Source organism: Bradyrhizobium sp. MOS001, assembly GCF_004634465.1.
Taxonomy (GTDB): Bacteria; Pseudomonadota; Alphaproteobacteria; order Rhizobiales; family Xanthobacteraceae; genus Bradyrhizobium; species Bradyrhizobium barranii.
Genome location: NZ_SPVJ01000007.1, coordinates 225,079 through 277,911 on the forward strand (window position 1 = coordinate 225,079; position 52,833 = coordinate 277,911).

A 52,833-nucleotide genomic window follows, 5' to 3' on the forward strand; every position below is an offset into this window, starting at 1 on the left:
GGTGGACAAAGGCGCTCTTGCGCCGTGCCCGCCATCTTCCCGGGATTGAGATAAAAAAGGTGGGCACGCTTTCGCTTTGCCCACCCTACGGCACTGTGCGTGCCGTTCAATTCCTTGCGATGATCTCGCGTTCGCCCTGATGAACCGACAGCTCGCGCGTCATGGCGGTGCGCCGGCGCATCAAAAATTTCGGACGGCGGGCGCGGATCGCGTTGGCGCGGCGACGGCGCGGCGTGGGCTTGCGGGCACCTTCGTCGAGCTGCGGAAGCGCGAATAGCTCGCTCCAGATCGCCCAGGCCTCGGCGAGTTCGTCGCCATCGGTGCTGACCAGCAGCGGAACGGACAGCGAGGGATCGCGATGCACGAGGACGAGGGTCTGCGCCTCGTCATTGCCGCGCAACGCAACGCCGATGAAGTCGCTGACGCGGACGTTGATCGCCATCTGCATGCCGCGGACGGCACGGCGCAGCACGACACGCTCGCGATGAAGCTCGATCTGTCTGGTGTATCCGTCGGCGCGCGGATCGTGCGCATCGAAGCGGACCGGAAGGGAAAGAGGGTCGAGCCGCAAGCTGCGGCCCGACCCGGCGGGAGCGATCCCGCTTGTTGCTGTTTGACGCCTCACGGCTTTAGTTCTCCCCGCCGGGATTATGTTCCCGGTCGATGCGAGGACCTTAGCGCGCGCCGTTCCGAAACCACTTAAAAAGGCTGGTTAATCCAGCGTCACCGCCGCTCATGATTGACAAGACCTTGGCACGCATGATTGACGAGACGTTGCGCCGGACTTGCGAATCTGAGCTTTTTGCGGGCTGAAAACGCTTGAAGTCCGTACCAATTGGGCACATCTGGTGTTCAGGGCCGGTATCGCCCCGAAACCTCCCGCCGCAACAGGATTTCGTTTGTGAACCCTTCACCAAGCTCGACGCTTTCGCCCCAGGATTCGTCCAAAGCCAATCGCGACCTGTTCGATCAGACCGCGCTCTCCGATCTCGCGCAGCGGCTAGTCGAGGCGGCCAAGCGCGCCGGTGCGGATGCGGCCGATGCGGTCGCCGTGCGCGGCGTCTCGCAGGGCGTCGAGGTGCGTGACGGGCGCGTCGAGGAATCGGAACGCTCCGAGGGTGACGATGTCGGCCTGCGCGTGCTGGTCGGCCAGCGCCAGGCGGTGGTCTCGACCAACGACGTCAGCGGCGATGCCGTGACCAAGCTTGCCGAGCGCGCGGTGGCGATGGCGCGCGTCGCGCCCGACGACAAATATGTCGGCCTCGCCGATCCGGCGCTGCTCGCGCGCGACTTCCCCGATCTCGATCTGCTCGATCCCGACGTGCCCGCGACCTCCGAGCTCGAGCGCCGCGCGCTCGAAGCCGAGGCTGCCGCGCTCGCCGTGAAGGGGGTGACCAAGTCCGGCGGCGCCTCCGCCTCCGCCGGCATGGGCGGCATGGTGCTCGTCACCAGCACCGGCTTCCATGGTTCTTATTTGCGTTCCAGCCAGGGCATTTCGGCGACCGCGATATCGGGCGAAGGCACCGGCATGGAGCGTGACTACGACTTCACCTCGGCGCCGCACGGCGCCGATCTCCTGTCGCCGGAAGTCGTCGGCCGTTCCGCCGGCGAGCGTACCGTGGCGCGTTCCAATCCGCGCAAGGTCGAGACCTGCAAGGTGCCGGTCGTGTTCGATCCGCGCGTTGCGGGCTCGCTGGTCGGCCACGTCGTCGGTGCCATCAACGGCGCCTCGATCGCACGGAAGACCAGCTTCCTGAAGGACAAGCTCGGCCAGCAGCTGTTCGCAAAAAACATCCGCATCATCGACGATCCCCTGCGCAAGCGCGGCCTGCGCTCGCAGACGTTTGACGCCGAAGGCGTCGCGGTGAAGAAGATCGCGCTGATCGACGAGGGCGTGCTGACGACCTGGCTGCTCGACTGCGCGACCGCGCGCGAGCTCGGCCTCACTACCACCGGCCACGCCCATCGCGGCGTCTCGTCCTCGCCGTCGCCGGGACCGTACAATCTGCATCTCGAACCGGGCACGCCGACGCCGGCCGAACTGATCGCCGACATCAAGCAGGGCTTCTACGTCACCGACCTGATCGGCTCCGGCGTCAACGGCGTCACCGGCGATTACAGCCGCGGCGCCTCCGGCTTCTGGATCGAGAATGGCGAGCTGACCTATCCCGTCAGCGAGGTGACGATCGCGGGCCATCTGTTCGAGATCTTCAAATCGATGCAGCCGGCGAACAATCTCGAGTTCCGCTACGGCATCAATGCGCCGACGGTGCGCATCGAGGGTTTGACGCTTGGCGGACGCTGACGCGCATGCAACGGACGAAACCATCCTGACGCGCGACGCGGCGCTGCTGCAGGACGCGGTGCGGGAGGCAGGCAGCCTCGCGCAGTCGATGTTCCGCACCGAATTGAGGAAGTGGACCAAGGGCGCGTCCTCGCCGGTGTCGGAAGCCGACATTGCCGTCAACGATTTGCTCGAAGCGCGCCTGCGCTCGGCGACGCCCGATTATGGCTGGCTGTCCGAGGAGAGCGCCGACGACGAGGTGCGGCTGTCGCGGCGGCGGACCTGGGTGGTCGATCCCATCGACGGCACCCGCAATTATCTCGGCGGCCATGAAGAATGGTGCGTCAGCGTCGCGCTGGTCGAGGATGCCTCGCCGGTGCTGGCTGCGGTGTTCGCGCCCGCGACCGACGAGTTCTTCTTCGCGGCCCGCGGGCAGGGCACGACGCTCAACGGCAAAGCCGTGCGGGCGGCGTCCGGATCCGCGCTCGACTTCTCCCGCGTCGCCGGGCCGAAGCCGATGGTCGAGCGGCTCAATACGGCCGGCGGCGACATCAAGCTGCATCCGCGAATCGGTTCGCTCGCGCTGCGCCTGTGCCGGGTCGCCGATGGCGTGCTGGATGCGGCTTTTGCCGGGGGCAACAGCCATGATTGGGACCTTGCGGCGGCCGATTTGATCGTGCAGGAAGCGGATGGTAGGATGAGCGACCTCTCCGGAGATCCCATCCTCTATAACCGCCGGGAAGTCACGCACGGGGTGCTGGTGGCAGCGGGTCGCGATCGTCATGCGGGCATCGTCGCGCATTTTCGAAATCGGCCCTTGCCCTGAGTGCGTCCGCCGTGCTTCTCGAACACTGCTTTGCCGGGCAGCCCGTTAGGAACAGAACCCATGCCAGATAGTGCCCCGCAACAATTGCTGCATCTCGTCATCGGCGGCGAATTGCTCGATCTCGAGCACAACACCTTCAAGAACCTCGACGACGTCGAGATCGTCGGCCTCTATCCGAACTACGCGTCCGCTCACGTCGCCTGGCGCGCCAAGGCGCAGAGCACGGTCGACAACGCGCAGATGCGCTACTTCATCGTCCATCTCCATCGGCTGCTCGACCCGAATCAAGAACCGGCACGTTGAAAAAACTGCTTCGCAATACGCTGCGAAGCAGCTGGCTTCAGCGTGCCGTCGGGGTTCTGGCGGCCGAATATCTGCGTCTGGTCTGGCGGACCAACAAATTCACGTTCGATCCGCCTGACGTCTATGACATCGTCGAGCCGCAGATCCCCGCGATCTTCGCCTTCTGGCACGGCCAGCATTTCCTCACGCCCTTCATCAGGAATAAGGACTCCTACCGGGCCAAGGTCCTGATCTCGCGGCATCGCGACGGCGAGTTCAACGCGATCGCCGTCGAGCGGCTCGGCATCGGCCTCATCCGTGGTTCCGGTGACCACGGCGGCGCCTTCCACCGCAAGGGCGGGGTGGGCGCGTTCAGGGAAATGGTGCACACGCTCCAGGACGGTTGTAATGTCGCGCTGACCGCCGATGTCCCCAAACGCTCGCGCGTGGCCGGGCTCGGCATCATCATGCTGGCACGGGAATCGGGGCGGCCGATCATGCCTTTCGCGATGGCGACCAGCCGCTTCATCCGGCTCAAGAACTGGGACCGCACCACCATCAACCTGCCGTTCGGGCGGGGCGCATTGGTCGGGATCAAGGAAATCCACGTGCCGCCGGATGCCGACGCCGCCACCATGGAAGCGCTGCGGCTGGAGCTGGAAGAGACCTTGAACGAGGCGACCCGCCGCGCCTATGCGCAACTCGGCCGTCCGGGGCCCCAAGATGGCTAATTCGCTGCCGATAACGCTGCGGATGTACCGGCGCCTGGCCTCGGGCCTGGTGCCGCTTGCGCCGGCGCTGATCAAGCGGCGGCTGAAGCAGGGCAAGGAGGATCCCGCGCGCGTCGGCGAGCGGCGGGGCCTGTCCCGGGACGTGCGTCCGCACGGCCCCCTGGTCTGGATTCACGGCGCCAGCGTCGGCGAGGTGCTCGCCGCAGCCGCGCTGATCGAGCGCCTGCGCGACCTCAATCTTCGCATCCTGCTCACCTCGGGCACCGTCACTTCCGCCGCCGTCGTCGCAAAGCGGTTTCCGCCCGACGTCATCCATCAATACGTGCCGTATGATTCCCCGCGCTATGTCGCGCGCTTCCTCGATCACTGGAAGCCCTCGCTGGCGCTGTTCATCGAATCCGATTTGTGGCCGAACCTGATCCTGGCGGGCGCCGCACGCCGCCTGCCGATGGTGCTGATCAACGGGCGGATGTCGCCGCGCTCCTTCCCGCGCTGGCGGCGGATGTACGGCACCATCTCGGCGCTGCTGTCGCGGTTCGACATTTGCCTGGCGCAATCGAAGACCGATGCGGAGCGCTTCTCCGCGCTCGGCGGCCGCGACGTGGTCACCACGGGCAATCTCAAGCTCGACGTGGCCGCGCCGCCGGCCGATCCCGCCAAGCTCGAGCGGCTGATGGCGATGACGCGCGGCCGCCCGATCATCGTCGCGGCCTCGACCCATCCGGGCGAGGACGAGATGCTGGTCGCGGCGCATCGCAGCCTCGTCGGTTTCTTCCCGCAGCTTCTGACCGTGATCGTGCCACGGCATCCGGATCGCGGCACCTCGATTGCCGGCTTGATCACGGCGTCGGGCCTGAAGCCGGCGTTGCGCTCGCGCGAGGAATTGCCGACGGCCGCGACCGACGTCTATGTCGCCGACACCATGGGCGAGCTCGGCCTGTTCTACCGCCTCTCGCCGGTCGTGTTCATGGGCGGATCGCTGATCCGCCATGGCGGCCAGAATCCGATCGAGGCGATCAAGCTCGGCGCTGCGATCGTCCATGGTCCGCACGTCTTCAACTTCGCCGATGTCTACGAGGCGCTTGATAGCAGCGGCGGCGCGCGCCAGGCCGACACGCAGGAGACGCTGGTCAAGCAGCTCGGCCAGCTGCTGGCCGATCCCACGGTGCGCGACGGGATGCAGCGCGCAGGCTCAGGCGTGGTCGAGGATCTCGGCGGCGCGCTCAATCGCACGATGACGGCGCTCGAGCCTTATCTCCTGCAGCTCACCATCGAGATGGGGGCCGCCAATGCGTGAGCCGGCCTTCTGGTACCGGCCGCGTTCCTTCAAGTCTCATGCGTTACGGCCGTTGGGCTTGCTCTATGGCGCGATCACCGAACGGCGCATGCTGCGCCAGGGCTTTGACGCCGGCATCCCCGTGATCTGCGTCGGCAACTACCATGTCGGCGGCGCCGGCAAGACGCCGACCGTGCTCGCATTGACGAAGCTGTTGCGCGAGCTCGGCGAGACGCCGGTGGTGCTCAGCCGCGGTTATGGCGGGCGCCTCAAGGGTCCGGTCATGGTCGACCGCGAGCGCCACACCGCTTCCGACATCGGCGACGAGCCGTTGATGATGGTGCGCGACGTTCCTGTCGTGGTCGCGCACGACCGTCTCGAAGGCGTTGCGCTCGCGAAGTCGCGGGGCGCGACCGTGATCCTGATGGACGACGGTTTCCAGAACCCGCGCCTGCTGAAGGACGCCTCCCTGATCGTGATCGACAGCGAGCGCGGCCTCGGCAACGGCAAGGTGTTTCCGGCCGGTCCCTTGCGCGCGCCGCTGAAGGCGCAGCTCGCGCGCACCGATGCGCTGGTGCTGATCGGCAATGGCCATGCCGCCAACGATGTCGCGGCGGAGCTTGCGAAGCGCAACAAGCCGGAGCTGCGCGCGCGCCTGAAGCCGGATGCGGCCTCGGTCGCGCAACTCCTCGGCAAACGAGTCTTTGCGTTCGCCGGCATCGGCGATCCCGCGCGTTTCTTCCGCAGCTTGCGCGCCTGCGGCATCGAGGTCGCGCGCACGCGCCCCTTCGCCGATCACCACATGTTTTCGCAGAACGAGATCGCGGCGCTCGCAGCGGAGGCGCAGCGCGAGCAACTCACGCTGGTGACGACGGAAAAGGATCTTGCGCGCCTCCGCGGCCGCGAAGGCGTCCCCGACGGCATCGTGCCGTTCGCGGTGCAGCTCGAATTCGATGATCCGGCAGCGCTCCGGCAATTGATCAGCGATCATCTCTACAAGGCGCGCGAGCGGCGGTTCGGCAGGCGATGATTTCTTGATGATTTCTTGATGATTTCTTGGCGTGGGCAAAGCGCTCCGCCGTAGCCCAACACCGCGCGCCTTGCGATATGCGACATGTCGCGGCGGATGAATTGTCTTCCGCACGTTCGGGAGTTGATGTAGCCTCGCATGAGAGCCGTCACCGGGACGTGCCGAACTCCCGGCAATCATCGGCGGCGTTTATGCCCACGGCGGGCAACGTACCATCATCATTTCAGATGCGAGACCGTTACGATCAGTTCGGAACGGCCGGAGAGTTATTGCCAAAAGCTCAGAGGAGAACATGCCATGCATTTTTGCCTCACTGGACAATATACACCACGCGCTCTCAACGCCATTTTGGAAAACCCCACGATCAATCGCCAGGAGGCGGCGACAAAACTCATTGAAGCGGCCGGCGGCAAGCTGATTTCGATGTACAGCGTTGCTGCCGACGGTCCGGGCGTTTTGGTGATTTTCGATGTGCCTGATCCGAGCACGGCTCCGGCCATCTCCGGTCTGACCGTCACGGTGGGCACCCTGCAGAACGTGAAACTGACCCGGCTGTTCACGCAGGACGAGATCAAGCAGGTCCGCCAGAACGCGGCGAAGCTGCGCTCTTCGTATAGTCCGCCCGGAGGCTGACATCCGGATCTCAAGCGATGCCGCCGCAATCGTATCAGGCGGCGGCAACGCTTACCTCACAGCAAAAAGCAGGTCTGCGCGCTGAGGCGAGGCGAAGGCCTTCCGGCGTCCATCGACGGACGATGCGGGAGGGCGCGTGCTGTGTCCGGCGCCACAGGTCCGACTGAACGTGCTTGCCAGCGGACCCGTTCAGGGCGTGCAATCCCGGCTCAGCCCTCAGTCCCCTCACCAGGCTCCAACAGCCATCATTCCGATGATGGTCAGGCACGAGACGCAGGCCACCATGACAGTATAGCATTCGGGTGTATTCATCGCTTGCTCCCAAACTGCCGCCAATTGCTTGGTCACTGCTACGCGGGAGAGTTCGCCGGTCTCGGGCCGCTTCAATGCGGCACGCCGCGACCGGTCTTGCGTTGTGCGTCCGTCCTCTCATCGTCACCCTGATCCGCAAGATGATGATGCGCTTCGGAAGCTTCAGAGCGTTGAGCTATGATCAGAAGCTGTTTCCGCATTTCAGCGAGGCGGGCGCGGCAATATTCACGATAGAGCATGTCTAGTATGGTGGGCATGATCACCCCCATCGTTGACTTTCGATTTACAAAGTATCCACCGCGAATTTTCGAGGTGATCGTAGCCCGTCAGATGGCTCTTCCGATGTGAGCCCGTTCACAGACTGCGCCAATTCCAAAGCTCAATGGTCGTTTGGTTGACTTGATGGTCTGTGCGACAAAGCAGCAGGGCTAATTACCTAACGCGCACTCTAGCAGCGCTCTGTTTCACCAGAACTTCGTCAAACAACTTAAGGGCGCCGAACCGCAGCGAAAAATCCAACCACAGCGCGAAGTGACTTACCACGGAGTGCAAGCGCAATTCGTTGCAACGCGGATCGGCGCGACGGAGATCATTTCGGCGGCGAGGCGCGCAGTTCAGGTGCGCGCGAACATCGTCTCCATCCTCCTGCTGCGCGATAAGCTGTGCCGCTCATGCGGCGCCGGCAGGACAGCTACCCTTTGCTCACCCTGTAGCGGCCCGCCATTCAGGCGACATTCTTCGCCAGACGCCTATCGGTTCCAGACGATCAGGAGAATCCGATGAAACTGCCATCTGCAGCCGTCGCTGCCAGTCTTCTGTGTCTGATCATGGCGCCCGTGTTTGCGCAGACGCCGCCGACGACGGCTCCCGCTGCTCCAACCAGCACGGTGCCAGTCCCCGCGACCAAGCGCGTCACGTGCCTTGCGACGACGCAAAGCCTGAAGGGCCAGGACAAGCGCGATCAGATGCAGCTCTGCATGGCGCAGGCACGGGTCGATTGTCTGAAGCAGGCGATCGATCAGAAAGTGGTCGGTGAGACCAGGAAGACTTTCATCAAGACCTGTGTGGGCGCGGATGGTCCCGAGCCGCAATAGCCGCGCGATGCCACGAACTCGGTATCGTTGGGTGGGCAAGGCGAATTGTCCGCCGAAGCTGAGCGAGCGAAGGCGGAAGCGTGCCTACATTGTTCGTTGCGGTCGTGAAGAGATGGCGGGCACGGCGCGAGGCGCCTTTGCCCACCCTACGGCTGCGGCTTCAGCGCGCCGGGGAAATGCCGCTGCAGCACGGCGGCGGGCGTGGCGTAGGCCTCTTGCAGATCCACGCTCCAGTACTTCAATTCGTCGAGCGGAATCCGCGTGTCGGTGATCGCGCAACGGACGAAGGTCCCCGGCGAGATCACGCGGAAATCGCCGTCGAGATATTGCACCTGCGCTTCGCCATGGCCCGAGGGGCCGAACTTGTTCAGCACGGTCGAAAGTCTCCGTGGAAGGCCTCTCCGTGGAAAACCCTGGAGGGCACGATGTGTTGCACCGAATTTAGCATAGATAGGGTGGCTTGTCCGCCCGGTAAACCCACCGGTTTGTGATGTTTTGCCGCCGTTTCCGCATGATAGTGCTTCGCGCGAGGGATGGCCGGTTCCGGCATCTTCCACGGCAGAATCCGATGCGCCTTCGACTGACCGCCCTGTTCATGATGCTGCTGATGTCGGCCGCGCACGCCGCGCCGGCGCCGCAGCAGGTCGACATTCCGCTGTCGTCCGGAATCCTGCATGGGCAGCTCTACAAGCCCGATGGCGAGGGGCCGTTTCCGACCGTGATCGCGCTGCATGGCTGCGGCGGCCTCGGCAATCATTCAGAATCGGTGCTGCCGCGCTATCGCGACTGGGCGCTGCAACTGCTGAAGGCCGGCAACGCCGTTCTGCTGCCCGACAGCTACGGCTCGCGCGAGCTCGGGCCGCAATGCCGCGTCAAGGAGATGCACGTCAAGGCGCGGCGCGAGCGCGTCGCCGACATCGCGGCCTCGCGCGCCTGGCTGGTGAAGCAGAGTTGGGTCGCGCGCGACCGCGTCAGCCTGATCGGCTGGGCCAATGGTGCCAGCGCGCTGCTCTGGGCCGTGCGTCCGCAGAGCGCCGCGCGCGAAGCCGGGCCGGATTTTCGCGCGGCGATCGCGTTCTATCCGGATTGCCGGATCTCCGCCGGCCTCGGCTGGAGCGCGCGGGTGCCGACCCTGGTGCTGATCGGCGCCAATGACGACGTCTCGTCGCCGCCGGCCTGCCGCCAGATGGTCGACGGCGCGCGCGGCCGCAGCGCGCTCACGCGCATCGTGGTCTATCCCGGCGCCTATCACGATTTCGACCGCGCCAATACGCCGCTGCACGCAGCTGCCGGCACCACCGACGCCGCCGCGCCCGAGCACGGCCATCTCGGCACGGACGCAGAGGCGCGCGCGGAGTCGCAGAAGGAAGTCGCGGAGTGGCTGGCGCGGTGAGGGCGGTCCTGTAGCCCGGATGGAGCGGGCTTGTCCCGCCGTAGCTCGATAGAGCGAAGGCGGAAGCGGGGCCGCCCGAGGAACAACGTTAGGCGGACAGCCCCGCATCGACCACCGCCCTGCACGGAGTATGGCCGACCGTGAATCTACGTATCGCGTGTCGCGGCGGTTTCAGCAGGTGACGGCGCCTTAGTTCGACCACGATGTCGATTAAACGCAGTCCTCATGCGCAACCGCTTCGTCCTGTTCTCATCCGCACTGATCGTCTTCACCGTCGCGATCTTCCTGTTCGAAGCCCACGCCGGCGCGCCGATGATCGCGCCGGAACATTGCGGCTTCTGGACCACGATCGACGCGGGATTGTCCTGCCGGTAGGCGGGCTGCGCTCGCAATGACGAGGTTGTGGCGACACGCGTCCCACACTGGCTGTCATCGCCCGGCTTGACCGGGCGATCCAGTACTCCGAGACGTTAGTGATTGAGCCGAGAAGCCGCGGCGTACTGGATTCCCCGCATTCGCGGGGAATGACACTGAGGGCGGAACGCCGCCGTAGCGCTCAGAACAACGTGCCCTGATCCACCGGCTTGCCCGCGCGCTTCGGCGCAGGTTTTGCGTCTTGCGCGGCCGGCTTTGCTTGCGCCGGCGCACGCTTTGCCGTCGGCGCCGGGCGATCCGCATCCGCCGTCGCGCCGACACGGCCGTCCGCAAACTCGATCTCGAGGCGTGCGCCGGGACCAATCGCGTCGGCCGAATGCAAGGGATGGCCGGCCTCGTCCCGTACCAGAGCAAAGCCGCGCGCGAGCACGCCGCGATACGACAAGGCCGAGAGCAGCTTGCCGCTGTTCTCGATGCGGGCATCCAGCCGCTGTAACAGCGTGACAAGCGCGCGGTTGGCGCGCTCGGCCAGACGATGCGTGCGCTCGCGCTGGCGGGCAATTGCGTTGCGCTGCGCCTGCGCATTCGAAAGTTTCGAGGCGCGCAAGCGCACCTCCAGCCCGGCAAAACGGTCGCGCCGTTGCCGCAGCAGCGAGCGCGCGGACAGGCCGAGCCGCTCGCCGCACACGGTGAGGCGGTGATCGGCCTGCGAAATCTGCCCGTGCAGCACCCGCAGCGTCAGCTTTGCGCTCGCCGCGGTAAACCGGCGGAAATGCGCGTGCGTGTTGGCCTTGAGGCCGCGGGGTAGCGACGCGCCCGCTGAATCCAGCCGTTGCCGCGGGATCGCGAGCAGATCGCCCGCCGCGGGCAGGGCGCGCGCGGCGGCGCGCAGCTCGCTGCGGCGGCTCTCATGGGCACGCTGCCAATAGGCGCGGGTGCGCCGCGCGAGATCGGCGACCTCGACGAACAGATCGCTGCGCACCGGCACCGCCATCTCGGCCGCTGCCGTCGGCGTCGGCGCGCGCTTGTCGGCGACGAAGTCGATCAGCGTGATGTCGGTCTCGTGCCCGACCGCCGAGATCAGCGGGATCATGCTCTCGGCTGCCGCCCGCACCACGATCTCCTCGTTGAACGACCAGAGGTCCTCCAGCGAGCCGCCGCCGCGTGCCACGATCAGCACATCGGGCCGCGGAATCTTGCCGCCCTCGGGCAGCGCGTTGAAGCCGCGGATCGCGGCTGCGACCTGCTCGGCCGAGCCTTCACCCTGCACCTTGACCGGCCACACCAGTACGTGGCGGGGAAAGCGGTCCTCGAGCCGATGCAGGATGTCACGGATGACGGCGCCGGTCGGCGAGGTCACCACGCCGATCACCTCCGGCAGCCAGGGCAGCAACTGCTTGCGCGCCTCGTCGAACAGGCCCTCGGCGGCGAGCTTCTTCTTGCGCTCCTCCATCAGCGCCATCAGCGCGCCGATGCCGGCCGGCTCCAGCGCCTCGATCACGATCTGGTACTTCGAGGAGCCCGGATAAGTGGTGAGCTTGCCGGTGGCGATGACCTCGAGCCCTTCCTGGGGCTTGAAGCGCATCCGGCCGTGCACGCCCTTCCAGATCACCGCCTCGATCTTGGCGCTCTCGTCCTTGAGCGCGAAATAGCAGTGGCCGGAGGAGTGGGCGCCGCGGAAGCCGGAGATCTCGCCACGGACCCGGACATGGCCAAAGGCGTCCTCGACCGTCCGCTTCAGGGACTGCGAGAGCTCGGAGACGGTGAATTCGGGGGCGTTGAGCAGTGGTTCCGCAGGCGGCATCGGCAAACGATTCGGCATTTTGGGGTCAGACCCGACGTTAAGGATTTTCGCCGCGCGGCGCCAATCCTGGGATTGATATGGAGAGTACTCTGTAATATAGAGTTCTCTATAAATGATCAGTTCGAGGGAGTTTGCGATGGCGATGCGGCTGCTGCGGGGTTCTCTAAGCCTGTTGAAATGGGGCCTGTGCGCGGTTGGCGCAGTCGCGCTGCTGCTCACCGCCCTGATCGCGACGCCGCTGGAGCGGCCTGCGGAGATGCGCTCGGTCTCGGACTCCGCCAAGGGGATCGACTGGTCTACGCTGCCACCGCTCGAGCGCTTTCAGGCCCGCGATGGCACCTGGCTTGGCTTCCGGCACTACGCGCCGAAGGGGACGGCCACCGACCGCGGCGCCATCTTCATCCATGGATCGTCCGGTTCCTCCGGCACCGTGAACCATGCCCTGACGGCAGCATTCGCCGCGCACGGCGTCGAGACCTGGGCACTCGATACGCGCGGCCACGGCGCCTCCGGCACGCGCGGTGATATCGGCTATGTCGGCCAGCTCGAGGACGATCTGGTCGACTTCGTCGCCCATGTCCGCAAGAGCGCGCCCGATTTGCCACTGACCTTGATCGGTCATTCCGCCGGCGCCGGCTTCTCGTTGCGTGTTGCCGCGACGCCGATCATGCAGGACCTGTTCGTCCGCACTGTCCTGATCGCGCCCTATCTCGGCTACGACGCGCCGACCAACAAACCGCACGCCGGCGGTTGGGCCAATGCTGACCTTCCGCGCTACTTCGGGCTGGCGGCGCTGCGCAAGCTCGGCATCGACTGTTGTTCGCAGCTTCCAGTGCTGGCCTTCGCCGTGCCGGCGAATTCGGCCAAGTACCTCACCTCTACCTATTCCGACCGCCTGATGCGCAACTTTGCGACACGCGGTTATCGCCTCGATCTGCCCGGGGTGACACACCCGATGACGATTTTCGGCGGCGCCGACGATGAGATGATGATCTCGGACAAATATGCCGAGACCGTGCGGGCGGTGAAGCCGTCGATCGACGTCAAGATGATCGACGGCGTCAATCACATGGGCATGGTCACCAACCCGAAGGCGGTCAATGCAATCGCCGAGGACGTGGCAACGCGCGGAGCAGGCCAGTCATGATCGACAGCAAGGAGGCGTCTGCAGCGCTGGCCGACATCGACGACATCGTCCAGCGCGTGAAGCAATCGCAGCTCTACGAGCTCGCAAGCCTCGCCGCAGTCTGGTGGGGAGTCCTGGTATTCGCAGGCAATCTCGTGACCTGGCTCTGGCCGGTCTACGCGGTCCACGCCTGGGTTGCCGTGGACGTTCTGGGCGTCGGTGGTCTGGTCGGAATCCGGTTGCTCAATCCATCGCCCCGTCCGCATGGTGCCGCCTTCGATGTCAGGCTCGTTCTGGTCTTCGTGCTGTTCTTCGCCTTCGGCTATCTCTGCACCAACGTCGTCGGCCATTTCGGCCCACGCCAGCTCGGCGCGTTCTGGCCGCTCTACTTCATGCTGTTCTATACGCTGGCGGGTCTCTGGTTCGGCTACGCCTTCGTCGCGATCGGTCTTGGCATCGCTGCACTGACGTTGTTCGGCTTCTTCTACATCGGCGAGGCGTTCCCGCTCTGGATGGCCTTTGTCAACGGTGGCGGACTGATCCTCGGCGGCCTCTGGATGCGGCGGATCTAGCCAATGGCCGAGCTCGACGACATCATCCATCAGCCGTTGCGCCTCAAGATCATGGCGGCGCTGAACGCGCTGCCGGTCTCCGCTGGCCTGGAGTTCTCGCGATTGAAAAAGCTCACCGGCGCCACCGACGGCAATCTCGGCGCACATATCGAGACGCTGGCGAAGGCGGGCTACGTCTCGGTAGACAAGGCCTTCGTCGGCAAGAAGCCGCAGACCACAGTAACCGCCACCGCCGTCGGCCGCGGCGCCTTCGCGCGGCATGTGGCGACGTTGCAGGAGATCATTGCGGGGAGGCAGGTTTAGCGGCGATTGTCGTCCTCGGGCGTTCCCCTCTCTCCGCCGTCATTCCGGGGCGCGCCCCCTTGGGCGCGAGCCCGGAATCCATACTCACGATGGTGGTTATGGATTCCGGGCTCGCGGCTTCGCCACGCCCCCGGAATGACGGGGAGTGTGGGCGTTTCCCCTTGAGACCCGCCGCGATTCGTGCGACCTCCGCCCCAGCAAAACCCCTCATTTCGAGCCTTCGATGCACATTCTCCTGCTCGGTTCCGGCGGCCGCGAACATGCCCTGGCGTGGAAAATCGCAGCCTCCCCCCTGGTGACCAAATTCTGGTGCGCGCCCGGCAATGCCGGCATCGCGCGGGAGGCGGAATGCGTGGCGCTCGATGTCGCCGACCATGCCGCGGTGATCGATTTCTGCAAGACGAATGCGGTCGAGCTCGTGGTGGTCGGCCCGGAGACGCCGCTGGCCGCCGGCATCGTCGACGACCTCACCGCCGCCGGCATCAAGGCGTTCGGGCCGAGCGGGGTGGCGGCGCAGCTCGAGAGCTCCAAGGGCTTCACCAAGGCGCTGTGCACCGAATTCGGCATTCCGACCGGCGCCTACAAGCGCTTCACCAACGCCAATGATGCGCGTGCTTACGTCCAGAGCCAGGGTGCGCCGATCGTGGTCAAGGCCGACGGCCTTGCCGCCGGCAAGGGCGTCGTGGTCGCCAAGACCGTGCGCGAGGCCGAGGACGCCATCGCCATGATGTTCGAGGGCGCCTTTGGCGATGCCGGCGCCGAGGTCGTGATCGAGGAATTTCTGCCGGGCCGCGAGATCAGCTTCTTCGCGCTGTGCGACGGCGAGACCGCCATCCCTCTCGCTTCCGCGCAGGACCACAAGCGGGTGTTCGACCACGATCTCGGCCCGAACACCGGCGGCATGGGCGCCTATTCGCCGACGCCTTTGGTCACGCCCGCGATCCACGACGCGATCATGGCCAAGATCATCCTGCCGACGGTTGCCGGCATGAAGCAGCGCGGCACGCCGTTCCGCGGCATCCTCTATGCCGGGATCATGCTGACGACGCAGGGCCCAAAGCTGTTCGAGTTCAACGTCCGCTTCGGCGATCCCGAGTGCCAGGTGCTGATGCTGCGCATGATGTCCGACATCGTGCCGGCGTTCATCGCCGCCTGCGACGGGGAGCTTAAGCACTTCGATCTGCGCTGGTATCCGGAATCCGCGCTCACGGTGGTGATGGCGGCCAAGGGCTATCCCGGCGACTACCAGAAGGGCACGCGCATCGAGGGGCTCGATGACGCAGCCAAGGTCGACACCGCCGAGATCTTCCATGCGGGCACGGTCGAGAAGGACGGCGCGATCCTCGCCAATGGCGGCCGCGTGCTCAATGTCTGCGCGCTCGGCAAGACCGTGACGGAAGCGCAGGCGCGTGCCTATCAGGCCGTCGACCGCATCAACTGGCCGGAAGGCTTCTGCCGCCGCGACATCGGCTGGCAGGCGGTGGAAGCCGAGAAGGCCCGGGGCTGACAGGCTTTTTTCCGGACTGCGCGCACGCCGGCATCAAGATTGCCGCGTGCCACCGCTCCGCCACATCGACATTCCAAAATTGCGCAATCGCCTGTTGGGGTTAGCAACCCTCACAGGTGACCATCGTGCTACTGTGCATGGGGTTGTTTTCGACATTTTTGTTCGAGGCGGCCCGGGACTGACCAGACAGGACTGACCCGATAAGGATGCCGAAGATGTCCGATCTCGCCGACCTCTACCCCGGCTTCGCCTCCGAATGGATCAACACCTCCTTGGGCCGCATCTTCGCCCGCGTCGGCGGCAAGGGGCCGCCGCTGCTGTTGCTGCACGGCTTCTCCGAGACCAACGTGATGTGGCACCGCGTGGCGCCGCAGCTCGCCGACAAGTTCACGCTGATCATCGCCGATCTGCCGGGCTATGGCTGGTCCGACATGCCCGAGAGCGATGCACAGCACATCCCCTACAGCAAGCGCGCGATGGCCAAGGCGATGGTGGAAGCGATGGAGCAGCTCGGCCACGTCCACTTCGCGCTCGCCGGCCACGACCGCGGCGGCCGGGTGTCGTATCGGCTTGCGCTCGACCATCCCGGCCGGCTGTCGAAGCTCGCCGTGCTCGATATCCTGCCGACCTATAATTACTGGGAGCGGATGAACCGCGCCTACGCGCTGAAGATCTATCACTGGACCTTCCTCGCCCAGCCGGCGCCGCTGCCGGAGACGCTGATCTCGGGCAATGGCGAGTTCTTCCTGCGCTTCAAGATGGCGAGCCAGACCAAGTCGAAGACGCTGGACGCCATCGACGAGCGTGCACTCGAACATTACATCGCCCCGTTCCGCGATCCCGCCCGCGTGCATGCGATGTGCGAGGACTACCGCGCCGGCGCCTATTTCGATTACGACCTCGACAAGGCCGATTTCGAAGCCGGCAAGAAGATCACGATTCCCATGCTGGCCTTGTGGGGTGGCGCAGGCATCGCCCAGGCCGCCGCCACGCCGCTCGATACGTGGAAGCAATGGGCGACCAACGTCGACGGCATGCCGGTGGACTCCGGCCATTTCCTCACCGAGGAGAACCCGGACGTCACCGCAAAGGCGCTGCGCGAGTTCTTCGCAGGCTGAACTAAGCTGTCGCGACACACACAACTGTCATCGCCCGGCTTGACCGGGCGATCCAGTACTCCGAGACGGTGGTGGTTGATCGATAGGCCGCGGCGTACTGGATGCCCCGCCTTCGCGGGGCATGACGGCGGAATATGTGAATCTACCGCCGCTCGCGAAAAAAGTCCTTGAGCAGCCGCGCCGCCTCGCTCTCGCCGACCCCGGAATAGACATCCGGCGCATGATGGCAGGTTGGGGATGCAAAGAACCGCACGCCTGATTCCACCGCGCCGCCCTTGGGATCGGCGGCGCCGTAATAGAGCCGCCTGACCCTTGCAAAGGAGATCGCGCCCGCACACATGGTGCAGGGCTCCAGCGTCACGTAGAGGTCGCAGTCGACCAGGCGCTCGCTGCCGATCTTTTTGGCGGCCTCGCGCAGCGCAATGATCTCGGCATGGGCGGTCGGGTCGTAATCAGTCAGCGTCCGGTTCGCCGCGGTCGCGATGACCTCGTAATTGCGGACCACGACGCATCCGATCGGAACTTCGCCCGCCTTTCCGGCATTTTCGGCCGTTTTGAGCGCCAAATCCATGAAAGAGGGGGCTTTCAAGCCTCGTATCATCGCCAGAAACCTGCTAGTAGCTCCGCCTTCAGCAAGAGTGAATACCGGATTTGCCTGAGCATGCGGCTCGAAACGAGCGCGCACAATGCTTTCTGGCCACCCCCTAAGTGAGTTTATTCATGCCTCGCGACAGCGACAAAGACAACGATTCCCGCGGCCGGCGTGATCGAGGCCCGGGCAGGGGTGGCCCGCCCAAGGGCCGGTCCGGCAAGCCGCGTGGCCCTGAGAAGAAATTCGCCAAGCGCGGCCCTGAGGGCAGGAGCGACGCCCGCCCGCCCCGTGGCGACCGCGACAGCCGTCCGCCTCGCGCCGACCGCGGGGATCGTCCGTTCCGCCGCCGCGAGGAGGGCGATGCCCCGCGCCGCGATTTCAGCGACCGTCCGAAGTTCAAGCGCGACGACCGTGGTGGTGAGGAGCGCGGCGAGCGCAGCTTCAAGCCGCGTGGCGACCGCCCGTTCTCGGATCGCGGCGCGCGCGATGGCGAGAAGCGGCCGTTCAAACCGCGCGGTGATCGCCCGTCCTATGGCCGTGACGACCGTCCGCCGCGCAGCCGGGATCGCGACGATTCCCGTCCCGCCGGCCGGTTCGGCGACAAGAAGTTCGGCGACAAGCGGCCCTACGCGCCGCGTGGCGACCGCCCGGAACGCAAGTTCGACGGCGAGCGGAAGTTTTCGCGTGGTGCGCCGGATCGCGAGCGCGACCGTGGGGATCGCAGCGATCGCCCGCGTGACTTCGGTGACCGCCCGCGCGATCGTGGCGAGCGCAGCGATTCAAAGCCGTGGCAGAAGCGCGACGCGGGTCCGCGTGGCGATCGTCCGCCGCGTAAGGACTTCAGCAAGGGTCCGCGCAAGGATTTCGGCGGCCGTGACCGCAGCGAAGACAAGCCCTGGCAGAAGCGCGACGATCGGCAGGGTGGCGGCGTTGACCGTCCGCGTTTCTCGCGCTCGCGCGACGATCGCGCGTCCGGCGATCGTCCGTTCCGCGAGCGGCCCAAGTTCGATCGGCCCAAGTTCGATCGTCCGCGCGACGACCGTCCGAAATTCGATCGGCCTCGTCGTGACAGCGATGGCGAACGCGGCGGTGACCGTCCCAAATTCAATCGTCCGCGCGAGCGCTCCGAGGGCCGCTCCGACTGGCACGAGCATCCGCGCAGCGAAGGCCGCTCCGGCGACCGTCCGCGCCGTGAAAACGAGGATGAGAGCAGGATCTTCGAGAAGCGCCCCGCCTTCGGTGGCCGCGGCGCCTATCGTGACCGTGATCGGGATTTCGAGGGCCGTCCGCGCCGTGACGAAGCACCGAAGCCGAAAAAGGCCGGCGAGCGTATCGCAAAAGTGCTGTCGCGTGCGGGCCTCGCCTCGCGCCGCGACGCCGAGGAGATGGTCACGCAGGGGCGCGTCGCCGTCAACGGTCGCGTCATCAATTCGCCGGCGCTCGACATCACCTCGAACGATGTCGTCACTGTCGACGGCAAGCCGTTGCCGGAGCGTGAGCGTACGCGGCTGTTCCTCTACCACAAGCCGCGCGGGCTGATGACGACGCATGACGACCCCGAGGGCCGTCCGACCGTGTTTGACAATCTGCCCGAAGGCCTGCCGCGGCTGATCTCGATCGGCCGGCTCGACTTCAACACCGAAGGCCTGCTGCTGCTCACCAACGACGGCGGGCTCGCGCGTACGCTCGAGTTGCCGGACACCGGCTGGCTGCGCCGCTACCGCGTCCGCGCCCATGGCGACGTCACCCAGGCGCAGCTCGACGAATTGAAGAACGGCATCGAGGTCGAGGGCGTCAAATACGGTCCGATCGAGGCGACGCTGGAGCGCGACCAGGGCGCCAATGTCTGGCTGGTGTTCGCGATCCGCGAAGGCAAGAACCGCGAGGTGCGCAACGTCTGCGCCCATCTCGGGCTCGAGGTGAACCGGCTGATCCGCGTGTCCTATGGACCGTTCCAGCTCGGCGAGGTCCCCGAAGGCCAGGTCGAGGAGATCAAGTCACGCGTGCTGCGCGATCAGCTCGGCGACAAGGTCATCGAGAAGTCGGGCGCGCAGTTCGACGTGCCGAAGAAATCTTCTTCACCCGACGGCGAAGCGCCACGCGAGAAGAAGCCTGCCAGCAAGCGTGACGTGATCAACGATCGCAAGGGCCGCCGCGTGCTGGTACAGCGCACCGGCAGCGAGGAGGCGCGCGAGCGCAACGAGGCCGAGGCCAACGGCTACGGCCCGCCGCGCCGGCCCAAGCGCGGCTATCACGGCAAGCGCGATCTGACGCCGCGGGAGGACTGATTGCGCGTCGTCGGCGGTCGTTTGAAGGGGCGCAATCTCGCCTCACCGTCCTCGCGCGACATCCGCCCCACGGCGGACCGGCTGCGCGAGTCCGTGTTCAACATCCTCGTGCACGCCTATGACGATCCGATCGAGGATGCGCGCGTGCTCGATCTCTTCGCCGGCACCGGTGCGCTCGGCATCGAGGCGTCCTCGCGCGGCGCGAAGTTCACGCTGTTCGTCGACAACGGCGCCGAGGCCCGCGCGCTGCTGCGCAACAATGTCGAGACGCTCGGCCTTGGCGGCGTGACCAAGGTCTATCGCCGCGATGCGACGGATCTTGGCCCTGCGCATCCCGTCGAGCCGTTCTCGCTGGTGTTCCTCGATCCGCCCTATGGCCAAGGATTTGCGGAGAAGGCGCTCGCGAGCTTGCGCGACGGCGGCTGGCTCATGCCGGGCGCGCTGCTCGTGGTGGAAGAGGCGAAGGCTGCGCAGTTCGTGACGCCTGAGGGCTTCGAGGAATTGGAGCGGCGGGCTTATGACGACACGGAGTTCGTGTTTTTGAAGAGGCCGTAGTCTCGCTGCCGTAGGGTGGGCAAAGGCGCAACGCGCCGTGCCCACCAACTTTCTGCGATCGCGGTAGGTGGTGGGCACGCTTCGCTTTGCCCACCCTACGAAGATCATCTCCGCCCGAACAGCTTCTCCACATCGCTCAGCTTCAGCTCGACATAGGTCGGGCGGCCGTGATTGCACTGGCCGGAGTTCGGGGTGTCCTCCATCTCGCGGAGCAGGGCGTTCATCTCCTCCGGCCGCAGCCGGCGGCCGGCGCGCACCGAGCCGTGGCAGGCCATGGTCGCGGCGACGTGCATCAGGCGGCGCTCCAGCGGCAGCGCCTCGTCCCATTCGGCCATGTGCTCGGAGAGATCGCGCAGCAGCCCGCCTGCATTGGTCTTGCCGAGCAGCGACGGCGTCTCGCGCACCGCGACCGCGCCGGGGCCGAAGGACTCGATGGCGAGGCCAAACGATGCGAGCTCTTCGCTGCGCTCCAGCAGGCGCTCCACCGTGGCCTCGTCCATCTCGACGATCTCGGGGATCAGGAGGATCTGCCGTTGCACGCCGTTGGCGGCGAGCGAGGCCTTCAGCCGCTCGTAGACGATGCGCTCATGCGCGGCATGCTGGTCGACGATGATAAGGCCGTCGCGAGTCTGCGAGACGATGTAGGTCTCGTGGATCTGGGTGCGCGCCGCGCCGAGCGGGCGGTCGACGAGGTCGCTGACGGGTTGGGTCTCGATCCGCACGTCCGCACTGGGCGCGCCGACATCGAATGCCGCCTGTGCGCGTTCGGCGAAGACGGGCGCAGCCGATCCGTCGAACGACGGCATCGGTGCGACCGGGGCGGATGGCGAGGCGCGCCAGTCCCAGCTCGCAGGCCGCGGCGTGAAGGCCGGCCGGAACGAGGACAACGCGCTCTCGCCACTGTTGGCGGCCGTGCGCCGGCCCTCGCGCGCGAGCGCGTCCTTCAATCCGTGCACGATCAGCGCGCGCACGAGGCCGGCATTGCGGAAGCGCACCTCGGTCTTGGCCGGATGCACGTTGGCATCGACCTCGCGCGGATCGAGCGTGACGAACAACGCCAGCACCGGATGGCGGTCGCGCGGCAGATAGTCGGCGTAGGCCCCGCGCACGGCGCCGAGGATCAGCTTGTCGCGCACGGGACGGCCGTTGACGAAGAGATATTGCCCGAGCGCGTTCGCCTTGGTCAGCGCCGGCGCCGCGGCATAGCCGGCGACCACGACGCCCTCGCGCTCGGCATGGACCTCGATGGCGTGGCTGCGGAATTCTGCGCCGAGGATATCGCCGAGCCGCGTCAGCCGTCCGGCGGCGCCAGGCAGCGCCGCGGTCCAGGTCACCGGCGCGCGCTCCTCGCCGGCCAGCGTGAAGGCGACGTCGGGCCGCGCCATGGCAAGGCGCCTGACCACCTCACGGATCGCCTCCGCCTCGGTGCGATCGGTCTTTAGGAATTTCAGCCGCGCGGGCGTTGCATAGAAGAGGTCGTTGACCTCGACGCGCGTGCCGTGGGCCAGCGCCGCCGGCATGATCTCGGACTTGTCGCCGCCCTCGACTGACAGCGCCCAGGCATGTGGTTCGCTCGCGTGCCGCGTCGTGATGGAGAGACGCGCGACGGAGCCGATCGAGGGCAGCGCCTCGCCGCGGAACCCGAGCGTGCGGATCTGGAGCAAATCCTCGTCGTCGAGCTTGGAGGTGGCATGGCGTTCGACCGCGAGCGCCAGGTCCTTCGCGGTCATGCCGCCACCGTCATCGGTGATGCCGATCCGCCGCCGCCCGCCGCCATCGGTGAAGACGTCGATCCGGCTGGCGCCGGCATCGATGGCGTTCTCGACCAGTTCCTTGACCACGCTTGCCGGACGTTCGACCACCTCGCCGGCGGCGATGCGGTTGACGATTTGCTCTGGCAGTTGGCGGACGGGCATGGGGCTTTCGATCTGGATTCGCTGACGGCGCTATTCTAGGCCGTGTTGCGTCAAAAGCATGTGTTGGGCAACAGCCGTGTGGCGGCCTGGGGAAGAGGGATGCCTATCACATTGAAGGGATTGGACGTTCGAGAAAATTGCGCAACCGGGACGGAGCGATCGTCCTGCTGCCGTCCTGATTGTGGGGGGCCGGGCAGCGGTGTAGCATCGTGAAAAAATGGCAACAGGACGGGAGGACGCCATGTGCAATTTCTTCGCGCACCAGCCCCAACGCAACTACGAATCCCAGACCCGCTCGTTGCGGATCGGCGGGCACTGCACCTCGATCCGGCTGGAAATGGCGTTCTGGGACACGCTGGAGGAGATCGCGGCCAAGGAGAGCATGAGCGTCGGCAAGTTCCTGACCACGCTCTACAACGAGGTGCTCGACCATCACGGCGAGGTCAATAATTTCGCCTCGCTGCTACGCTGCTCCTGCCTGATCTACCGCTCCCGGAGCGTGACGCAGGTGCAGGATTTCAAGGCAACCGTCGCGCCGATCCTTGATGCGGCCGAGTAGCTTTCCCGACAAAAGTGCGTAGCCCGGATGAAGCGAAGCGCAATCCGGGATTCAGCTCACCCGCGAGCACCCCGGATTATGCTTCGCTCCGTCCGGGCTACGATATTCTCTCCGCCGTCATTGCGAGGAGCCCGCGACAAAATTGCGTAGCAATTTTGCGCTAGTGCGACGAAGCAATCCAGACCGTCACCGCGGCGGGATTCTGGATTGCTTCGCTTCGCTCGCAATGACGGGAGCAGGAAACGGTTTCCTTTGAACCTTCAAATCTCCTTTTTCTGCATCGCCCCCGCAATGTAATCCGCCTGCCGGATCGCGAGTGCGACGATGGTCAGCGTTGGATTGCAGGCCGCCCCGCTGGTGAACTGACTGCCATCCGAGACGAACAGATTCTTGACGTCGTGGCTCTGCCCGAACTTGTTGACCACGCCATCCCGCGGCTTCTCGCTCATCCTGTTGGTGCCGAGATTGTGCGTGCTCGGATAGGGCGGCGTCGGATAGGTCACGGTGGCGCCGACGGCGTCATAGACCGCAGCACCCTGCTTGTAGGCATGTGCGCGCATCGCGAGATCGTTGGGATGGTCGTCGAAATGCACGCTCGCGACCGCTTGCCCGAACTTGTCCTTCACGCTCGGGTCGAGCGTGATGCGGTTGGTTTCCTGCGGCATGTCCTCGCCGACCAGCCACATGCCGGCCATCCTGGGATAGCCGTCGAGCGCTGCGGTGAACGGACGGCCCCAGGCGCCGGGATTGAGGAAGGCCGCCATGAACGGCAAGCCGATCGACAGCGTCTCCATCTCGTAGCCGCCGACGAAGCCGCGCTTCGGATTGTTGGCGGATTCATCACGGATAATGCCGGCCATAGTGGTGCCGCGATACATGTGCACCGACTTCTCGAACACGGCGTAGACGCTGCCGGTCATGTGCCGCATGTAGTTGCGCCCGACCTGGCCCGATGAATTGCCGAGGCCATCGGGGAACATGGTCGAGGCACTGTTCAACAGCAACCGCGGGCTTTCAATCGAGTTGCCGGCCACCGCGACGACGCGCGCCTTCTGGCGCTGCATCGCGCCACTCTCGTCGGCATAGACAACGCCGGTCACCTTGCCGGAGGCGTCGTGCTCGATCTTGACCGCCATGCTGCTCGGCCGCACTTCGAGATTGCCGGTCGCCTCGCCCTTGGGGATCTCGGTGTAGAGCGTCGACCATTTCGCGCCGGATTTGCAGCCCTGGAAGCAGAAGCCGATCTGCTGGCAGGCGCCGCGGCCGTCACGCGGCTGGCTGTTGATGGCCATATTGCCGGTATGCACGGTCTTGTAGCCGAGCTTCTTCGCACCGGCCTCCAGCACCTTGAAATTATTGTTGCCGGGAAGTCCGGGAATGCCGTTGGTGCGGGTCACGCCCATCTTGTTCTCGGCCTTGGCGTACCATGGCTCGATCTCGGCGAGCGTCACCGGCCAGTCCAGCAGGTTCGCGCCGGGCAGGCCGCCGTAGGTGCTCTTCACCTTGAACTCATGCTCGTCGAAGCGCAGCGACGCGCCGGCCCAATGCGTGGTCGAGCCGCCGACCGCCTTGACGATCCAGGCGGGAAGGCCCGAAAAATCCTTGGCGACGCGCCATGTCCCCGACGTGGTGCGGGCATCGGTCCAGGCGAGCTGGGAAAAGCTCTCCCACTCGTCGTTGACGAAATCCTGGTTCTCGATGCGTGGGCCGGCTTCAAGGATGACCACCTTGACGCCCTTCTGCGCGAGCTCGTTGCCCAGCGTGCCGCCGCCGGCACCGGAGCCGACGATCACCACAACGCTGGAGTCGTTCAGATCGAATTTTGCCATATGCGTTCTCCTGAACCGTTGGGTGAGCCTTAAGCCTTCGGCAGCCAGTCGATGTCGGCAAAGCCGCGGTTGATGTAGCCGCCGTGCTCGGCGGAGGAGCCTTCGTAGCCGAACCGCGGCCAGACCTCTTTCTGGTTGTAGAGCGACACGACGAGGTCGCCGCGCACCTTCTGGAAGAAGTCGCTCTGCTCGATCTCCGTCAGCAGCACCACGCGGTCGGCTTCCCATGGCACTTCGGCGTAAGCCACCTTGTGGCGATCCCGCGCGTTCTGATCGAGCCGCGTGATGCCGTCGCTGATCAGAGACTTGACGGCGGGGTCCTTGGCCGCCTTGCCGTCCCACGGCTTGATCGCGGTGATGTAGTAGCTGTCGCCGAGGACGTCGTGCGGATAGATGTCGCGCGCGACCTTCAGCAGCGTCTTCATCGTTGCGGGCGAGAGCGTGCTGGCATCATCCGCCCAGGCATCCTCGATGCTGACGGCGACGCTGGTCGCGACAGCGACGACCGGAACGGCGGTCGCCGCGCCCTTGAGAAAGACGCGGCGGCTGTGCTTGCTTCGACGATCGACTTCTCTCATGGCATTCCTCCGTAGATTTTGTGATTTGGATTTTTGTGATTTTGATCAGCCGAAACGACCCCCTCGCTGGATCACCTCGATCTTGTAGCCATCGGGATCGCTGACGAAGAAGAAGCGCGCCAGCGTCTTGCCGTCGTGCTTGAAGTCGCGCAGCGGTCCCGGTGCGAGCTTCTCGCGCTCGAAGCGGGCATGTTCGGTATCGAGATCGTCGACCACCACGGCAATATGTCCGTAGCCGTCGCCGAGCTGGTACGGCTCCTTGCGATCGAAATTCACCGTCAGCTCCACCTCGAAAGGTGAGGAGGGGTGACGCAGGTAGATCAGGGCAAAGTCCGAAAATTTCAGATGGTCGGCGACCTCCAAGCCGAAGGCGCGCTTGTAGAAGTCGAGCGAGCGGGCCTCGTCGAGCACGCGGATCATGGAATGAACGGGCTTTGCCATTCAGTTCAGCTCCTTCAGGTAGGTGATGATGGCGGCGCGCGTCTCCGGCTTCGCCTGCCGGTAGACCATGGTCACGCCGGGAATGACGGCTTGCGGATTGCTCAGCCAGGCGTCGAGCCTGGTCTCGTCCCAGGCGAAGTCCGCTTTCGACAGCGCCTCTGAGTACTTAAAACCTTCGGTCTTGCCGGCGGGACGGCCAACGACCTTCACCAGTGCGGGGCCTTGCCGCGCCGGTTCTGACAGGTTTGTCGTGTGGCACACCGCGCATTGCTGCTTGAACAGCGTCGCGCCATCCGGCGGCTTGCCGGCCGGCAAGGGCATTTGCGCATCGGCAACCCGCGTCACCAGCACCATCGCGGTGCACAATCCAAGCACGACTGCGCGCATCGCCAAGAATCCGCCCATCCACATCAACGTGCGCAAACTCTAGGCGGCGTCAAAGATGCGGTGGTAGTAGCGGGCTGTTTCGATGCCGCGGAGACACTGGTGACCGCGTGTGTTCCGCAATGCCTTATATGCGGAGCACAATTCCGCGAAACTGCCGTCAAATCCCTAAACGATCACCACACCATGCGCATTGCATGACGATTGCGCCGCTTAAACTCCCTACGCGATGCGATGACCCGGTGCAGGTGAGCGGCGCAGGATGCAGCCGAGCCATTCGTCGCGGAAGAATCCAGGAGAAATGGATGAAGTTGGTGAAGACCTCGATGATCGCATGCGCTCTGTCGGCTCTCATTGCGACGCCGGTTCTCGCGCAAGGCGCGCCACCCGCCAAGACGGGCGGCACCGTGCAAAGCAAACCGATGCAAGGCAGCACAATGGGCAGCGGGGATGAGGAGATGAATGCTCAGCCGGGCGCTGCGGGCGAGAAGACGGGCATGAAGTCGACCAAAGGCACCAGGGGCACGGTCGGCACCACCGGTAGCGCTGCGCATAAGGGAACCGCCGACGATTCCGCGACGGGCGGTGCAGCCCCAGCCAAGCGCTACTAGTCCCGCCGGGGTGAAGCAAGCAGACTCCGGTCGCCCTGCGGCCGGAGTTTTTTTGACTGGGTCTGCTTTGTTAGTCGTCGAAGCGGCCGCCGCCGCGCCCTGCCTTGATGTCGCTGCGGCGCTTCTTGCCGTCGAGCCGGCGCTGCTTGGAGCCAAAGGTCGGCCGCGTGGCGCGGCGCGGCTTCGGCCGTATCATCGCTTCGGTCAGGATCTCGGTGAGCCGGTCGATGGCGTCCTGACGGTTGCGCTCCTGGGTGCGGAAGCGCTGGGCGTGGATCACGATCACGCCGTCCTTGGTCATGCGCTGGCCGGCGATGCGGGCGAGCCGGATCACCGCATCCTCCGGCAGGGTCAGCTTGCGCGTGTCGAAGCGCAGCTGGGCCGAGGTCGAGACCTTGTTGACGTTCTGCCCGCCCGGGCCGGAGGCGCGGACGAAGCCGATCTCGATATCGTCCTCGTCGATGACGAGATCGCGGGATATCCGCAGCATGATGGCACCATTCGTGATGTCCGGACATATCGCGGACGTCCACGTTCGGCAATGGCGCATCCTGGAAACGCAAATGGCCGGGCGAGCCCGGCCATTTCAGGAAATGTCAGGGGACGTCAGTTCGACTTCGTCGCCGGTGCCGCGGCCGGTTGCGCGGCGGCCTGTGGGGCGCGGCCGACGACCACGGTCAGGAGGCCCTGGCCCCAGAGGCGCTTGGCGGCCGCCTTGGCGTCGTCCAGTGTCACCGCATCGACGATGGCGTTTCGCTTCTCGATATAGTCGATCGGCAGCTTGTCCTGCTGGTATTGCAGCAGCGCCTGCGCGAGCTTCGAGGAGGTATCCAGCGCCAGCATCTGCGAGCCCTTGAGGTAGGACTTGGCTTCGTCGAGCTCCTTCTGCGTCGGGCCCTCCTCGGCGATGCGGCGCACTTCCTTGTCGATGGCGTCGATGGTGTCGCCGGCACGGTCGGCGCGGGTGCCGGTGTTGCCGATGAAGACCGCCGAATGCTCCATCCAGAGCAGCGATTCGAACACGGAATAAGCCAGCCCGCGCTTCTCGCGTACCTCGCGATAGAGCCGGGAGGACAATCCGCCGCCGCCCAGGATGTGGTTGACGACATAGGCGGCCATGAAGTTCGGATCGTTGCGCTTCACGCCGGGGCCGCCGAAGGTGATCACGGTCTGCGGCACGTCGAGCGGCACGAACGCGCGCTGCGGCGGTTTTGCCGCCTCGACGTCGGCGACCGGCGTGAGATTGGCTTTTGCGGGCAGGCTACCAAAAGTGTGGTCGAGCAGCTTGCCGAGGGTGGCCGGATCGACGTCGCCGACCACCGCGATCTTCAGCCCGTCCTTCGCAATCACGCGGCCGACATAATCCTTCATGTCGGCGACCGTGATGGTCGGCACGCTGTCCAGCGTGCCATTGGTCTGCCGGCCATAGGGATGGTCGCCGAACGCGACCTCCAGGAATTTTCGGCTCGCCAGCGAGGACGGATTGGTGGTCTCGCGGCGCAGGCCCGAGATCACCTGTGAGCGGATGCGCTCGACGTCGGCGGTGTCGAAATGCGGCGAGGTCAGCGCGCTCCTGAGCAGGTCGAAGGCCTCGTCCTTGTTGTCGCGCAGCATCCGCAGGCTGCCGCGGAACGTATCGCGGGTGGCGCTGAAGGAGAGCTCGATGGCGCGGCGGTCGAGCCGCTCATGGAAGGTCTTGGAGTCGAGATCGCCGGAGCCTTCGTCGAGGAGATCACCGACCAGATTGGCGACGCCGGACTTGTCCTTGGGATCCTGCGCCGAGCCGCCGGCAAAGGAATATTCCATGGCGATCAGCGGCACCGTCGCATCCTGTACGAACCAGGCTTCGATGCCGCCCGGCGAAGTCAGGTGCTGGATCTTTGCGGCCGCCTGAGACGGCGACACCGTAGCCAGCGCGAGTGCCGCGCCGGTGGCAAGCGAGAATGCAACGCGTCGAAGGAAGGGATAGGTCACGAACGCTTCTCCTCACGCTTGGCGGCACTGGTGTCCTTGATCAGATAGCCCGTCACCGATCGCTTCTTCTCGAGCCATTTCTGCGCGACAGTGCGAACCTGCTCGGCGGTGACCGCGCGAATGCGGTCGGGCCAGCTCCTGATGTCCTCGATCGAAAGGCCCGTGGTCAGCGCGCCGCCATACCAGCGCGCCAGCACCGCCTGGTTGTCCTGGGCGTAGATCGCTTCCGCAATGAGCTGGGTCTTGACCCGCTCGAGGTCCTCGGCGCGGATCGGGTTCTGCGCGATGTCGGCGATGACGCCGTCGACCACTTGCTCGACATCGGCAAAGCTGACGCCCGGTTTCGGCGAGGCCGAGATCGCGAACTGGGTCGGGTCGAGCGAGATGCTCGAATAGCTGGCGCTGGCGGACACCGCGAGCGGCTTGTCGACCACGAGCGCGCGGTAGAGATAGGAATTGCTGCCGCTGCCCATCAGCTGCGCCAGCACGTCGAGGGCGGCGCTTTCACCGGCCGCGGCGGTGGTCGCCGACGGTACGAGATAATAGCGGCGCAGGCCCGGCTGCTCGACGCGCGGGTCGGCCAGCGTGACCGTGCGCGGCGCCGCCGGCTCCGGCTCCTGCGGACGGATGCGCCGCTCCGGGATCGCGGGCTGGGCCGGAATGGAGCCGAAATTCCGCTCGACCAGCGGGCGGATGTCGGCGGCTTCCACGTCGCCGGCGATCACGAGGATCGCGTTGTTCGGCGCGTAGAAGCGGCGGTAGAAGGCGAGCGCATCCTCGCGGTCGAGCTTCTCGATCTCCTGGTGCCAGCCGATCACCGGCCGGCCGTAGGGATGATTGAGATAGAGCGCGGCCATGATCTGCTCGTTGAGCCGCGCGTCCGGATTGTTGGCGACCCGCATGTTGTACTCTTCGAGCACGACGTCGCGCTCGGGCAGCACGTTCTCGTCCTTAAGGATCAGGCCGGTCATGCGATCGGCCTCGAACTCCATCATGGTCGGCAGCTGCTCTTTCGGCACGCGCTGGTAGTAGTTGGTGTAGTCGACCGAGGTCGAGGCGTTCTCGTTGCCGCCGACGCGGAGCACGGTCTGGGAGAATTCGCCGACCGGATGCTTCGAGGTGCCCTTGAACATCAGATGTTCGAGGAAGTGCGCGAGCCCGGACTTGCCCGGCGTCTCGTCGGCCGAGCCGACCTTGTACCAGATCATCTCCGTGACCACGGGCGTGCGGTGGTCCGGGATCACCACGACCTGCATGCCGTTGGCGAGCGTGAAGCTGGCGGGCGGGGCCGACGTCACCGTGGTCTGGGCGAGGGCGGCGCTGGCTGAGAGGACACTCGTCGAAAGCAGCGCGGCAAGGAGGCAGGCGGCCGATCGGTAAGAGGACATCATAATCCTTATGAAAAGGCCGAACCCGGATGTCCGGCTCGGAGGCACGGCATGCTACACCGTGCGGCTGAGGCTTCGCGTCACGAAGCAGAGAACTCAACGCGGTGGCAAGTTACTGATAAGCAATATGCAGACTGCGTCCGGCGTGCGTAAGCCGCCGGTGCCAGGATGCGCCTGTCAGGATGTCGCGGTGGGGCAGGAGCGCTATTATTCCTTTTCCTTGCCCGACATGATGTCGAAATAGGTCCGGCGCGACTTGTCCGGCCCTGCGCCATAGGCGTAGTTCGGCGAGGGGGTCTGGTAGCCCGGCGGCGGCTCGACCAGCGACGAACGCGGCGGCTCACTGGTGAATTTCTTCTCTTCGGAGCTGTTGCCGCCCTTCATCATGTTCCAGAGACCGCCGGCGTAGCCGAGTTCGGCGGGACTGAGCGACGGGTTGCCGTTGGTGCCCGGCTGGATCGGGTCATTGCTTGTACGGGGGGCTGCGGCGACCTCGCCGGCCTTCATCTCGGCGGGCGTCAGCGGTTGGGCCGCCTGCCAGTTCTCCGTCGCCTTGGTCGCCTTCTTGCGCGCTGCGATGGCTTCCTTGCGGCGCTTCTCTTCGGGGTCCTTCGGCCAGTTCGGAGCATTCTTGGCCTGGGTTGCCGGAGGCGGCAGGTCGAGCTTGGGCGGCACGACGAGCGGCGAGCGCTCGCGGTATTCGATGCCGGGCTTTTCCATGCTCTTGGCACCGATGCCGGACATCAGATTGTCGATGATCTTCTCTTCGAAGGTCATCCCGTCATCATCATCGTCGTCGTCACCGGCACGGACCGGGCCTGCCGTCATGACGAGGCCGATGCCGAGCGCGACAGCGGACAATTTCAACGCCCGCCAGAACCCCGCTTTGGGGTCTCGAACCATCGAACCGCTGGTCTCGGAGCTGCGCATCACTGTACCTGTTCCATATTGTGGCAGATTGCTGCACTTTGCCGCTCGCACGCGGCCAATCCTCGCAAAACGCAGGGTTCCACCTGCCGGTCCGTATCGGCCGGGATCAGGGCGCTTTTGCGGCGGGTACCCCCAGGAAGGAATCATACAATAGCGCCGCCACCCCGACAACGATGGCCACGTCCGCGAGGTTAAACACATACCAATTATAGGTATTTCCGCCGATCTCGATGTGGAACAGGGCGAAATCGACCACCGCGCCGTAGGCGAAGCGGTCGATGCCGTTGCCGATCGCGCCGCCGATGATCAGCCCGAGTGCGACCGTGGCGAGCAGGGTGTGCGAGCGGGCCATCCAGATGGCGAGGGCGACCACGGCGACGACCTTGACCGCCATCAGCGCGATCTGCGCCGACTGGCCGTCGTTCTGGAGCCAGCCGAAGCTGATGCCGATGTTCCAGGCCAGCACCAGGTCGAAGAACGGCGTCACCTTCACCACGCCACGGCGGGCGAGGTCGAACACGTTCAGGAGCCACAGCTTTGAGGCCTGATCGGCCACCAGCGTGACCACGGCCGCGAGGATGCCGGCGCGAAGCGGGGTCATGGCCGGGGATCAGACCCCCACCCCCAGCGCCTTCCATTCGCGCAGCGCCTGGGCGTCGCGCGGGGTGACGTCGGGGTATTCAGGGTCTTCACCGACCATAGGCGAGATCTTCCAGGAGCGGGCGCATTTGGTGCCCACGGCCTTCTCGACGACGACCGCGACGCCGGGCACGGCATCGAGACGGAACGCGCCCGCAGGCGCCTCGCCCTCACGCACCTCGTAGTTCGAGGTGATGCAGACCTCGGCGAGATCGGTGTCGAACAGCGTCGCCAGCATGTCGCGGTCGGCGACATAGATCACCGGTGAGGCCTCGAGCGACGAGCCGATGTTCTTGGCGGCACGTTCGAGCTCCAGCGCGCCGGTCACGACGCGGCGGACGTTGCGGATCGTCTCCCATTTCGCGGCGAGTTTGTCGTCGCGGAGCTTCTCGATGCCTTCGGGAAACAGGGTCAGATGGACGGAAGGCTCCGCGTTCGGCCGGAACATGCGCCAGGCTTCCTCGGTCGTGAAGCTCAGGATCGGCGCGAGCCATTTCAGGAGGGCATCGCACAACAGGTCGATCGTGGTGAGCGCGGCCTTGCGCGCCGGCGACGACGGCGGGTCGCAATAGAGCGTGTCCTTGCGGATATCGAAGTAGAACGCCGACAGCTCGGAGTTCATGAAGGCTGCCAAGCTCGCGACCACGGTCTTGTAGTCGAAGGCGGCATAGGCCTTGCGAACGGTTTCGGCATGGCCGGCCAGTTCGTGCAGCATCAGCCGCTCGAGCTCGGGCATCTCGGCATAGGCGACCTTCTCGCTCGCCTTGAAGTGATGCAGCGTACCGAGCATCCAGCGGATCGAGTTGCGCAGCTTGCGATAGGTCTCGATGGTGTTCTTCAGGATCTCCGGGCCGATGCGCTGGTCGTCGGCATAGTCGGTGGCGCAGACCCACAGGCGCAGGATGTCCGCGCCCGAATCCTTGATCACCTTCTGCGGCTCGACGGTGTTGCCGAGCGACTTCGACATCTTGCGGCCGTTCTCGTCGAGCGTGAAGCCGTGGGTGAGCACGATGTCGTAGGGCGCGCGGCCCCGCGTGCCTGCGCTTTCCAGCAGCGAGGAATGAAACCAGCCGCGATGCTGGTCGCTGCCTTCCAGATACATCACGGTGTCGTTGCCGCCGTCGATCTTGCGGACGATGTTGCCGAGCTGCGGGAAGTTCTGGCGATCCTCGAGCACGAAGGCGTGCGTGGAGCCCGAATCGAACCAGACGTCGCAGATGTCGTCGACCTTCTTCCAGTCCTCGCTCGCGCGGGACCCGAGGAAGCGCTCGCGGGCGCCGTCCATGTACCAGGCGTCGGCGCCTTCCTCCATGAAGGCTTCGGCGATGCGCTGGTTGACGATCTCGTCCTGCAGGATCTCTGCCGAGCCGTTGCTCTTCTCGCGCACGAACACGGCGATCGGCACGCCCCAGGCGCGCTGGCGCGAGATCACCCAGTCCGGACGATTGGCGATCATGCCGTTGATGCGGTTCTCGCCCGACGGCGGCACCCATTGCGTGACCGAGATCGCGTGCAGCGCGCGGGCGCGCAGCGTGTCGCCCTTCTTCGCATGGCCGTCATCGCTGATGTCCTTGTCCATCGCGATGAACCATTGCGGCGTGTTGCGGAAGATCACCGGCTTCTTCGAGCGCCAGGAGTGCGGATATTGATGCTTGAGGCGGCCGCGCGCGAGCAGCTTGCCGCCCTCGATCAGCGCCTTGATCACGGCCTCGTTGGCATCGCCCTTCTCGCCCTTGTCGTTGAGCACGCGCTTGCCGGTGAAGCCGGGGGCCTGCGCGGTGTAGGCGCCGTTCTCGTCGACGGTGTAGGGGATCGCGGTCGGGATGCCGCGCGCATCGAGCTCGCGGGTGTTGGCCGTCCAGACGTCGAAGTCCTCGCGGCCGTGGCTCGGCGCGGTGTGCACGAAGCCGGTGCCGGTGTCGTCGGTGACATGCTCGCCGGCGAGCAACGGCACGATGAACTCGTAACCGCCACCGAACCCGCGCAGGGGATGGGCGCATTCCACGGCGTCCAGCGTGTCGCCGGGAATGTCGCGCACCTTCTCATAGGACGTGACGCGCGCCTGCTTGAACACTTCTGCGGCGAGCGCATCGGCCAGGATCAGGAGATCGCCGGTCTTGGCCCAGTTGTCGGCGGGCGCATCCGTCACCTTGTAGAGTCCGTAGGCGATTTTCGGCGAGAACGAGATCGCGCGGTTGCCGGGCAGCGTCCAGGGCGTGGTGGTCCAGATCACGACCGAGGCACTGGCAAGTGCGCCATGCGCCGGTGACGTGACGGGAAACTTCACCCACACCATGTCGGAGGTGTAGTCCTCGTACTCGACCTCGGCTTCCGCAAGCGCGGTCTTCTCGACCACGCTCCACATCACCGGCTTGGAGCCGCGATACAGCGTGCCGTTGGCCGCGAACTTCATCAGCTCGCGGGCGATCTGCGCTTCGGCCGGATAGCTCATCGTCTGATAGGGATGATCCCAGTCGCCGATGATGCCGAGCCGCTTGAACTCCTCGCGCTGCACGTTGATCCAGTGCGTCGCATAGGCGCGGCATTCCTTGCGGAACGCCACCATCGCGGCGGAGTCGCGGAAGTCGGGCTTCTGCTTGCCCTTCTTGCGGTAGTTCTCCTCCTCGATCTTCCATTCGATCGGCAGGCCGTGGCAGTCCCAGCCCGGCACGTAATTGGAGTCGAAGCCGAGCATCTGCTGGCTCTTGGTCACGACGTCCTTGAGGATCTTGTTCAGCGCGTGCCCGATATGGATGTTGCCGTTGGCGTAGGGCGGGCCGTCATGCAGCACGAATTTGGCGCGGCCCTGGGCTTCCCGGCGCAGCTTGTCGTAGAGGCCGATGTCGTTCCAGTACTTCAGCAGTTCCGGCTCGCGCTGCGGCAGGCCGGCGCGCATCGGGAAATCCGTCTGCGGCAAATAAAGGGTCTTGGAATAGTCTTTGGCGTCGGACTTTTGCGGCTTTTCGGACATGGGGCTGACTGGCTCGGAAGGGCGCGGAAACGGATAGCGACTGGAATCGCGGGGTGAAACGACGAAATCCCGGTCTTGCGCCGAGCCTTCAGGCTCAGGCGGAAGCCGGGCCGCTAATCCCTATGATGCGCCGCGCAAACATGGGCTCTCCATAGCAGGGGCCCAAGGGAAGCGCAAAAGGTAGAAGCGCAAAAGGTTCGGCGGGCCGGATTTGGGCCTCAATCGATCACGCCAAGCCGCGGAAACGCGTCCGGGGCGGCGGCCAGCACGGCGCGGGCGCGGGCGGAATCGTCGTCCATCTGGCGGATCAGGGCCTCCAGGCTGTCGAATTTCAGCTCCTCGCGGATGAAGCCGACGAAGGCGCAGTCGAGCGCTTGTCCGTAGAGGTCGCCCTTGAAGTCGAACAGGAAGATTTCCAGCAGCGGCGCGCCATTATCAAAGGTCGGACGGCGGCCGAAGCTTGCCACCCCGTCCAGCCGCTCGGCGCCGCGGCCGACCCGCACCGCATAGATGCCGTGCTTGAGGCCGCAATTGGCATCGAGGCGGATGTTGGCGGTGGGATAGCCGAGGTCGCGGCCGCGCTTCTCGCCGTGGATCACCTCGCCGGTGATGAACCAGGGCGCGCCCAGCATGGTGGTGGCCTCGTCGATGAGGCCCTCGGCGAGCGCGATCCGGATGGCGCTGGAGGAGACCGGCCGCTCGTCGATGTCGACATGGGCCTGCACGTCAACCTCGATGCCGAGTCGAGGCGCCTCGTTGACCAGGAGGCTCGGCGAGCCGACGCGACCCTTGCCGAAATGGAAGTCGTAGCCGACCGCGATGCCGCTGACGCCGAGGCGTCCGATCAGGTCATGGTGAATGAAGTCTTGCGCGCTGGTCCCGGCCCTGGCCTTGTCGAAGGTCATGACCACGGCGCCGGCGAGCCCGGTGCCGGCTAAAAGCCGCAACTTGGCCGGCTCGTCCGTCAGGCGGAATTGCGGGGTGTTCGGGCTGAAAAACCGGCGCGGATGCGGCTCGAAGGTCAATGCCAGCGCAGGGCGGCCATGCGCCCGGCCCATCTCCAGGGCGGCTGCGATCACCGCACGATGGCCGAGATGAACGCCGTCGAAATTGCCCATGGCGACCACGGCGCCCCGCAAAACCGCGGAATCCGGCGTTGTGTCGCGGATAACGGTAAAATGCGGGACCATCAGGGGAATTCTCGAAGCGGCAGGACCGGCGGACCGTGGCTTGACCGACCGGACGAAGTCAAGCGGCAGGGGAGCGGCCGCATTGAACGTGATTTCAGTCCTTCGGAGGCGCTCCCAGTTAACGCGCTGTTTAACGCCTTGGTGCTAGTCCTTGAAATGTGGAACAGCGGGGCTCCGGCTCCGGTGGGTCCGATCGTAATATTTCCTGGGTTTGCGTTGGGGGAGTCGAGATGGCGGTTGATTTGTCGATGTCGGTTCTGGTGGTTGATGACTACAGCACCATGATCCGTATCATCAGGAATCTCCTGAAGCAGCTTGGCTTCGAGAATATCGATGATGCAAGCGACGGTTCGGCGGCGCTGAACAAGATGCGTGGCAAGAAGTACGGGCTCGTGATTTCCGATTGGAACATGGAGCCGATGACGGGTTACGACCTGCTGCGCGAAGTGCGCGCGGATCCGAACCTCGCCACCACGCCTTTCATCATGATCACTGCGGAATCGAAGACCGAGAACGTGATCGCGGCCAAGAAGGCCGGCGTGAACAACTACATCGTCAAGCCGTTCAACGCGGCGACGCTGAAGACCAAGATCGAAGCGGTCTTCCCGGACATGGCGAGCGCGTAAGCGCCGCCAGACCGCATAACAGCTCTCTATAGAGATCGTCATGCCCGGGCTTGTCCCGGGCATCCACGTTCTTGGATCCTGCAAATGAAGACGTGGATGGCCGGGGCGTAGGCGAGCGGAAGCGACGCCGTCCTTCGGACGGCTAAGCCCGGCCATGACGGCATTTGGGTCTAAGCAATTGGTCTAAGCCCGCAGCACCTGCGTGGGCTCCACCGTCACCACTTCAATTCGCGCATCAGCGCCTTCGGCGGGTGGCCGAACAACTCCATCACCGAATTCGGGTCGAGCTGGTCGAGGCCCTCGAACTCCTCGGCATGGATGCCGCGGGTGACGAACAGGCAGTCGATGCCGAATTCGCGCGCGCCGGTGAGGTCGGTGCGGACGGAATCGCCGATCGCCAGCACCTTTTTCCGGTCGATCATGTGGCCCTGGCGCTCGCCGGCGAGCATCATCGCGCGCTCGTAGATCGGGCGATGCGGCTTGCCGTAGAAGATCACCTCGCCGCCGAGTTCGCGATAGAGTTCCGCGATCGCGCCGGCGCAATAGATCAGCCGGTCGCCGCGCTCCACCACGATATCGGGGTTGGCACAGACCAGCGTCAGCTTGCGCTCGCGCGCCTTCAGCATCATGCCGCGATAGTCTTCCGCCGTCTCGGTCTCGTCGTCATAGAGGCCGGTGCAGACGATGTAGTCGGCTTCTTCCAGCGGCGCGGTCGTCGCATCGAGGCCGCGATAGATCGAGTTGTCGCGCTCGGGTCCGAGCCAGAACATCTTGCGGCCGGGATGCTCGGCGACATAGAGCCGCGTCAGGTCGCCCGACGAGACGATCGCGTCATAGGTCTCGTCCGCGACGCCGAGCTTGCGCAATTGCCGTTGGACGGAGTCGGCCGGGCGCGGGGCATTGGTGATCAGGATCACCGTACCGCCGCGGCTGCGATAGGTGTGCAGCGCCTCGCAGGCCTCGGGGAAGGATTCCAGGCCGTTGTGAACCACGCCCCAGATGTCGCTGAGCACAACGTCAACGCCGCCCACGAGCTCGCGCAGGCTTTCGGCGAAATGCAGCGTGGTCATGATGCGTGCGGCCGATCAGATCCGGCGCGCGAGCGCCGCGTTGCCGGTGATACGTTGGGCTGGAGGCGCTGAAGACGTGGCGCCTGGGCTGGGAGAAGCGGAGCCATTGGATCCCTGAATTTCCTGCGCCGGGTTCGGCGAGGCCCCGCCGGTAGCAGATGCCCCTTCAGGCCGCAATGGCCGGGGCGGCGCGAACAGGAACCCCTGACCGAACCGCACGTCAAAGTCGAGCAAATCGACCACTGCGCGCTCGCCCTCGATCCGTTCGGCGATCAGGTCGATGCCGAAGCGGCCGAGCAGGTCGGAGAGGTCGGAAGGGTGGATGTCCGAGGTCGAGGCCTGCCTGGGGTCGAGCAGGAGGGACGCCGGCACCTTGATGAAGCGCACGCCGCGATCGGCGAGCTCGCGCGGCTCGATCCTGAGGTCAGTGACATGGTCGATCGAGAAGCGGAAACCGCGCTGGGCGAGCGCCGCGAGGTTCTCGGTCTCGGCCGGGCCGAGATTGCGGAAGGTCGACTGCTTGAACTCCAGCACCAGCGAGGGCGCCAGCGCCCGGTTGGCTTCGAGGAAGTCGAGGCACTGCGCGAAGGTGGTGGAATTGCCGAGCGTGGAGGCCGCGACGTTGCAGAACACGCCGACATCCTTGTTGCGCACCATCAGGCGCCGCAGCACCTGCACACAGCGCAGCATCACCATGTTGTCGATGCGTCCGATCAGACCCGAGGCTTCGGCGATGCTGATGAATTCCTCGGCGGCGATCAGCTGGTCGCGCTCGTCGCGCAGGCGCGTCACGGCTTCGTAGAACCGCACCTTGCGCTGCGGCAGCGTCACCATCGGCTGGAGGAAGATGTCGATGCGGTTCTCGTCGATGGCGTTGCGCAGTGTCGCCAGTAACTGGGTCGGGTTGCGGCCATTGGCCGTCTGAACCGGAACGGCGGTGTGGGTCTGGATCGCCGGCGTTGGCCGCGGCGGCGGTGCGGGCAGCGGCGGAGGGGCGGCCGGCCGCTCCTCGAAGGCCGCAATCAGGTCGAGCGGCGCCTCCGGCTCTGGCCGGGCGACCGGAGCGGGGGCGGGGGTCGGCGCGGCCCCGGCCAAGAGGTCTTCATGGGCTGACACGGTGGTGGCGAGCTGCCTGACCAGCCCACCGAGCTCGTTGATCTCGCCGACCACTGACTGGATGCGGTCGGAGTTGGTCGAATTGGCCGAGGCGATGCGCCCCTCCATCGCCGCGAGCCGGCGGCCGAACTCGGCGACCTGGCGGGCGAGGTCGGCGGTGCCGCGCGAGAGGTCGGCGATCTGGCCGCCGACGTCACTGCGGTCGCGCAGCCGCATCGAGACCGCGTTGTAGAGGATCAGGAAGGTCAGCGCGGTCAGCGCCACGATGGCGGATTCGGTTCCGCTGATGCCGGCGACCGAGTAGAGGACAAGCCCGAGCGAGGCCGCGACCAGAACCATGCAGATGGCGATGAAGATCGTCGAAATGCGAATCATGCCGCGCGTTACGCCTCAAAGAGCTGACTGCCTCATCCGGGAAAACACGGGTCAGTGTGCGAACCCGTCACGCCTCATGCTCCCCCAAGCAAGGCGACCTTAACATCATTGTTGATTCGAGGGGATAGCGGCCTGTTCGCGGCGCCGGAGCATGATCCGGAAAAGTGTGTAGCGGTTTTCCCTCGCGACAAACGCGGAACGCGTTTGCGCGGAGATCATGCTCGGGCAGTCTAGGTCAGGCCGGCCCGGCGAAAGCCTTCGAGGTAGTGCTCGCGGTCGGCGGCGAGCTTGATCGGCATGAACTCGGCGATCCAGGCGAGCGAGACGTTGGGCTGGGCACGCTGGAGTTCCTTCAGCGCCGCGCGGGCGGTCTCGGTTTGCCCGGCCATCGCCGCGGCCGCGGTCAGCACCCGGTGCCCGCCGACGAAGTCACTGCGCTGGCGCAGGGCCTCCTGTGCGAGCCGGATCGCCTCCGCATAGTCCCTGCCGAGGAAACGGGCAAAGGCGGCGATGCCGAAATAGACGGGTGCATAGGGGTCGCGCGGGCTGAGGCGGATCGCCCGCCGCGCGGCCTCGTCGGCATCCCGCCAGCGGCCGCAATAGCTAAGCGTCAGGCCATAATAGCCCTGCGCCAGCGCAAAGTTCGGATTGAGCCGCAGCGCGGTCTCGAATTCGGCAAGTGAATCCTCGAACCGGCGTGCGAACAGATCGACATGGCCGAGCGCATTATGCGCCCAGGCATCCTGGTCGTCGGCGCGGATCGCGGCCCGTGCCGCGCGCTCGGCCACCGGCAGCGCCGCGGCCATCTCCATCCAGCCCATATGCGCCGTGAACATGTAGCTGGTGCCGAGCAGCCCGAGTGCCTTGCCGTAGTTCGGGTCGAGCGCGATGGCCTTTTCGAGCAGGGCTCGCGCCGCGACGTGGTCCTGCCGCGTCACGCGCCAGTAATGGGAGAGGGCGCGCATCAGAAGGTCCCAGGCGTCCAGGCTGTCGGGCGGCTTGCGCTCGGCGCGAAAATTCTCCGCGGCATAGAGCTGCGGCTCGATCGCTGCGACGATGCGTTCGGTGATCTCGTCCTGTACGGCGAAGACGTCGGCGAGCTCGCGGTCGTAGCGTTCGGCCCAGAGATGGCTGCCGGTGGCGACATCGTTGAGCTGCGCGGTGATGCGGACGCGATCGCCCTCCTTGCGGACGCTGCCCTCGACGACATAGCGCACGCCGAGCTCCTCGGCGACCTGCCGCAGGTGAACCGTGCGGCCCTTGTAGATGAAGGAGGAGTTGCGCGCGATCACGAAGAACCAGCGCAGCTTCGACAGCGCGGTGATGATGTCCTCGCTGATGCCGTCGGAGAAATAATCCTGCTCGGCCTCGCCGCTCATGTTGGTGAAGGGCAGGACGGCAATTGCGGGACGATCGGGCAGTGGCAATTCCGTCGGTATTGCGTCGGGCGGCTTGCCCGGCGCCGACGATGAGCCTGCTACGGAGCGTTCGGTCACTTCGCCGACGAACCGCACGCCCTTGCGCGCGACTGTGCGGATCAGCCGCTGATCTTCGCCATTGTCATTGACCGCGCGCCGCGCCGCGTTGATCCGGCTGGTCAGCGTCGATTCCGAGACGACGCGGCCGTTCCAGATCGCGTCGAGCAGATTGTCCCGCGTCACCACGCGCTCGCGGTTGCGGACCAGGTAAAGCAGGAGATCGAACACCTGGGGCTCGAGCGCGACGAGCGTCTCCGCCCGCCGCAATTCGCGGCGCGCGGGGTCGAGCACGAAATCTTCGAAATGAAATGTCACGCCGCCCTCGGCTCGCGCGGGGAAATCAAGGTGTTCTCAGCGTAAAATAACGCCACTCTCAAGGCCAGCGAGCCGCATGCGCCCTATCGTCCCGGCGTCTTCAACCGCAGGAGAATTGCCATGTCGACATCCGCCGCGCTCAAGCCGGCCCTCGCCCAGCCCGATCTCGCCGCCGTCAAGCAGCGCCAGCACAGCGCCTGGTCATCCGGCGACTATGCCATTGTCGGCACCACCTTGCAGATCGTCGGCGAGCAACTCTGCGAGGCGCTCGACTTGCGCGCCGGCAGCAAGGTGCTTGATGTCGCCGCCGGCAACGGCAATGCGACGCTGGCCGCCGCGCGGCGCTGGTGCGACGTCACATCGACCGATTATGTTCCCGCGTTGCTCAAGCGGGGACGCGAACGGGCCGCGGCGGAGCATCTGATGGTCGAATTCCGTGAAGCGGATGCCGAAGCGCTGCCGTTTGCGGATGCCAGCTACGACGTCGTGCTCTCGACCTTCGGCGTCATGTTCACGCCGGATCAGGACAAGGCGGCGTCCGAGCTCGCGCGGGTCTGCAAGTCCGGCGGCAAGATCGGCCTCGCCAACTGGACGCCCCAGGGCTTCATCGGTCAGCTCTTCAAGACCATCGGCAGGCATTTGCCGCCGCCAGCGGGCGTGAAGTCGCCGGCCTTGTGGGGCACGCCGGCACGGCTTGAGGAGATGTTCGGCAGCCAAGCCTCCGAGATCGCCGCCGAGCCGCGCATGTTCGCCTTCCGCTATCGCTCGCCGGAGCACTGGCTCGAGGTTTTCAAATCCTATTACGGGCCGATGCTGAAAGCGTTCGTGGCGCTGGAGGAGACCGGCCAGGCCGCGCTGCGGCGCGATCTCATGGCGCTGCTCGGCGAATTCAACCGTGCCGACGACGGTACGGTGGTGGTGCATAGCGAGTATCTGGAGGTCGTGATCAGCAAGCGCTGAATTGCCGTCGTGATCCGGTCAGGCCGAGCCCCGGCCTGACCGCCGGCAATCACGATGGCGCGGCTGCGCCGACCGTGTCGGCCGAGACGGCCTGCCGGGTGCCGAGCGGCTTGGGCGGTCCGGTGGTCGTATCCCGAAGGGTCTGCCGCTCGATCTCCGAGTTCAGCTCGGCCCCGAACATGATGACGATCGCCGACATCCACATCCACATCATCAAGCCGATCGCCGCGCCGAGCGAGCCGTAGGTCGCGTTGTAATTGGCGAATTCCGAGAGATACCAGGACAGGAGCGCCGAGCCGGCGATCCAGAGGATGGCGGCCGTCACCGCGCCGAGGCTCAGCCATTGCCAGCGTGGCGCGTCGCGGCTCGGTGCGAAGCGGTAGAGGACGGCAAGCGCGGCCAGCAGGATGACGAACAGCACCGGCCATCTCGCGAGAGCGACGATCAGCCTGCTTTCCGGCGCGATGCCGAGATGGTTGAGCGCGAGCGGGAAGGCGACCACGGTGCCCACCATCAGCAGCAGCGCCGCGATGCCGCCGACGGTGAAAGCCAACGACACCGTGTTCAGCCGGACGAAGCTGCGCTTTTCGCGCTCCTCATAGGCGACGTTGAGGGCATCGAAGATGGCTTTGACGCCCGCATTGGCGCTCCAGATCGCGAGCAAGAGGCCAAACAGGAAGGTGACACCCAGGGCGGTATTGCCGTTGGACACCACGCGCGTAACCTGGTCCTCGACGATCTGGAACGCGCCCTCGGGCAGCAGCATCGCGAGCGAATGCAGGTTGGAACTGATCGTCGAGGGATCCGCGAACAGGCCGTAGGATGAGACCAGCGCGGTCACGGCGGGAAAGACCGCGAGCAGCCCGAAGAAGACGACGCCGCCCGCAGTCGCGAGCAGGCGATCGTCGTCGATGCGCTGATAGGTGCGCCAGAAGATGTCTTTCCAGCCCGCCCACGGGATCGCGAAAGGGCTTTTCGCGTGCCGGCCGTGGCCAAGCTGCATCGCCGCGCCGGCCGGGCTCGTTTCCGGCGAGTTTGCTTCATTATTGCGATGGTCTTGCGGAGGCCCCGGCCGGATGGGGCCGGACTCCTGAAAGTAGCGTTCCGCGGACAGCACGAAGACGGCCGTGGCGGCGACCAGCAACCAACTGTCGAGGTGCTCGGTGCGCCGCGCGCGCATTTCAAGCGTCCAATCTGTGGCCGTGCCGCCGCCGCCGTGCGGCCGTGAAGCCCAGCAGCCCGACGGCTGCGAGCATCAGACCCAGCTGCACGGGCCGGTTGGTCCGAGCCGACACGGCGTTGCCGCCACGGCCACGTTCGCCCGGTGCGAGCGACACCAGCGGAATCGTCGTTGCGACCTCTTTCACCGCCTGCTTGACCGTTCCGCGCGGGATCCGCGGGGTGGCGATCGCGACGCGCATACGGCTGGCAAGCGGCACGATCGGCTTGTCCCGACGCTTTATTTGGACCAGAGCCACGCCGGCGCAGGATACGGCCAGCACCAGGAGCACGGCCGCGACGGCACCAAAGCCCCAGAATTGTCCCTGGGTGATTGCGACCCAACGATAAAGGGCCATCAGGCCGACAAAGAGGGTGGCGATCAGGAACAGCCCGGCCATTGCGAGCAGTCCTGCCGCGACCGCATAGGACGTCGCGCGGCCCGTGGCCTGATTGGTGCGGTCGCGCAAGTACGATCGCGCGGCGCGCTTGAGATGATTGATCTTGAGCGCCATGCCGGCGCGCAGCAATTCGCCCGATGGCGCGAGCATGCGGACATCCTCCGAGAACGAAAAAATCGTCGGGGGATGAACGTGGCGGAATTTGACTTGTTCCGCGCGGAGCGCGGCTGCCGGGACGGATCAGCCGAGATCGGCGGCCGCGATCCAGAACACCTCGCCCTCGGACTCCTCGGTGTCGAGCCAGAGCAGCGGCAGTTCCGGAAAGGCCTCGTCGACCAGTTCGCGGCCGCGGCCGATCTCGCAGATCAAGCCGCCATCCGGCGTCAGGTGATCGGGCGCATCGCGCAGGATGCGGCGCACCACGTCGAGACCGTCGGGGCCGCCGTCAAAGGCGAGCTTTGGTTCGGCCCGGCATTCCGGCGGCAGCGCGGCCATGCCTTCCGCATCGACGTAAGGCGGGTTGGTGATGATGAGGTCGTATCTGTTGTCGCCGAGCGGGGCGAACAGGTCGCCGCGATGCAGGCTGATCCGGTCATCGAGCCCGAATTCGCCGACATTTCGCGAGGCAACTTCGAGCGCGCCCTTGGAGATGTCGACGGCATCAACGGTGGCATTCGGGAAATGGTGCGCGGCGAGGATGGCGAGACATCCAGAGCCCGTGCAGAGATCGAGCACACGTTCGACGGCCGTGGGGTCGTCGATCAGCGAGCCCGCCTCGCCGTCGCCGCCGAAATGCGACTCCAGCAGTTCGCCGATGAAGGAGCGCGGAACGATGACGCGCTCGTCGACATAGAAGGGCAGGCCGCGCATGTAGATCTTGTTGACGAGATAGGCGGCCGGTTTGCGCGTGGTGACGCGCTGATGGATGAGGTTGACGATGGTCTTGCCTTCCGCCGACGTGACGCAGGCATGGGCAAAGATCTCGAACTGGTCGGGATGCAGATGCAGGGCTTCGCAGACCAGGAAGGCTGCTTCCGCGACCGGATCGGTCGTGCCATGGGCAAAGGCGAGCTTCGCCTCGGTGAAGCGGCTCACGGCGTAGCGCACGAAATCGATCAGCGTGAGCAACTCGCCGCGGCCGACCTTCGCGAGTTTCGGTGCCGCGCGGCCGCGCGTGGTCTTCTTGGATGCTCTTGCCATCAGGATCGGGTCCAGCGTGCGGCGGCCTCGTCGTCACGGGCGTGGGCTTCGACCCAGCCGGTGCCGGTGGCGCTCTCTTCCTTCTTCCAGAACGGCGCGCTGGTCTTGAGATAATCCATCAGGAACTCGGCCGCCTGGAACGCCGCCTGGCGGTGCTGCGACGCCGTGAGCACCAGCACGATGTTCTGGCCGGGCATGAACCGCCCGACGCGATGAATGATGGTGACGCCGTTCAGCGGCCAGCGCGATGTAGCTTCGTCGGCATGGCGCTTGATCTCTTCTTCCGCCATGCCGGGATAATGTTCGAGCGTGAGGGCGGCGATCTTCGCGCTGTTCTCGTCGCCGCGGCAGATGCCGGAAAAGCTTACGACCGCGCCGATGTCGGTGCGGCTCCCGGTCAGGATCGCGATCTCGCGCGCGATGTCGAAATCGTCCTGCTGGATGCGGATGGTGACGGGGCAGGGGCTGACGGGGGCGGTGCTTACGGGGGAGGTCATGGCCTAGCCGCCGGTCATCGGCGGGAAAAACGCGATCTCGCGGGCGCCCGCGATCGCGGCGTCCGATTTGACGTGGGCATGATCGATCGCGGTGCGGATCACCTTCGGCTTCTCGAAGGCGTAGGCATAGGCCTCGCTCCGGCCGGACAGCCAGGCGATCAGCTCCTCGACGGTGCGCACGGTCGCCGGCGGCTCTATGGTCTCCTCGGCCTTGCCGACGCGTTCGCGCACCCAGGCGAAGTACTTCACCTTCATGCCTCATCCTCCTTGATGAGGTGATGGATGCCGGCGCGGAAATAGTCGTAGCCGGTGTAGATGGTGAGGATCGCTGACGCCCAGAGCAGCGCCAGCCCGATCATCGAGACCACGGGCACCACCTCATCGCCGGCCGGGCCAGCGAGCAGGAAGCCGATGGCGATGAGCTGAACGGTCGTCTTCCACTTCGCAAGCTTGGTCACGGGAACGCTCACCCGCAGCGCGGCGAGATATTCGCGCAGGCCCGAGACCAGGATCTCGCGGCACAGGATCACGATGGCGGCCCATAGCGACCAGCCATGGATGATGCCGTCGGCGGCCAGCATCAGCAGGCAGGAGGCCACCAGCAGCTTGTCGGCGATCGGATCGAGCATCCGGCCGAACGCCGATTGCTGATTCCAGATCCGCGCGTAATAGCCGTCGAGGTAATCGGTCACTGCTGCCGCGATGAAGATGGCGACCGCGACCCAGCGCAGCCACAGCGGCTGATCCAGAATCGATTGTGCATAGATGCACCCGACCACGACCGGGATCGCGGCGATCCGGCCATAGGTCAGGATGTTCGGGAGGGACATCGCGCGGCTGGTCGTCCCTCGTGTCGTGGCGATGTTCATCCGTCCTACCAATACCGCTCGTGCCTGAAGGTCAACCGTCCCGCTCCCCAAATGAGGTGCAGCATGCGACGACCATATGACCGCGGCTCCCTTAGTTCACCCCGGCTGGGGATGGAAATAGTCGAAAATCCTGCGAGCGCTCTCGGCGCTCACCCCCGGAACCTTGCCGAGATCGGCGATCGAGGCCCGCTCGATCTCCTTCAGGGTTCCGAAATGGTGCAGCAAGGCACGTTTGCGTGACGGGCCGATGCCCGGAATCTCCTGCAAACCGGCCTCGCGGATGTCCTTCTTGCGCAGCTTGCGGTGCGAGCCGATGACGAAGCGGTGGGCCTCGTCGCGCAGGCGCTGGATGAAGTAAAGCACGGGATCGCGCGGCTCCAGCTTGATTGCCTCGCGCTCCGGCATGAACAGGGTTTCGCGGCCGGCATCCCGGTCCGGTCCCTTGGCGACCGACATCAGCGACACCTGGGTCAGGCCGAGATTCGTAAAGATCTCCCGGACGGCGTTGAGCTGGCCGCGACCGCCGTCGATGATCACGAGGTCGGGCCATTGCGGGAAGTCGTCGTCCTTGGCCTTGCCGGCGGCGTCCTCGGGCGGATTGATCAGGCGCTTGAAGCGGCGCTCCAGCACCTCTTTCATCATGCCGTAATCGTCGCCCGGCGTGAGCCCTTCCGACTTGATGTTGAACTTGCGGTACTGGTTCTTCACGAAACCATCGGGGCCGGCGACGATCATTGCGCCGACCGCATTGGTGCCCTGGATGTGGCTGTTGTCGTAGACCTCGATGCGCTTGGGCGAATGCGGCAGGCTCAGCGTCGTGGCCATGGCGTCGAGCAGCCGGCTCTGCGTCGCGGTGTCCGCGAGCTTGCGGCCGAGCGCCTCGCGCGCATTGGTCAGCGCGTGGGCGACCAGCTCCTTCTTCTCGCCGCGCTTGGGCGCCGTGACCTCGATCTTGTGGCCGGCCTTGATCGACAGCGCGTTGGCGAGCAGCTCGCTCTCCTCGATCTCGTGCGAGAGCAGGATGTTCTTCGGCGGCGGCTTGTCGTCGTAGAACTGGGCGAGGAACGACCCCAGCACTTCCTCCGGCGTATAGGTCTTCTCCGCGCGCGGGAAATAGGCGCGGTTGCCCCAGTTCTGTCCGGTGCGGAAGAAGAACACTTCGACGCAGGAGAAGCCGCCCTCCTGGTGGATGGCGAACACGTCGGCTTCTTCCACCGTGCGCGGATTGATGCCCTGCTGCGACTGGATCGCCGACAGCGCGGCGAGGCGGTCGCGGTAGAGTGCCGCGGTCTCGAATTCGAGCTCGCCGGAGGCCTTCTCCATCTCGCCGGCAAGCTCCTGCTTCACCGCTTGGCTCTTGCCGGAGAGGAAGTCAGTCGCCTCGCGCACCAGCGTCGTGTAGCCGGGGAAATCGATCTCGCGGGTACAGGGGCCGGCGCAGCGGCGGATCTGGTAGAGCAGGCAGGGCCGCGAGCGGCTCTCGAAGAAGGAATCGGTGCAGGAGCGGATCAGGAACGCGCGCTGCAAGGCGGTGATGGTGCGGTTGACCGCGCCGGCGGAAGCGAACGGGCCGAAATAGCGGCCGGGCCGCGACTGCGCACCACGATGCTTGAGGATCTGCGGCGCCCAATGGTCGCCGGTGATCAGGATGTAGGGAAACGACTTGTCGTCGCGCAGCTGCACGTTGAAGCGCGGCCGGAGCTGCTTGATGAGATTGGCTTCCAGGAGCAGCGCTTCGGTCTCGGTGTTGGTCGAGACGATCTCCACGGTCACCGTGGCTGCGATCATGCGCAGGATGCGCGCCGGTTGCGGCGCGCTCTGGCGCGCATAGTTCGACAGGCGCTTTTTGACGTTCTTGGCCTTGCCGACATAGAGCACGTCGGCATTGGCGCTGAGCATGCGATAGACGCCCGGCGAGGTGGGCGCGAGGCGGACCGCGCGCTCGATCGCTTCATGGCCGGTCGCCAGCGGCTCTTCGCCGACCGCGCCGCTCTCCTCCAGGATGTCAGGCAGCAGCGCGTCGTCCTCGTCCTCGCCAGCGGTGGTGGCGGGATCGAGGTCCGGCGGCGCCAGGCTCTCCGGCGGGGCGTCGGCCGTCGTGCCGCGCGGAGATTTGCGCGCGCGTGCGTCGTCCGGATTGTCGGTGGAATCGTGAGCCATGATGCGAATTTAAGCGCTGGGGGTGCCGATTTGAAGTTCCAGCCTTGCGGCACACACAGGATGGCGGCGCGGTTCCGGGTAACACTTGCTTAAGCCTGTTAAGAGCGTGGTAACCCGGCTTAACAGGCCTTTAACTTAAAACTCTCGATAAATCTTACGCGAAAAAGAGGAGGTTCCGTAACCATGCGATTTTGCCTTGCGCGGCGGCGCAGGCATCGCGGGGGGCGGCCGTTGCGTTGGAGAGTACCGATGAGGGGGTTCGTTGTAGGCGCAGCCGTGTTGGTTGCAGCCGGCTGGACAGCTTCGGCAGAGGCCGCCGATCTCAATTACGGGCAGGGTGCGCCCTACACCGTCAATCAGCCGCTCAATGCCTATAGTTGGGCCGGTCCGTATCTCGGTGCCAATCTCGGCTATGAGTGGGGCTCGGTGAGTAACTCGCCCGTCAAGCCCTCCGGTTTCGTCGGCGGTGTACAGGCCGGCTACAATTTCCAGAACGGTCCATGGGTGTTCGGCGTCGAGGGCGATATCCAGGCCGCGGGCGCTGATGACACCTTCGCGCCGTGGAAGTTCTCCAACCCCTGGTTCGGCACGCTGCGCGGCCGTGCGGGCTATGCCTTCAGCAACGTGCTGTTCTACGGCACCGCCGGCCTCGCCTTCGGCGAACTGCGCGCGCAGACATTCGGCTGGACGGAGTCGCACACCACCGCAGGCTGGACCATCGGTGCCGGCGCGGAAGTCGGCTTCGCGCCGAACTGGAGCGCCAAGCTCGAATATCTCTACATCGATCTGTCGACGAGCCAGTTCGCAATTACCGGCGTGTCAAACGGCTATAGCGCCAGCGTTGTGCGCGCCGGCGTGAACTATCACTTCTGATAGTTGAAGAAGAAAATACCGGACAATAGCCTCCCGGCCGCTCGCGGCCGGGATTTTTTTCGCCAGGTGTTCGCTCGAAAACGCTCTAGGAGACGATGACCAAATTGACTGCCTTTGGTCCCTTCCCCTTCTTGTCCGGCTCGACTTCAAAAGTAATGCGCTGTCCTTCGGCGAGATCTTTCAGTCCCGCCCGCTCCACAGCAGTAATGTGCACGAAGACGTCGCGCCCGCCGTCGTCGGGCTTGATGAAACCGTAGCCGCGCTCGCCGTTAAAAAACTTGACCGTTCCCGTCATGGCCATCGGGAAACTCCCCCTCATTGCTCCTCCGTCGCGACGCAGACTCACGTCACGACATGACCGGGCCTTACGAAGCCCGGGAGCTGGCCATCCTTGGGCGGACCTTTCTTTCGGTCCGATCGGATCTTTCTTAGGCCTTCACTCCGCCGCAACCATTCGCGGAAGCGGAACGTAAAGCCAGTCACGGAAACAGCATAATACGGTTCTCTGCAGATTGACTACCGCTCCTGCATCTTTTTCCCAAGAATGCCGGTGTGTTACGGCCTCGGCACCTCTAATCGGAATCTGGCAGCTCCGCCCTGTCCGAGCGGTATCTCCAGCTCGGGCAGGATCGTCTTGAGCTCGCCATGCAGCGTGTACGGCGGATTGACGATCAACAATCCGGCGGAGGTGAGGGCGGCGCCATCAAGCTGCGGCGCGACACTGAATTCGAGACGCAGACATTTTCCTGGCGGTTTTGCTGCGGCTGCGAGCCGCGCCACTGATTGCACCAGCGTGTCGGTGGCGCGTCGGCTCTTGGCCGGGTACCAGATTACATAGATACCGGTCGGCCATTTCACGAAAGCCGCCGAGAAGGCGTCGCCGAGCTTTTCGAACTCGTCTTTCGCCTCGAACGGCGGGTCGATCAGCACGAGCCCGCGCCGTTCCTTCGGTGGCACAAAGGCCGGCAGCGCGACCCAGCCGTCGAGATCGACCACGCGCGCCTGTTCGTCGCGGCGCAGCACACCGATCAGCGCCTTGCGCGCCTTCGGCTCAAGCTCGCAGGCAACGAGGCGGTCCTGCGGCCGCAGCAGGCCGCGCGTGATCAGCGGCGAACCCGGATAGGCCTTGAGTTCGCCCTTCGGATTGTAGGCACGAACGATGTCGAGATAGGGCTTGGCCAGCGCCACGGCGTCGTTCGACAGGCGCGCCTGCATCAGCCGCGCGATGCCGGTCAGCCATTCGCCGCTGCGGCGCGCCTCGTCGCTTTCGAGATCATAGAGGCCGGCGCCGGCATGGGTGTCGATGACACGGAATGCCCCCGGCTTGTCCTGGAGGTAAGTAATGATGCGCGCGAGCACGATGTGCTTGATGACATCGGCGAAGTTTCCGGCGTGGAAGGCGTGACGGTAGTTCATGAGACAGGACTACGCTACGTCACGGCTTGAGCAAAGCGGCATGCGCGTCTGTCCCGGACGCGCTGCAACGCTCTTAGCGTTGCGGGCCAGGGCCCGGGTCTGGATTCCCATGCAGCATAGGCCCCGATTCTGCAGCGCACCGCCGAAGCGGCGCGGCGTACGGGGCATGAGCAGTTGGACTAGCCACCTCTGATCGGCGGCATCGTCACCTGGTCGCGGCGGCAGGCGCGGCGCTCGATCTCCTCGCAGGCCCGGAATTGCAGGTCCTTGCTGAGGCAGATGCGGACCTCCGAGAGCCGGGTCCGGTTGCAGGTGACCGAGATGGCCGCGTTGCTCAGGCCCGCATTGGCCTTGATGAAGGCTTCCTCCACCTCGCCCGGCGCCACGGTCTTGGCCTGCGACAGTTCGAGATATTCCGCCGGGATCTTGATCGCGGCGCGCGCCTTTCGGATCGTCTCGAAATAATTGCGGCTGTCGAGCCCGGAGCAGGTGCCGTGTTTGTCCCACTCGTTGAAGATCAGCCCCGGCGCCGGCATCAAATCGAGCATCGAAGAGACGATGTTGCGGTTCAGGCGTGGCGAGGGCCGCTGGCAATATTCAGGGAAGCCATTCTCATATTGCGGCCACAGCCCGTGCACCACGAACGCGTAGGGCCGCCCGCTGCACTGCATCTGCGAGCGACCACCGCCGCCGCCGCGGTTGCGCTCGGACGCCTCCTCGCAGAAGGAGGGCGACCATGACAGCGACAGCACATAGAAGTCGAATTCGCCGGGCGCGTTCTGCCGTTTGTCCTGGGCCTTCGCGCCGCCCGGCAGCGCGACCAGCCCGGCGGCCAGAACCAGGGGGAGGGTCAGTGAGATCACGAGACGGGTGAACGAATGCAATCTAAAATGAAACATGGCGACGCCCCTCAACTAGACTGTGCAGTCAGCCTAGCAGGCAACAAGAACATTTCAAGAACAAAATTCGGGCCGGCCCGTCAGGCGCCTGATCAGTCCGATTCAGGCCTTTCGATCGAGCCTCAGGGCCTGGCGGCGCGGCAGGACGGATTGTAGGCCCAGTTGCGGTCGAGCCCGACCACGCACCATTCCACACCATTGCCGTAGCCGGAGAAGCCGCCATCCTCGATGATCGAGAAATGCACCTTGCGCACCTTTCCGTCATTGAGCATGGCGTCGCCGGTGCAATAGCGGCGCGGAATGTTGTCAGACTGCCAGGGCCGGAACGCGATCTCGTGAACGGCGGCGAAGCCGGTGATCTTCAACGAGGAATTCCAGAACGAGCTTTCCTTCTCCCAGAACTGGGTGGCGATGGTCGGCAGCGCCCTCTCGCAATCGACGACGGCGCCGTCATAGCGCGGCCCGTTCAGCCAGAAGTTCAGCTCCAGCGGATTGGCGGCCCTGGCCTCACCGAGCGACAGCGCCCCGAACATGAGGCCAAGCAAGGTGGCAAAGCGGAGCGATTTCAGGGGGAGGGCGCGCATGGGCAATCCGGACAGCTGGGTCTTGCGAAGGATGGACGGTGCCGCGAAGGCCGGGGCAGGTCAAGTGCAGCGCGGCAACACTTGGCCAAGAGTTGACCCCAACCTCGCAGCCGGCGGGGCATCAGTTCTTTTCATGGACCTCCCGGCACCGTAAACTGGTCCCAACCAATTGGAGTAACGGGAATGCGAATCATTGCGGCCGCGGGCTTTCTTGCCCTGGGGATGATGGCCAGCCAGTCGGCACGCGCCGATCTCCTTCCGGTGCCTCCGTTCAAGGGCAACGACACCGGCGGCATCATCGCTTATTCGCTGGCGACCCAGGCTGATGCGCGGCAGGTCGCGGTCGATCACTGCGCGCGCTACGGCAAGGTCGTGAAATTCCTCGCGGTGCAGGCCTTTGAGGGCGGCTATATCTCGTTCTCCTGCCGTTGGGTGCCCTATGGCGCTGCCCAACAGCCGATCCGTACGCTGTACTGAGGCGCTTTCGGAACGTCGGGAGCTTCCCACATGACGCGCAAGCTCGCTTTGCTCGGCTCGGCCCTTTGTCTTGTGGTGTCGGCAGGCAGCGCCAGCGCCGACGATCTGCCGGTGCGCAAGGCCGGTCTCTGGGAAATGAAGATGGTCAGGACCGGCACGCCCATGCCCGAGATGACCATGCAGCACTGCACCGACGAGACCGTCGACAAGGAGATGAACAACAACGTCTCCCCGATGGCCAAGCAGATCTGCGCCAAGCAGGACATCAAGAAGACCGCGACCGGCTATGTCAGTGATTCCGAGTGCAACGTCGCCGGCATCAGCACGACCTCGCATGCCGAGATCACCGGCGATTTCAACTCGGCCTATACGGTGAAGACCTCGTCGCATGCACAAGGCGGCGCCGCCGGCGCAGCAGGCCGCGACACCACGATGCAGCTCGAAGCCAAGTGGCTCGGGGCCTGCAAGCCCGACCAGAAGCCCGGCGACATCGTGATGCCCGGCGGCTTCAAGATGAACGTGCGCGACATGGACAAGTTGAAGGCGTTGCTGCCGAAGTAGGTTTGTCTTCCCCTCTCCCCTTGTGGGCCTGTTGCGTTATGGGCTCTTGAGGCTGAAGACGTCAGGTGCGAATGCCCTGGTCGCGGCAATTGCCTGCCAAGATCTGTAGTTGTCGCCCTCGGAGGGCGGCTCACGCGGCGATCGTGGCCCACCGCCTCATGTTGAAGGCGATCGAGGCGAGCACGACTTGCCCGGTCGCCTTGATCAGACCGACGTAGCGGATGCAG

The 52,833-nt window shown here is 65.3% G+C and carries 55 protein-coding genes; 24 read left to right on the top strand and 31 right to left on the bottom strand.

Features of this window, described 5'->3' with window-relative positions; all coding sequences use genetic code 11:
* Positions 1-106 precede the first annotated feature (106 nt).
* The gene (locus CT676_RS13685) at positions 107-625 is read right to left on the bottom strand and encodes a DUF6101 family protein (protein WP_071909513.1); all 519 of its coding nucleotides are present in this window, start codon (positions 623-625) and stop codon (positions 107-109) included.
* Positions 626-901: 276 nt separating this feature from the next.
* Between CT676_RS13685 and CT676_RS13690 the strand changes: the two genes are divergently transcribed.
* The 7 genes from CT676_RS13690 to CT676_RS13720 all read left to right on the top strand — a co-directional run bounded on the left by CT676_RS13690 (position 902) and on the right by CT676_RS13720 (position 7,062).
* Entirely contained in the window at positions 902-2,305 is a 1,404-nt protein-coding gene (locus CT676_RS13690; RefSeq protein WP_071909514.1) for a TldD/PmbA family protein, read from the top strand.
* Positions 2,292-3,110: a 3'(2'),5'-bisphosphate nucleotidase CysQ gene (locus CT676_RS13695; protein WP_085403368.1), complete on the top strand. Its 819-nt coding sequence runs from the start codon at positions 2,292-2,294 to the stop codon at positions 3,108-3,110. The genes CT676_RS13690 and CT676_RS13695 overlap by 14 nt, the downstream gene beginning before the upstream one ends.
* 60 nt (positions 3,111-3,170) lie before the next feature.
* Positions 3,171-3,413 carry a DUF4170 domain-containing protein gene (locus CT676_RS13700; protein ID WP_014491932.1) on the top strand — a complete coding sequence of 81 codons (243 nt, stop codon included), beginning with the start codon at positions 3,171-3,173 and terminating at the stop codon, positions 3,411-3,413.
* Complete coding sequence (locus tag CT676_RS13705) at positions 3,410-4,123, top strand: lysophospholipid acyltransferase family protein (protein ID WP_085403367.1); 714 nt, start codon at positions 3,410-3,412, stop codon at positions 4,121-4,123. The genes CT676_RS13700 and CT676_RS13705 overlap by 4 nt, the downstream gene beginning before the upstream one ends.
* Positions 4,086-5,420: a 3-deoxy-D-manno-octulosonic acid transferase gene (locus tag CT676_RS13710; protein ID WP_085403366.1), complete on the top strand. Its 1,335-nt coding sequence runs from the start codon at positions 4,086-4,088 to the stop codon at positions 5,418-5,420. The genes CT676_RS13705 and CT676_RS13710 overlap by 38 nt, the downstream gene beginning before the upstream one ends.
* Positions 5,413-6,429: a tetraacyldisaccharide 4'-kinase gene (lpxK, locus tag CT676_RS13715; protein WP_071909517.1), complete on the top strand. Its 1,017-nt coding sequence runs from the start codon at positions 5,413-5,415 to the stop codon at positions 6,427-6,429. Before CT676_RS13710 ends, lpxK begins: the two co-directional genes overlap by 8 nt.
* A 297-nt stretch (positions 6,430-6,726) precedes the next feature.
* Positions 6,727-7,062, top strand: coding sequence for a GYD domain-containing protein (locus CT676_RS13720; protein ID WP_063985608.1), 336 nt, complete (start codon positions 6,727-6,729; stop codon positions 7,060-7,062).
* Positions 7,063-7,445: 383 nt separating this feature from the next.
* Here the strand turns inward: CT676_RS13720 and CT676_RS43995 are convergent, their stop codons facing one another.
* On the bottom strand, positions 7,446-7,643 hold the full coding sequence (locus tag CT676_RS43995; protein ID WP_223153847.1) for a hypothetical protein: 198 nt from the start codon (positions 7,641-7,643) through the stop codon (positions 7,446-7,448).
* Positions 7,644-8,153: 510 nt separating this feature from the next.
* On the opposite strand from CT676_RS43995, the gene CT676_RS13730 reads away from it, so the two are divergent.
* Entirely contained in the window at positions 8,154-8,468 is a 315-nt protein-coding gene (locus CT676_RS13730; RefSeq protein ID WP_085403365.1) for a hypothetical protein, read from the top strand.
* 146 nt (positions 8,469-8,614) lie between these two features.
* Here the strand turns inward: CT676_RS13730 and CT676_RS13735 are convergent, their stop codons facing one another.
* The gene (locus CT676_RS13735; RefSeq protein ID WP_014491939.1) at positions 8,615-8,842 is read right to left on the bottom strand and encodes a DUF2093 domain-containing protein; all 228 of its coding nucleotides are present in this window, start codon (positions 8,840-8,842) and stop codon (positions 8,615-8,617) included.
* 194 nt (positions 8,843-9,036) lie between these two features.
* On the opposite strand from CT676_RS13735, the gene CT676_RS13740 reads away from it, so the two are divergent.
* Positions 9,037-9,861 (top strand): dienelactone hydrolase family protein, encoded by an 825-nt coding sequence (locus CT676_RS13740; RefSeq protein ID WP_085403364.1) that lies wholly within the window; start codon positions 9,037-9,039, stop codon positions 9,859-9,861.
* Between the two features lie 225 nt (positions 9,862-10,086).
* Positions 10,087-10,236, top strand: a complete 150-nt coding sequence (locus tag CT676_RS44000) for a hypothetical protein (protein WP_008130160.1) — start codon at positions 10,087-10,089, stop codon at positions 10,234-10,236.
* 181 nt (positions 10,237-10,417) lie between these two features.
* Here CT676_RS44000 and xseA read toward each other — a convergent pair whose 3' ends face one another.
* Positions 10,418-12,040 (bottom strand): exodeoxyribonuclease VII large subunit, encoded by a 1,623-nt coding sequence (gene xseA / locus CT676_RS13750; protein ID WP_085403363.1) that lies wholly within the window; start codon positions 12,038-12,040, stop codon positions 10,418-10,420.
* 136 nt (positions 12,041-12,176) lie between these two features.
* On the opposite strand from xseA, the gene CT676_RS13755 reads away from it, so the two are divergent.
* The 5 genes from CT676_RS13755 to CT676_RS13775 all read left to right on the top strand — a co-directional run bounded on the left by CT676_RS13755 (position 12,177) and on the right by CT676_RS13775 (position 16,666).
* A complete protein-coding gene (locus CT676_RS13755; protein ID WP_085403362.1) occupies positions 12,177-13,187 on the top strand; it encodes an alpha/beta fold hydrolase in 1,011 nt (336 codons plus the stop codon).
* Positions 13,184-13,738, top strand: a complete 555-nt coding sequence (locus CT676_RS13760; protein WP_135214809.1) for a hypothetical protein — start codon at positions 13,184-13,186, stop codon at positions 13,736-13,738. The genes CT676_RS13755 and CT676_RS13760 overlap by 4 nt, the downstream gene beginning before the upstream one ends.
* A 3-nt stretch (positions 13,739-13,741) precedes the next feature.
* Positions 13,742-14,041: a transcriptional regulator gene (locus CT676_RS13765; RefSeq protein WP_085403360.1), complete on the top strand. Its 300-nt coding sequence runs from the start codon at positions 13,742-13,744 to the stop codon at positions 14,039-14,041.
* Between the two features lie 223 nt (positions 14,042-14,264).
* Positions 14,265-15,548, top strand: a complete 1,284-nt coding sequence (gene purD, locus CT676_RS13770) for a phosphoribosylamine--glycine ligase (RefSeq protein ID WP_085403359.1) — start codon at positions 14,265-14,267, stop codon at positions 15,546-15,548.
* A gap of 215 nt (positions 15,549-15,763) precedes the next feature.
* Complete coding sequence (locus CT676_RS13775; RefSeq protein ID WP_085403434.1) at positions 15,764-16,666, top strand: alpha/beta hydrolase; 903 nt, start codon at positions 15,764-15,766, stop codon at positions 16,664-16,666.
* Between the two features lie 142 nt (positions 16,667-16,808).
* On the opposite strand, the gene CT676_RS13780 is transcribed toward CT676_RS13775, so the two are convergent.
* The gene (locus CT676_RS13780; protein ID WP_071909524.1) at positions 16,809-17,267 is read right to left on the bottom strand and encodes a nucleoside deaminase; all 459 of its coding nucleotides are present in this window, start codon (positions 17,265-17,267) and stop codon (positions 16,809-16,811) included.
* Positions 17,268-17,386: 119 nt separating this feature from the next.
* Here CT676_RS13780 and CT676_RS13785 point away from each other — a divergent pair, with 119 nt between their 5' ends.
* Positions 17,387-19,546: a pseudouridine synthase gene (locus tag CT676_RS13785; RefSeq protein WP_167768046.1), complete on the top strand. Its 2,160-nt coding sequence runs from the start codon at positions 17,387-17,389 to the stop codon at positions 19,544-19,546.
* Positions 19,547-20,101, top strand: a complete 555-nt coding sequence (gene rsmD / locus CT676_RS13790; RefSeq protein WP_085403357.1) for a 16S rRNA (guanine(966)-N(2))-methyltransferase RsmD — start codon at positions 19,547-19,549, stop codon at positions 20,099-20,101.
* Positions 20,102-20,205: 104 nt separating this feature from the next.
* On the opposite strand, the gene mutL is transcribed toward rsmD, so the two are convergent.
* Complete coding sequence (gene mutL / locus CT676_RS13795; RefSeq protein ID WP_135214811.1) at positions 20,206-22,017, bottom strand: DNA mismatch repair endonuclease MutL; 1,812 nt, start codon at positions 22,015-22,017, stop codon at positions 20,206-20,208.
* A gap of 241 nt (positions 22,018-22,258) precedes the next feature.
* Here mutL and CT676_RS13800 point away from each other — a divergent pair, with 241 nt between their 5' ends.
* A complete protein-coding gene (locus CT676_RS13800) occupies positions 22,259-22,576 on the top strand; it encodes a ribbon-helix-helix domain-containing protein (RefSeq protein WP_085403355.1) in 318 nt (105 codons plus the stop codon).
* A 260-nt stretch (positions 22,577-22,836) separates the two neighbouring features.
* Here the strand turns inward: CT676_RS13800 and CT676_RS13805 are convergent, their stop codons facing one another.
* Genes CT676_RS13805 through CT676_RS13820 form a run of 4 tightly spaced genes read right to left on the bottom strand, consistent with a single transcriptional unit; the run spans position 22,837 to position 25,811 of the window.
* Positions 22,837-24,405 carry a GMC family oxidoreductase gene (locus CT676_RS13805; protein WP_085403354.1) on the bottom strand — a complete coding sequence of 523 codons (1,569 nt, stop codon included), beginning with the start codon at positions 24,403-24,405 and terminating at the stop codon, positions 22,837-22,839.
* A 29-nt stretch (positions 24,406-24,434) separates the two neighbouring features.
* On the bottom strand, positions 24,435-24,983 hold the full coding sequence (locus tag CT676_RS13810) for a hypothetical protein (protein WP_063985596.1): 549 nt from the start codon (positions 24,981-24,983) through the stop codon (positions 24,435-24,437).
* Between the two features lie 45 nt (positions 24,984-25,028).
* A complete protein-coding gene (locus CT676_RS13815) occupies positions 25,029-25,424 on the bottom strand; it encodes a VOC family protein (RefSeq protein ID WP_085403353.1) in 396 nt (131 codons plus the stop codon).
* Positions 25,425-25,811 carry a c-type cytochrome gene (locus CT676_RS13820; protein WP_085403433.1) on the bottom strand — a complete coding sequence of 129 codons (387 nt, stop codon included), beginning with the start codon at positions 25,809-25,811 and terminating at the stop codon, positions 25,425-25,427. It lies immediately after the preceding gene.
* Positions 25,812-26,113: 302 nt separating this feature from the next.
* Here CT676_RS13820 and CT676_RS13825 point away from each other — a divergent pair, with 302 nt between their 5' ends.
* The gene (locus CT676_RS13825; protein ID WP_085403352.1) at positions 26,114-26,419 is read left to right on the top strand and encodes a hypothetical protein; all 306 of its coding nucleotides are present in this window, start codon (positions 26,114-26,116) and stop codon (positions 26,417-26,419) included.
* 70 nt (positions 26,420-26,489) lie between these two features.
* Here the strand turns inward: CT676_RS13825 and arfB are convergent, their stop codons facing one another.
* The 7 genes from arfB to CT676_RS13860 form a co-directional block, all read right to left on the bottom strand.
* Positions 26,490-26,909 (bottom strand): alternative ribosome rescue aminoacyl-tRNA hydrolase ArfB, encoded by a 420-nt coding sequence (gene arfB, locus CT676_RS13830; protein ID WP_063985592.1) that lies wholly within the window; start codon positions 26,907-26,909, stop codon positions 26,490-26,492.
* Between the two features lie 116 nt (positions 26,910-27,025).
* Complete coding sequence (locus CT676_RS13835; protein WP_085403351.1) at positions 27,026-28,393, bottom strand: pitrilysin family protein; 1,368 nt, start codon at positions 28,391-28,393, stop codon at positions 27,026-27,028.
* Positions 28,390-29,781, bottom strand: coding sequence for a pitrilysin family protein (locus tag CT676_RS13840; protein WP_071917123.1), 1,392 nt, complete (start codon positions 29,779-29,781; stop codon positions 28,390-28,392). Before CT676_RS13840 ends, CT676_RS13835 begins: the two co-directional genes overlap by 4 nt.
* Positions 29,782-29,988: 207 nt before the next feature.
* On the bottom strand, positions 29,989-30,711 hold the full coding sequence (locus tag CT676_RS13845; RefSeq protein ID WP_085403350.1) for a hypothetical protein: 723 nt from the start codon (positions 30,709-30,711) through the stop codon (positions 29,989-29,991).
* A 106-nt stretch (positions 30,712-30,817) separates the two neighbouring features.
* On the bottom strand, positions 30,818-31,312 hold the full coding sequence (lspA, locus tag CT676_RS13850; RefSeq protein WP_085403349.1) for a signal peptidase II: 495 nt from the start codon (positions 31,310-31,312) through the stop codon (positions 30,818-30,820).
* 9 nt (positions 31,313-31,321) lie between these two features.
* Complete coding sequence (gene ileS, locus CT676_RS13855; RefSeq protein WP_135214812.1) at positions 31,322-34,321, bottom strand: isoleucine--tRNA ligase; 3,000 nt, start codon at positions 34,319-34,321, stop codon at positions 31,322-31,324.
* A gap of 218 nt (positions 34,322-34,539) precedes the next feature.
* Positions 34,540-35,511 (bottom strand): bifunctional riboflavin kinase/FAD synthetase, encoded by a 972-nt coding sequence (locus CT676_RS13860; protein WP_085403347.1) that lies wholly within the window; start codon positions 35,509-35,511, stop codon positions 34,540-34,542.
* A gap of 230 nt (positions 35,512-35,741) precedes the next feature.
* Between CT676_RS13860 and CT676_RS13865 the strand changes: the two genes are divergently transcribed.
* Positions 35,742-36,137, top strand: coding sequence for a response regulator (locus CT676_RS13865; protein ID WP_007596883.1), 396 nt, complete (start codon positions 35,742-35,744; stop codon positions 36,135-36,137).
* Positions 36,138-36,352: 215 nt separating this feature from the next.
* On the opposite strand, the gene CT676_RS13870 is transcribed toward CT676_RS13865, so the two are convergent.
* From CT676_RS13870 to CT676_RS13880, 3 genes are all read right to left on the bottom strand, one after another.
* Positions 36,353-37,207 carry a TIGR01459 family HAD-type hydrolase gene (locus tag CT676_RS13870; protein WP_063985586.1) on the bottom strand — a complete coding sequence of 285 codons (855 nt, stop codon included), beginning with the start codon at positions 37,205-37,207 and terminating at the stop codon, positions 36,353-36,355.
* A 15-nt stretch (positions 37,208-37,222) separates the two neighbouring features.
* Positions 37,223-38,698, bottom strand: coding sequence for an EAL domain-containing protein (locus CT676_RS13875; protein ID WP_063985585.1), 1,476 nt, complete (start codon positions 38,696-38,698; stop codon positions 37,223-37,225).
* Positions 38,699-38,928: 230 nt separating this feature from the next.
* Positions 38,929-40,491 carry a winged helix-turn-helix domain-containing tetratricopeptide repeat protein gene (locus CT676_RS13880; protein ID WP_085403346.1) on the bottom strand — a complete coding sequence of 521 codons (1,563 nt, stop codon included), beginning with the start codon at positions 40,489-40,491 and terminating at the stop codon, positions 38,929-38,931.
* A gap of 120 nt (positions 40,492-40,611) precedes the next feature.
* Here CT676_RS13880 and CT676_RS13885 point away from each other — a divergent pair, with 120 nt between their 5' ends.
* The gene (locus tag CT676_RS13885) at positions 40,612-41,451 is read left to right on the top strand and encodes a class I SAM-dependent methyltransferase (RefSeq protein WP_063985583.1); all 840 of its coding nucleotides are present in this window, start codon (positions 40,612-40,614) and stop codon (positions 41,449-41,451) included.
* Between the two features lie 49 nt (positions 41,452-41,500).
* Here CT676_RS13885 and CT676_RS13890 read toward each other — a convergent pair whose 3' ends face one another.
* The 7 genes from CT676_RS13890 to uvrC all read right to left on the bottom strand — a co-directional run bounded on the left by CT676_RS13890 (position 41,501) and on the right by uvrC (position 47,796).
* Positions 41,501-42,631 (bottom strand): YihY/virulence factor BrkB family protein, encoded by a 1,131-nt coding sequence (locus CT676_RS13890; RefSeq protein WP_085403345.1) that lies wholly within the window; start codon positions 42,629-42,631, stop codon positions 41,501-41,503.
* A gap of 1 nt (position 42,632) precedes the next feature.
* Positions 42,633-43,220, bottom strand: a complete 588-nt coding sequence (locus CT676_RS13895; protein WP_085403344.1) for a hypothetical protein — start codon at positions 43,218-43,220, stop codon at positions 42,633-42,635.
* A 90-nt stretch (positions 43,221-43,310) separates the two neighbouring features.
* Positions 43,311-44,270, bottom strand: a complete 960-nt coding sequence (gene prmB, locus CT676_RS13900; RefSeq protein ID WP_071909540.1) for a 50S ribosomal protein L3 N(5)-glutamine methyltransferase — start codon at positions 44,268-44,270, stop codon at positions 43,311-43,313.
* Entirely contained in the window at positions 44,270-44,767 is a 498-nt protein-coding gene (locus CT676_RS13905; RefSeq protein WP_071909541.1) for a molybdenum cofactor biosynthesis protein MoaE, read from the bottom strand. The genes prmB and CT676_RS13905 overlap by 1 nt, the downstream gene beginning before the upstream one ends.
* A gap of 3 nt (positions 44,768-44,770) precedes the next feature.
* Positions 44,771-45,022, bottom strand: coding sequence for a molybdopterin converting factor subunit 1 (gene moaD, locus CT676_RS13910; protein WP_015688556.1), 252 nt, complete (start codon positions 45,020-45,022; stop codon positions 44,771-44,773).
* Positions 45,019-45,636, bottom strand: coding sequence for a CDP-diacylglycerol--glycerol-3-phosphate 3-phosphatidyltransferase (pgsA, locus tag CT676_RS13915; protein ID WP_014491974.1), 618 nt, complete (start codon positions 45,634-45,636; stop codon positions 45,019-45,021). The genes moaD and pgsA overlap by 4 nt, the downstream gene beginning before the upstream one ends.
* Positions 45,637-45,732: 96 nt before the next feature.
* Positions 45,733-47,796 carry an excinuclease ABC subunit UvrC gene (uvrC, locus tag CT676_RS13920; RefSeq protein WP_085403343.1) on the bottom strand — a complete coding sequence of 688 codons (2,064 nt, stop codon included), beginning with the start codon at positions 47,794-47,796 and terminating at the stop codon, positions 45,733-45,735.
* Positions 47,797-48,045: 249 nt separating this feature from the next.
* Between uvrC and CT676_RS13925 the strand changes: the two genes are divergently transcribed.
* Positions 48,046-48,669, top strand: a complete 624-nt coding sequence (locus CT676_RS13925; RefSeq protein ID WP_014491976.1) for an outer membrane protein — start codon at positions 48,046-48,048, stop codon at positions 48,667-48,669.
* A gap of 85 nt (positions 48,670-48,754) precedes the next feature.
* Here the strand turns inward: CT676_RS13925 and CT676_RS13930 are convergent, their stop codons facing one another.
* The 4 genes from CT676_RS13930 to CT676_RS13945 all read right to left on the bottom strand — a co-directional run bounded on the left by CT676_RS13930 (position 48,755) and on the right by CT676_RS13945 (position 51,568).
* On the bottom strand, positions 48,755-48,970 hold the full coding sequence (locus CT676_RS13930; protein ID WP_063986700.1) for a cold-shock protein: 216 nt from the start codon (positions 48,968-48,970) through the stop codon (positions 48,755-48,757).
* A gap of 254 nt (positions 48,971-49,224) precedes the next feature.
* A complete protein-coding gene (rlmJ, locus tag CT676_RS13935) occupies positions 49,225-50,085 on the bottom strand; it encodes a 23S rRNA (adenine(2030)-N(6))-methyltransferase RlmJ (protein ID WP_085403342.1) in 861 nt (286 codons plus the stop codon).
* Positions 50,086-50,264: 179 nt separating this feature from the next.
* Complete coding sequence (locus tag CT676_RS13940; RefSeq protein ID WP_085403341.1) at positions 50,265-50,984, bottom strand: ribonuclease T2; 720 nt, start codon at positions 50,982-50,984, stop codon at positions 50,265-50,267.
* A gap of 122 nt (positions 50,985-51,106) precedes the next feature.
* On the bottom strand, positions 51,107-51,568 hold the full coding sequence (locus tag CT676_RS13945; protein ID WP_063985577.1) for a hypothetical protein: 462 nt from the start codon (positions 51,566-51,568) through the stop codon (positions 51,107-51,109).
* A 183-nt stretch (positions 51,569-51,751) separates the two neighbouring features.
* Here CT676_RS13945 and CT676_RS13950 point away from each other — a divergent pair, with 183 nt between their 5' ends.
* Together CT676_RS13950 and CT676_RS13955 are read left to right on the top strand one after the other, a co-directional pair.
* Positions 51,752-52,045 carry a hypothetical protein gene (locus tag CT676_RS13950; RefSeq protein ID WP_063985576.1) on the top strand — a complete coding sequence of 98 codons (294 nt, stop codon included), beginning with the start codon at positions 51,752-51,754 and terminating at the stop codon, positions 52,043-52,045.
* 30 nt (positions 52,046-52,075) lie between these two features.
* Complete coding sequence (locus tag CT676_RS13955; RefSeq protein WP_063985575.1) at positions 52,076-52,606, top strand: DUF3617 family protein; 531 nt, start codon at positions 52,076-52,078, stop codon at positions 52,604-52,606.
* The last annotated feature ends 227 nt before the right edge of the window (positions 52,607-52,833 follow it).

Excerpts from the sequence above, each read along its gene's own strand:
- CT676_RS13800 (WP_085403355.1), top strand. The coding sequence starts at position 22,259 with ATGTGCAATTTCTTCGCGCACCAGCCCCAACGCAACTACGAATCCCAG.
- mutL (WP_135214811.1), bottom strand. The coding sequence starts at position 22,017 with ATGCCCGTCCGCCAACTGCCAGAGCAAATCGTCAACCGCATCGCCGCC.
- CT676_RS13870 (WP_063985586.1), bottom strand. The coding sequence starts at position 37,207 with ATGACCACGCTGCATTTCGCCGAAAGCCTGCGCGAGCTCGTGGGCGGC.
- lspA (WP_085403349.1), bottom strand. The coding sequence starts at position 31,312 with ATGACCCCGCTTCGCGCCGGCATCCTCGCGGCCGTGGTCACGCTGGTG.
- CT676_RS13760 (WP_135214809.1), top strand. The coding sequence starts at position 13,184 with ATGATCGACAGCAAGGAGGCGTCTGCAGCGCTGGCCGACATCGACGAC.
- CT676_RS13860 (WP_085403347.1), bottom strand. The coding sequence starts at position 35,511 with ATGGTCCCGCATTTTACCGTTATCCGCGACACAACGCCGGATTCCGCG.
- CT676_RS13945 (WP_063985577.1), bottom strand. The coding sequence starts at position 51,568 with ATGCGCGCCCTCCCCCTGAAATCGCTCCGCTTTGCCACCTTGCTTGGC.
- CT676_RS13885 (WP_063985583.1), top strand. The coding sequence starts at position 40,612 with ATGTCGACATCCGCCGCGCTCAAGCCGGCCCTCGCCCAGCCCGATCTC.
- CT676_RS13720 (WP_063985608.1), top strand. The coding sequence starts at position 6,727 with ATGCATTTTTGCCTCACTGGACAATATACACCACGCGCTCTCAACGCC.
- CT676_RS13930 (WP_063986700.1), bottom strand. The coding sequence starts at position 48,970 with ATGGCCATGACGGGAACGGTCAAGTTTTTTAACGGCGAGCGCGGCTAC.
- prmB (WP_071909540.1), bottom strand. The coding sequence starts at position 44,270 with ATGGCAAGAGCATCCAAGAAGACCACGCGCGGCCGCGCGGCACCGAAA.
- CT676_RS13865 (WP_007596883.1), top strand. The coding sequence starts at position 35,742 with ATGGCGGTTGATTTGTCGATGTCGGTTCTGGTGGTTGATGACTACAGC.
- uvrC (WP_085403343.1), bottom strand. The coding sequence starts at position 47,796 with ATGGCTCACGATTCCACCGACAATCCGGACGACGCACGCGCGCGCAAA.
- CT676_RS44000 (WP_008130160.1), top strand. The coding sequence starts at position 10,087 with ATGCGCAACCGCTTCGTCCTGTTCTCATCCGCACTGATCGTCTTCACC.
- CT676_RS13825 (WP_085403352.1), top strand. The coding sequence starts at position 26,114 with ATGAAGTTGGTGAAGACCTCGATGATCGCATGCGCTCTGTCGGCTCTC.
- CT676_RS13840 (WP_071917123.1), bottom strand. The coding sequence starts at position 29,781 with ATGTCCTCTTACCGATCGGCCGCCTGCCTCCTTGCCGCGCTGCTTTCG.
- CT676_RS13785 (WP_167768046.1), top strand. The coding sequence starts at position 17,387 with ATGCCTCGCGACAGCGACAAAGACAACGATTCCCGCGGCCGGCGTGAT.
- CT676_RS13700 (WP_014491932.1), top strand. The coding sequence starts at position 3,171 with ATGCCAGATAGTGCCCCGCAACAATTGCTGCATCTCGTCATCGGCGGC.
- CT676_RS13730 (WP_085403365.1), top strand. The coding sequence starts at position 8,154 with ATGAAACTGCCATCTGCAGCCGTCGCTGCCAGTCTTCTGTGTCTGATC.
- moaD (WP_015688556.1), bottom strand. The coding sequence starts at position 45,022 with ATGAAGGTGAAGTACTTCGCCTGGGTGCGCGAACGCGTCGGCAAGGCC.
- CT676_RS43995 (WP_223153847.1), bottom strand. The coding sequence starts at position 7,643 with ATGGGGGTGATCATGCCCACCATACTAGACATGCTCTATCGTGAATAT.
- CT676_RS13815 (WP_085403353.1), bottom strand. The coding sequence starts at position 25,424 with ATGGCAAAGCCCGTTCATTCCATGATCCGCGTGCTCGACGAGGCCCGC.
- arfB (WP_063985592.1), bottom strand. The coding sequence starts at position 26,909 with ATGCTGCGGATATCCCGCGATCTCGTCATCGACGAGGACGATATCGAG.
- pgsA (WP_014491974.1), bottom strand. The coding sequence starts at position 45,636 with ATGAACATCGCCACGACACGAGGGACGACCAGCCGCGCGATGTCCCTC.
- lpxK (WP_071909517.1), top strand. The coding sequence starts at position 5,413 with ATGCGTGAGCCGGCCTTCTGGTACCGGCCGCGTTCCTTCAAGTCTCAT.
- CT676_RS13810 (WP_063985596.1), bottom strand. The coding sequence starts at position 24,983 with ATGAGAGAAGTCGATCGTCGAAGCAAGCACAGCCGCCGCGTCTTTCTC.
- CT676_RS13775 (WP_085403434.1), top strand. The coding sequence starts at position 15,764 with ATGTCCGATCTCGCCGACCTCTACCCCGGCTTCGCCTCCGAATGGATC.
- CT676_RS13950 (WP_063985576.1), top strand. The coding sequence starts at position 51,752 with ATGCGAATCATTGCGGCCGCGGGCTTTCTTGCCCTGGGGATGATGGCC.
- CT676_RS13895 (WP_085403344.1), bottom strand. The coding sequence starts at position 43,220 with ATGCTCGCGCCATCGGGCGAATTGCTGCGCGCCGGCATGGCGCTCAAG.
- CT676_RS13875 (WP_063985585.1), bottom strand. The coding sequence starts at position 38,698 with ATGATTCGCATTTCGACGATCTTCATCGCCATCTGCATGGTTCTGGTC.
- xseA (WP_085403363.1), bottom strand. The coding sequence starts at position 12,040 with ATGCCGCCTGCGGAACCACTGCTCAACGCCCCCGAATTCACCGTCTCC.
- CT676_RS13780 (WP_071909524.1), bottom strand. The coding sequence starts at position 17,267 with ATGATACGAGGCTTGAAAGCCCCCTCTTTCATGGATTTGGCGCTCAAA.
- CT676_RS13925 (WP_014491976.1), top strand. The coding sequence starts at position 48,046 with ATGAGGGGGTTCGTTGTAGGCGCAGCCGTGTTGGTTGCAGCCGGCTGG.
- CT676_RS13765 (WP_085403360.1), top strand. The coding sequence starts at position 13,742 with ATGGCCGAGCTCGACGACATCATCCATCAGCCGTTGCGCCTCAAGATC.
- ileS (WP_135214812.1), bottom strand. The coding sequence starts at position 34,321 with ATGTCCGAAAAGCCGCAAAAGTCCGACGCCAAAGACTATTCCAAGACC.
- CT676_RS13755 (WP_085403362.1), top strand. The coding sequence starts at position 12,177 with ATGGCGATGCGGCTGCTGCGGGGTTCTCTAAGCCTGTTGAAATGGGGC.
- purD (WP_085403359.1), top strand. The coding sequence starts at position 14,265 with ATGCACATTCTCCTGCTCGGTTCCGGCGGCCGCGAACATGCCCTGGCG.
- CT676_RS13845 (WP_085403350.1), bottom strand. The coding sequence starts at position 30,711 with ATGCGCAGCTCCGAGACCAGCGGTTCGATGGTTCGAGACCCCAAAGCG.
- CT676_RS13740 (WP_085403364.1), top strand. The coding sequence starts at position 9,037 with ATGCGCCTTCGACTGACCGCCCTGTTCATGATGCTGCTGATGTCGGCC.
- CT676_RS13940 (WP_085403341.1), bottom strand. The coding sequence starts at position 50,984 with ATGTTTCATTTTAGATTGCATTCGTTCACCCGTCTCGTGATCTCACTG.
- CT676_RS13905 (WP_071909541.1), bottom strand. The coding sequence starts at position 44,767 with ATGACCTCCCCCGTAAGCACCGCCCCCGTCAGCCCCTGCCCCGTCACC.
- CT676_RS13890 (WP_085403345.1), bottom strand. The coding sequence starts at position 42,631 with ATGCGCGCGCGGCGCACCGAGCACCTCGACAGTTGGTTGCTGGTCGCC.
- CT676_RS13710 (WP_085403366.1), top strand. The coding sequence starts at position 4,086 with ATGCGCAACTCGGCCGTCCGGGGCCCCAAGATGGCTAATTCGCTGCCG.
- CT676_RS13820 (WP_085403433.1), bottom strand. The coding sequence starts at position 25,811 with ATGCGCGCAGTCGTGCTTGGATTGTGCACCGCGATGGTGCTGGTGACG.
- rlmJ (WP_085403342.1), bottom strand. The coding sequence starts at position 50,085 with ATGAACTACCGTCACGCCTTCCACGCCGGAAACTTCGCCGATGTCATC.
- CT676_RS13805 (WP_085403354.1), bottom strand. The coding sequence starts at position 24,405 with ATGGCAAAATTCGATCTGAACGACTCCAGCGTTGTGGTGATCGTCGGC.
- CT676_RS13955 (WP_063985575.1), top strand. The coding sequence starts at position 52,076 with ATGACGCGCAAGCTCGCTTTGCTCGGCTCGGCCCTTTGTCTTGTGGTG.